Genomic DNA, 53696 nt, shown 5'->3' with positions numbered 1-53696 from the left:
GGACCGTAATGCGCATCGACGAGGACTACCGCGAGGAGATATACCGCCGCTACGCCTCGGACGTGGACGAGGTCATCTACCCCGAACGGCTCGGTGCCATCGCCGCGAAGAACGCGCTGCTCGGCGGGAACATTCGCGCCGTCGCGGACATCGCCCAGAACCTCCAGCTCGTGGAGTTCATCATCACCGAGTCCTCGCCGATGCACGGCTACACCCTCTCTGAACTGGAACTGCCGGCCAACGCCAAACTGATGGCGCACGGGAAAGGCGAGTCGGCGCTGACGATTCCCAACCCCGACGAGACGCTCGAACTGGGCGACCACCTCGTCATCCTCGCCGACTTCGACACGCTCGCCGACGTGCGCTCTATCGTCGTCGGCGAAAGCGGCCGCGCGACTGCACTCGGAGGTGCCTAACGATGGTCACTGCTTACGTCATGGTCAAAGCTCACACCGGCGACGCGGACCGTCTGAAGAACGAAATCGAGGCTATCGATGGGGTCACCGAGGCCCACATCGTCGCCGGTGACGTCGACCTCATCGCGAAAGTAGAAGTAGAGACGCCCGCGGAAGTCAAGGACGTAGCCGCTACTCACATCCAGGAGATATCGGGCGTAGAGAGCACCCAGACGTACATCGCGATGGACTGACCCACCGGCAGGTTTCGACGGAAATCCAAACAGTCGAATAGCCTTGCCGACAAGCAGGGTGTAGTGACACACACGCAAGTCACGCTACTGCAAATCGATAACTACGGGCCGTGGACGGTGACGCCGTCGCCGCGGCGCGAAGTCGACCTCCAGACGCTGCAGTCACGGCTGTACGCGGACCTCTCACAACTCATCGGCAACCGCGAGGGGTACGTGTTCTTCTCGCGATTCGACAACATGATCGCGGTCACCAACGGCCTCACGATGGCCGACCTCTCGCTGATCCAGGAGTCCATCCGCAACCGGTATCCTGTGACCCTCAGTATGAGCGTGGCCGTAGACGGCTCACCCGCCGAGGCGCTCGAAGTCGCCACCTCGCAGTTACAGGACGAGGGGTCCGCACAGGACGAGACGCGGACCGAGGTACTGCGTGGTGACCCCATCTCGGAGGTCGAACGCACTGCCCAAGACGTACAACTCGCGCACTTCGACGTCGACAACGCGACGGAGAAGTACACGGACCAACTCAACGAGTTCGACACGTTCATCGAGATAGAGCAGGGCTACGCCGAACTCATGCAGTACATGCGCCGGGCCCACGACGCCCTCTCTTTCTTCGTCGGCGGCGACAACGTCATCGCCGTCTGCCCGAAGATGGACGCCGAGGAGTACGCCGACGCCATCTCGCACGTCGAGGACGCCGTCGGCGTGGAGTTGAAAGTCGGCGTCGGCCGGGACCGCACCGCACAGGGCGCGGGCATGGCGGCGAAACACGCGCTCGAAACCTGTCGCGAGGCCGGCACCGCCGTCGAGATGAACCTGTAGTCGCTCGCCTACAGCGGCGTGCCGCCGCGTGTCCCTTCGCTCCCGCCGGTACTCGCCGAGTCCATCAGGTCCGCGACGGTACCGACGTAGTCGTAGCCGGGAACGATACCCTCGACGTACGTCCCCTCGACGTACTCGACGAACGCTTTCGCCGCGTCGGCGGCCTCCCGTTCGCCGCCGAGACTGAATCGGTAGGTGACGACCACGTCCTCGCCGTCGCGTTCGACGGTGTACTCGTCTAACTCGACGGCCACGCGGGTCGACTTCGGCGCGTCTTCGAGGCGCCGCTCGAAGGTCTCGAACCACCCGTCGGCGACGGCCGGCCCCACCTCGTCGGCCGTCGCGGCCTGCAGGGACGGGGCTCGGACCGTCACTTCGTAGTCAGTCTTCCACGCCTCGCCCTCGCTCGCCGTCACTCGCCCGTCGAACCGAGTCGTCTCCAGTGCGTAGCCGTCGCCGCCGGCGACGAATCCGTCTCGGTCGTCAAAGACCCTCTCGACGTCCGCTGGCACGTCAGTCATTGCACGTCTCTAGCCGTCTCGGCAGGAAAAACGCATCGTGTCGCCGAGGACGGCAGCAGACACGTCGTCGTTCGCGTCGGAAAATGCGAGGGATGGGATTCGAACCGAACTCAGACGGTCCGGGCGTGCGGCGCGATGCGCCGTTCCGGGGCTGCGTCTGATAGGCTTCGAACCCATCCGGTGGATTCACACGGCCCTCACGTCCGTTCGGGCCGATTGCATGCGAGGGATGGGATTCGAACCCATGGACCCCTACGGGAGCGGGTCTTAAGCCCACCGCCATTGGCCAGGCTAGGCGACCCTCGCGCATGCACCTCTCCACACTCAGAGGGAAAACGGGTTTCGGTTACCAGTCGACCGAAAGGGTGCCGTCGCCGTTGGGGTCGGGGGCGATCTCCTCGTCGGTTCGCCGGTCGACGACGTGGATGACCCCGCGGTCCTTCTTCGCCGGGCACGCCTCGGCGGCCTTCACGTTGTGGTCGAGCTCCGCCTCGCCGAAGAAGTACGTCTTCGGCTTGGCGATGCCCGTATCGAGGTCCAGCGACCAGTTGGCCGAGACTTCGGCGCACTTGCCCGCCCCGAAGCACTTGTTGGCCTCGAAGATTATCTTGTAGGGCTTTTCCTCGACCGGCGGCGCGTCCTGCTCGCCGACGTCACTCGGGTCGACTGGCTCGTCGGTCTCTGTCATGTGTGGGGATTATCGGTCGACAGTCTTTCCCCTGTCGGTTTCCGCTACGTGACGACTGTCACGTCGTCGCCGACGGCGATGGTCTCGCCGCGGTCGGCCTCCGGGACTCGCGCGATGAGCATCAGCGTGTAGAAGTGGTCGAAGGCGTCCCGGTCTGCCCACTCGGGGAACGTCTCCCGGCGGCGCTCGATGAAGCGCTCGCGAAAGTCGGGGGTCCGGTCGCCGGTCTCCGGGTCGCGCTGGGGGACGACACAGCGGCCACAGGGCGTGACGCCTTCGAGTCGGACGTCACCGGCCTCGAACGCCGGGGCGTCCGCGCCGACGAAGCGGTCCTCCCAGAACGCCGGGACGCCGCCCACCTCGACGTTCGCGCGGAGGCGGCGGCGCATCCCGTCGACGGTCACGTCGTCGAACCACCCGGCCACCGTCTCCAGCGTCGCGGTGCTGACGACGGAAGGGCCCATCTCTCGACGGTCTACGTGTCCGTGCTCCGCATCTCGCACGATGGTCAGGTCGACGTCGAACACGTCGCCGAACCACTCGGCCGCGCGCGCCCGGCCCGACTCGGTGTCGAGGGCGAACTGTTCGCGTCCCACGTCGGGGACCGACGCGTCGAGCATCCGGGTCTCGGGGTCGTAGGTCGTCGTCACGTCGTGGACGCGGGCGGTTCGCTTGCCGTTGACCACGTCGCCGTCGGCGTCGTACATCGCGAACTCCCGGTCGTGGGCGAGGGTGCCGCCCGGGAGGACGGTCGAGTGCTCGACGTCGCGGCCGTCCAGTGCCTTTACCGGATAGACGGTGAGTCGCTCGATGTGTGCCACTGTTCGGAGACAGAGGCGCAACGGGCATAGCCGTTACTCACCGCGTGGGTCGTCGCCGACGCCGACGTTCGCTCGGCGGCGTGTCGCGTCGCACGTGGCCGAGCGCGACCACTAATATAGAATAGCTGACAAAACCTCGAAAGCAACAGGATTAGGTGACGGGTGGAACAATCGGTGTGCAGACGAATGGTCGAACACACCCGGACCTTGGACTTCAAAATCGCCTTCGCTATCGGTCTCGGGACGATGATTGCCGCGGGCATCTTCTCGCTGTCTGGCACCGCAGTGGCGGCCATCGGGTCCAGCGCCGTCGTCGCGTTCGTCATCGCCGCGGTCATCGCCGGCGTGACGGCGGCGGCGTACTCCGAGTTCGCTTCCATCTACTCCGAGAACGGCGGCGGCTACCTCTTCTGTTCGCGGACCTTCGAGGACCGCGACCTGCTGACCTACGGCATCGGGATGTCGCTGTTTCTGGGCTACACCGGCACGACGGCGTTCTATCTGGCGACGATGGACGAGTGGTTCTTCGAGTTCGTCCTGCCCGAGTCGCTACACGTCCTCCCGCACGGGACGACGGGCGTCCTCGCCGCCGTCCTGCTGGGCGTCCTCAATGCTCGTGGGACCGAGGAGAGCGGCGGGTTCCAGCTCATCGTCACCGGCGCGAAGGTGGCGGTGCTGTTCGCGTTCATCGGCGGCGCGTTCGCGTTCCGCGGGCCGTCGACGGCGGTCACCGAGTTCGCGACGAACTTCGGGGGCGGCCCGCTCGACATCCTCACCATCTCGGCGCTCGCGTTCATCACGTTCTTCGGGTTCTCGGCAATCGCCGCCAGCGCCGGCGAGATTATCGAACCCCAGCAGACCGTCCCGCGAGCCATCGCCGCGAGCATGGTGACGGTGACGATACTGTACGCGCTGGTCATCGTCGCCATGGTGAACTCCCCGGTGCCACCGGAAGTCATCGCCGAACAGGGCGAGACGGCGATGGGGGAGGTCGCCGCCGGGTTCCTCGGCCCTATCGGCCGGTCGCTCATCGTCGCCGGCGCCATCTTCTCGATGGTGTCGGCGTCGAACGCCTCGATACTGGCGGCCAGTTCCATCGGGTCGCTGATGGGGCGACAGGGGCAGGCCCCCCGCCGTTTCTCCCACATCCACCGCGAGTACGGCACGCCGTTCTGGAGCGTCACGACGGCGACAGCCACCATCGTCTCGCTCATCGTCCTGTTCATCGCCGTCTTCCCGGCGGAGGGCGGTCTCGGGGCGGTCCTCGGCCTCCAACTCGGCCTGACGGCACTGACCGGGTTCGCGACGCTGAACCTCCTCCTCCCGCTGGCGGTCGTCAACATCGCCCTCATCTACTCCCGGCGGAAGTTCCCGGACGTCGAGCGCGGGTTCAGTGTGCCCGGGGTCCCGGTCGTTCCCATCGTCGGCGTGCTGGCGAACATCGGGCTCATCTACAACCTCCCGCCGAAGGGCGTGGTGACCGGCCTCGTCCTGACCGCCGGCCTCGTCGTCGCGTACCTCGGTTGGGGCGGCACCCCGGTGGAAGAGGACCTCCTGCGGGAGGTCGTTCCGGAGTCGACCGCCGCGGCGGGTGAGGACCAGTCCAGGGATCGCTACCGCGTCCTCATCCCCATCGCGAGACCGGACCGAGCGTTACGCTACGCGCGCCTCGGCGAAGCGCTCGCAGCGGTTTCAGACGAGGACCCACTCCTCCACGTCCTCACCGTCACGCAGGTACCCGACCAGACGCCGTGGGAGACGGTACAGGACACCGCACAGGCCCGCACCGAGCGCATCCAGAAAGAACTCGCCGACGCCGACCTCGACGTCGACTACACCGTCGAGGGACACACCTGCCGCGACGTGGCCTTCGACATCGTCCAGACCGCCCGCGACGACGAGGCCAACCTCGTCCTGATGGGCTACCCCGAGCGCCACCGGGACGTCACCGAGACGGTCGAGCGCGAGGCGCCGTGTGACGTGTTCTTCGCCGATAAGACGGTCACCGCGGAGGACCTCGGCGTCATCAACATCGGCGCCGGCGGCGGCCCGCACCATCAGGCCCTGCTCCCCCTCGTGAACAAACTGGGACAGAGCGGCAGCGAACTCCACCTCGTCAACGTCTCCTCGGGGGACCGCGGCACCGACGAGACCTCCGGAACGACGCTGGACGCGCTGGAGGGCGTCGAGACGACACAGGTCCACAACGTCACCGCCGAGTCCGTCGCCGCGGGCCTCGTCGAGACGGCGGCCGACAACGGGGGCGTCCTCATCCTCGGCGCCTCGCGCGACCGCTGGCTCAGACAGGCGCTGTTCGGCAGCACGCCGGACGAGGTCGTCGCACTGGCCGAGGAGATGGACGTGCCGGTACTGGTGTACGCCAGCGAGACGGGCGTCTCCGACCGGATGAGCGAACGACTGTTCCCGGTCGGGCGTTACCTCAGAAAGCGGTTCCCGCGGCGGGGGTCGAGCCGCGGCGGCACCCCCGAACGGAGCTAGCGTCGCTCGTTCTTAGCGGTTAATCTCGACGGACTCGAGGAGAATCGGGCTCGTCGGCGCGTCGTTCACGTCCGTGTCGGCGTCGCCGATCTCCTCGACGACGTCCATGCCGTCGACGACGTCGCCGAAGACGGCGTGCTTGCCGTCGAGGTGTGGCTGAGCGCCCAGCGTGATGAAGAACTGCGAGCCGTTGGTGTTCGGACCGCGGTTGGCCATGCTGAGGACGCCCGGGCCGTCGTGTGAGAGGTCGTCGTGGAACTCGTCGTCGAACGTGTAGCCGGGGCCGCCGCGGCCGGTGCCGGTCGGGTCGCCCATCTGAATCATGAAGTCGTCGATGACCCGATGAATCTCGATGTCCGTATAGAGCGGGTCGATACGCTTCTCGCCGGACTCGGGGTCCTCCCAGGCACCAGTCCCGGGGCCGACCTCGGTCCCGTCGTAGTCGTCGGCGCCCTCCGCCAACCCGACGAAGTTCTCGACGGTGTTGGGAACTTTCTCGTCGTACAGTTCGACTTCGATGTCGCCCGCTGTCGTGTGGAGCGTCGCTGTCAGGTCGCTCATACCCGGCCGGACGGTGTCATGGGGGAAAAGCCTGCCCACTGGCTCCGCTCACTCACAGATGGGTCGAGACCTGCTGGCCGCTTACCACCTCCGGGATGACGACTTCGTCGGCCCCCGCGCGGAGTGCGATGGACTCGTGCATGCTGTCGCCGGCACGGACGACGATATCGACGCCCGGGGCGAGCTGGCAGCCGGTGATGGTTATCTGGATGTTCGTATCGGCGTCGTCGATGGCGCCGACGACTGTCTCCGCACGGTCGATGCCGGCGGCTTCTAACACCTCTTCGCGGCGTGCGTCGCCGGTGAGGGCCAGATAGCCGTCGTCGATGGCTCTGTCGTACTGGGTCTCCTGTCGCTCGATGACGACCATGTCCCGGTCGTCGTCGAGGCCGGCACAGACGGTCTTCCCGAACGTGCCGTAGCCACAGACGACGACGTGGTCGTCCAGTTCGTCGATACTGCGTTCTATCTGCATCTGTCGTAGTTCCGCTTGAATCGTGCCGCCGAACGTCGCCGAGACGAGCGTCTCTCCGATCCAGAGGCCGGCGACGACGAGTCCGGACAGCACCACGATGGCGTACGCCTTCACGAGCGTCGCGGGACCCTCGTGGGTCTGGAAGTGGAGTTCGATGCTGGTGGGGTCTAACAGCCAGAACAGCGCGTCGACGACGCCGACGCCCCCGAGGGTACTGAACCCGAGGACGCCCGCGACGACGACGGTAGCGAACCCGCCGACGGGCCGGAGCATCCGCCGCAACAGCGGCCGGTCGACGAACGCGCCGAGGGGAAGTCTCGCCCCGCTCATCCAGCCCCTGACGACCGAGTGGTGGTACCGGCCCGGCGAACGAGGGGGACGACGACTGCGCGAACCCGTTTCGCGCTCGGCCTCGCTGTGGCACCGTCGAACGACCGCGAGGACTCTCGCACGCACTGTCCACCGAATGGGCGACTACTGGTCTGTTCGGTCACAATTTGCACACGAAAGTAGCTGTTACCATCGTAATTTACGCGTTATCATTAAACACTTCAAACACTACATAGTCGATAAGTCGGTTCCGGGCTCCGTAGTCGTCACGGCAGATGGTCCAGCAACAGGTCCGTCACCCGGTCGGGCGCGTCGAACTGTACCCAGTGGCTCGCGTCCGGAAGCCGTTCGACGCGGAGGTCCGACACCCACTCCTCTAGCCCCTCGCTGAGACGCACGTCCAGCGCGTCGTCCTGTTCGCCCCAGACGAGCAGCGTCGGCACCCGAACGGGCTGGTCGCCGACGCCGCCCTGTGTCAGTGTTCGTCTGGCGTTTCGGCGGAACAGCGCCCGGTAGTAGTTCAGCGCCGCCGTCCGCGCGCCGGGTTGTGCCAGCGCGGTCTTGTACCGCCGGATGTCCGCCCGGGTGAACGCGTCAGGTCGGACCGTGCCCTCACCGAGGGCGTGGTCCAGCAGCGCGTAGTCGTCCCACGCGAGGCTGCACTCCGGGAGCCACGGCAACTGGAAGTAAAACGCGTACCACGACTTCCGCAGTTGGGCCGGCGAGCGGCGGAGCAGTCGCTCGTAGGCGGTCGGATGCGGCGCGTTCAGCACGCCGAGACGGTCGACCACGCTCGGCCGGTCGATTGCCGTCTGCCACGCGACGACGCCGCCCCAGTCGTGGCCGACGACGTGGGCGGACTCGCGGCCGAACGCTCGGACGAGGCCGACCACGTCGCTGACGAGTTCGTCGATGTCGTAGGCGGCGACGCCGCCGGGCTTCTCCGAGTGGTTGTACCCTCGCATGTCCGGCGCGACGACGCGGTAGCCCGCCGCTGCCAGCGGCGGAATCTGGTGGTGCCACGCGTACCAGAACTCCGGGAAGCCGTGCAGGAGGACGACCAACTCGCCGTCCTCGGGCCCGGCCGTGACCGCGTGCAACTCGATGCCGTTCGTCTCGACGGTGGTGTGGGACCAGACGTCGCCGTCGGCGGGGACCGTCCACTCGGGATCCGAGTGGGCGTCTGTCGAGGGCATCGGTGGGTGTTCGGCCTGCGCGAGAAAATGGGTTCCGGCGGGGCGACCCCCTCAGCGGGTGAGTGGGCCGCGTCGGCCACGGCCGCCGTGCCCACCACGGTTCCGTCGGCCGTGGCGCGGCCGGGACCCGGGCACCGGTCGCTCGCCCAGCGTCACGCTGTCGGTGAACTCCGCACCGTCACGGCGGACCGTCACCTCGACGGTGTCGCCGGGGTCGGCCTCGGTGAGGAGATAGCTCGTCAGTTCCTCCGTCGACCGGACCGTCTGGCCGTCGACACCGACGACGACGTCGCCGCCGGTCGGCACCTCGCGGCCACGGACCTGCACAACACGGTCACAGCCACGGAGCGTCGCGCCGGAGTCGCCGCCGGCGTCCACGACGAGGACGCCCGTCGTCTCCTCGAGGCGGTTGGCCTCCGCGACGGTCGGCGAGACGTCGATGGTTCTGACGTTCAGATACGCGGGGCGGAACCGTCCGTCCGCGACGAGGGCGGGCACCACGCGTTCGACGATGGTCGGCGCGATGGCGAACCCGATGTTGTCGCCGCCCTTCGCCCGGTTCACGCCGACGACGGTGCCGTCCAAGGTGAGCAACGGCCCGCCGCTGTTGCCGGGGTTGACCGCCGCGTCGGTCTGGATGGTCTCGGGGATGGTGAACCCGGTTCCCGTGGGGTTCGACCGGTTCGTCCCGCTGACGTACCCGACGGTGATGGTTCCGTCCAGTCCCATCGGGTTGCCGATGGCGGCGACGCGTTCGCCCGGGTCGGGGTTCGCGTCGGCGACGGGGAGCGAAACAGCGTCGTCGGGTAGGTCCGTGACGTGGACCACGGCGAGGTCGGTGTAGGGGTCGTCGCCGACGACGGCACCGGTCCGCCACTCGCCGTCGTGGAAGCGGAGTTCGACGTAGTCGCTGTCGCCGACGACGTGTTGGTTCGTGACAACGTGTTCGTCGTCGTAGACGAACCCGGACCCGGCGCCGCCGCGGGGTCGGTCGTCGCCGCTGTCAGTGACGTACACAGAGACGACGGACGGGATGGTCTGCTCGTACAGTGTTTTGATGGTTTGTTTGTCTGACATCACGCTCGGAGTCCCGCTGTCGGGCGTGGCCCGTGCCAACAAGACTCACCTGAGGTAATGGCTACGTCTATATGAGCGTATCGGCGACGGCGACGCCCTACGATTCGAGGAACCGGAACGCGATGTCGCGGCCACGGGCCACGCTCAGGTGTATCCAGAAGCGCGCGAGGTGTTCGAGGTGGTCGGCCGCCGACAGGTCGCCGGCGACGACCACGTCGAACCCGAGGTCGGACGCCAGTCGTTCGACGACGTCGGTCTCCGCGCCGGCGACGAACATGGTCGCTCGCTCGCCGTCGACGACGGGGTCGGTCATCCGCTCGGCCCCGATGGTGTTGAACGCCTTGACGACGGCCGCCTCGGGGACTGCGTCGGCGACCCGGTGCGCGAGCGCTCGGTCCTCTGTCGGGTCGGGGTACTCGTTGGCGGTGTCGACCACCGTCTTGCCGGCGAGGACGTCCGAGAGGTCGGCCGCGACGCTCGTCACGACGCCGCCCGGCACGGCGAGGACGACGACGTCGCCGTGGGCGGCGGCCGCTCGCTGATCCAAGACGGCCACGACGTCCGCCCGGTCGCGGAGGTCCGGTGACGCCGACGACGGGTCACGTGACCCGAGCACCACGTCGTGATTGGCCGCGCTCAACCCGCGTGCGAGGGCGCTCCCGACGCTCCCGGTACCGACGATTCCGATTCGCATACGTGGGAGAGGCGCTCCCGGACGAAAAACGTCGCGGCGACTCAGAACTCGCGTAGAGCGTCGAGTTTCGCTGCCGCACTGCCGTCGGCGATGGCCTCGCGGGCCTGTTCTAGTCCGTCCTTGATGCTGTCGGCGTCCTCGCGGGCGTAGATGCGCAGGGCGGCGTTCAGGGCGACGGCGTCGGCGAAGTCGTCCGTCCGTTCGCCGGTCAGTACCGCTTCGGTGATGGTCGCAGAGTCTCCGGCAACGTCTTCGACCTGCAGGTCCTCGCCCGTGACGTCCATCCCGTACTCGCCGGTGCGAATCTCGAAGTCGGCGATGTCCTCGTCGTCGCTGTCCTCACTGACGGGCCACTCGGCGACGACAGTCTCGCCGGGGCGCACGTCGTCGTACCCCTCCATCCCCTGGAAGAACAGCGCACGCTCGACGGTGCTGGACTGGGCGTTTTTCAGCGTGCGAACCATCTTCTTCGCGAAGGGCAGGTGGTAGAAACTCCCGAGGTGGACGCTCGCGCCGGCGGGGTTGGCCAGCGTCTCGACGGTGTTGACGAACGTTCGCACACCCATGTTGTCGCGGCGCTCGAACAGTGCGTCGATGCCGGGATTGAAATTCGGCTGGTAGTAGTAGCCGAAACCGACCTCGTCGACCATGTCGGCGCTCTCCTGTGGGTCGACCTCCGTGCGGACGCCGAGTTCGTCCAAGACGTGTTTGTAGGCGTCCTGTTTCTGTGTCGGCACCCGGTCGCCCGAGTGGACGACGACGGGCGTGCCCGCGGCGGCGGCGACGAGGCCGGCGGCGACGCCGAAGATGGCCGAGCGTCCCTTGCCGTCGTAGTTGGCCCCGCAGTCGACGGGGTCGGCGTCAGGTTCGGCAGTGACCACCGACTCCTCGGCCATCACGTCGACGTACGCCCCCAGTTCCTCGGGTGTGTTACGCTTCCAGCGGTTGGCGAGCCAGAACGCACCCAGCGTCGTGTGGTCCGGTTCGCCGTCGAGGATGCGCTGGAACGCCTCGCGGGCCTGTTCGCGGCTCATGTCGTCCGCGGACTTGTGGCCGGAGCCGACGACCTCGGTCATCAGCCGTTTGAGTGGCCATTCGCCGTACTCACGGGTCGCTTGTGCCATGCGAACCAGTTCGGGACCGAGTTTGAAAGCCCCTGTGTTTCGTTCCTATTTCGCGGGAATCCGGCTCACTCCCGAAAGTGATACACCCGTTCACGCCTAATTCGGGACAATGAGCCTCCGGTCGGGTGACTGGCGCGAGCGTATCGACGACGTGGACGCCGCTCTCATCGACGAGTTCCAGAGCGACTTTCCCGTCTGCGAGCGCCCCTTCGAGGCGGTGGGCGAACGACTGGGCGTCTCCGAGTCCGAGGCCCTCGAACGGGTGGAACGACTCCGCGAGGGCGGTATCTTCCGGCGGTTCGGCCCGGTGTTGAACCCGCCGGTCATCGGGTCGTCGACGCTAGCGGCCGTCGCCGCCCCCGAAGACCGCTTCGCGGAGGTAGCCGAGATAATCAACGAGTACCGGCAGGTGAACCACAACTACGCCAGAGACCACGAGTGGAACATGTGGTTCGTGGTCACCGCCGGGTCCCGGGAGAAACGTGACCGGATTCTCGACGACATCGAGGCCCGGACTGGATGTTCAGTCCTCGTCCTACCGATGCTGACCGACTACTACATCGACCTCGAATTCCCGGTCGTCAACGGGGACCGGTTCGCGAGAGAGAGCATCGAGGGCACCGACGCAAGCGCCACGCGCATCAGCGAGGACGCCACCGCGGATTTCTCGGCGCTCGACCGGCGAGTGCTGCTGGAGATTCAGGAGGGATTCCCGCTGACGGCCACGCCGTATCGAGACGTGGCTGCGGCCGTCGACGCCGACGTCGACGACGTTCTCGTCGCTATCGAACGGCTACGGGAGGACGGCTGTATCAAACGTATCGGCTGCGTAGTCAACCACATCACGACCGGGTTCGACAACAACTGCATGGTCGTCTGGGACGTCCCCGACGAGCGACTGGACGAACTCGGGCAGCGAGTCGGCGAACTGCCCTACGTCACGCTCTGCTATCACCGCCCGCGGCGTCCCGAACAGGACTGGCCGTACAACCTCTTTACGATGATTCACGGCCGCGACGGCGACGCCGTCGACGAGAAGATAGACGAGTTGTCCGGCGAGTACCTTCCCTTCGACCACGACCGACTGTACTCGACGGAGACGCTGAAACAGACGGGCGCGCGGTACGACGATATCGTAGGCGAGTAGCCACGCCGGACAGTTGGCGTTCTAACCATTCCCGGAACCCTTTTGCCGCTATTCACATCTAGTAGTTTGTGAACAAATGACGCCCTGTGGTGAGGGACGCGTTCTCGTCGTGGACGACGATATCGACGTCGCAGACGCGTACGCGAGCCAGCTACGCGAACGGTACGACGTCGAGACGGCCTACAGCGGCGAAGCGGCGCTGTCGATGCTGGACTCGTCGATAGACGTGGTCTTACTCGACCGGCGGATGCCGGGCATCTCTGGCGACGAAGTCCTCGAAACCATCCGCGAGCGGGGACTGTCGACTCGGGTGGCGATGGTGACGGCCGTCGACCCGGGATTCGACATCATCGAGATGCCGTTCGACGACTACGTGGAAAAACCCGTCTCTCGGGACACTTTGTTCAGCACTATCGACCGGCTCCAGCGATGTTCGGCCTATCAGGACCAGTTGCGTGAGTACTACGCACTGACGGCGAAACAAGCCGCGCTAACCGCACGGAAGTCCGAGGCGGAACTGGCGGCGAACGAGGAGTTCCACTCGCTCGAAACGGCCATCGAGGCGGCCGAGTCGTCACTCCACGACATCGTCGCCGGGTTCGAGGAGACGGACTACGAACGCGTGTTCGCGGATTTCGCCGACCCGGTGAACGCAGGCCAGACGGACTGACTGGGCGAGCGCGACGATTAGGGGTTCCGAAAACACTAACCGAGTCTCTCCCTAAGACGGGCCAATGAGTCAGCAACTCCCGGACGTGCAGGCGTCGAGTCCGGACGTGACAGTCGGTCTCAACCGCGTCGGTGTGACGGGTGTCGACAAACTCGTCAAACTGGGGCGACGAGACCGCGATCCCATCGTTCTCATGGCGGAGTTCGAAGTGTTCGTCGACCTCCCGTCGTGGCGGAAGGGTGCGGACATGTCCCGCAACATGGAGGTCATCGACGAGACGCTCGAGACGGCCGTCTCCGAGGAGGCCTACCGCGTCGAAGACGTCTGCGGTGACGCCGCCGAACTGCTGCTGGAGAAACACGACTACACCACGAAGGCGGAGGTCCGGATGGAGGCGGAGTACGTCACCCACGAGAAGACTCCCGAGAGCGACGTGGCCACGCAGTCGACGGCCGACATCATCGCCTCGGCGACGGCCACGGAAGACGGTACCAGCGAGGAGATCGGCGCTCGCGTCACCGGGATGACGGTGTGTCCCTGCTCACAGGGGATGTCGGCCTCGCGCGCCCGTCAGACGCTCCGGAACCTGCAGGTCGAGGACGAGGTCATCGACGACTTCTTACAGAAGATGCCACAGGCCGGCCACTCACAGCGCGGCCACGCCACGCTCACCGTCCAGAGCGACGGCGCGCCGGAGGTCGACCTCAACGAACTCATCGAGGTCGCTCGGGACTCCATGAGTGCCCGAATCTACAATCTCGCGAAACGTCCCGACGAGGACCACATGACCTACGAGGCCCACAAAGACGCGAAGTTCGTCGAGGACTGCGTGCGTGCGATGGCCGAGGGCGTCGTAGACGAGTTCCCGGACCTGCCGGACGACGCCATCGTCACGATGAAACAGTCAAACGACGAGTCCATCCACCAGCACAACGCCCACGCCGAACGGGTCGCCGAACTCGGTACCCTCCGGACCGAACTCGACGAGTAAGCGTCTCTTCGGGCAGTCAGGGGGGGTTGATAGTCGTCGCTTCTTGCCAGTGCTCGTCGAACGCCTTGCTGATGTCGGTCGTGAACTCCGGGTCTTTGAGGTCGATGACGCCGAACGTCTCTTCGCGGCCGAGCGGATGTGGCACTTCGATGCACACCTCCGTGTCGTCGATGAGTTCGAACGTCGTCGTGATGTTCGGCGTCGCCCGAGCGCTGTAGTTCTCGTAGGGCGAGAGGCGTTCGTAGTACTCGCGGTTGGCCTCGCGAGGTAAACTCTCGAAGAGGTCGGGCCGAACCAACAGCGACACCTCGACCCCTCGTTCGAGGGCGGCCACCAGTTCGTCGACGATGCGTTCGGTCGCTTCGATGATGTCGACCTGTCTGGCCGGCGAGGACCCCACCATGACGATGCGGGAGTCGGCGGCGGCCAACCGTTCCAGTAGCAAGTCCAGCGTCTCCTCCGGGCCGACGGCGGCCGTCCAGAACGGTTCGTCGACCGGGTCGGCCGTCTCCAGTTGGTCCGAGAGGTCGTCGACGATTTCCTCGTACTGCTGGGCCTTCGCTTCGAGGTCCTGTTTCTTGTCGTCTAACAACCGGTCCAAGGCGGTGTCGGGTTCGACGGCGACGTACTTCTTCGGTCGACTCGCCGTCTGGCTCCGAACCAGATTGTAGGTCTCCAGACTGTTGAGTACGTCGTAGATACGGCCCATCGGAACGTCACTAGCCCGTGACAACTCTTTGGCCGTGGTCGGCCCGGTTTCCAGCAACGACCGATACGCTCGCGCCTCGTACTCAGAGAGCCCCAAGTCTCTCAGACTCGCCATATCCCTCTCTATCGGCCCACCACTAAAAACTCATCGCAGGTTTACCGTTTCTTCAAGTTTCTCACCGTTCTCTCATGCCCGCTCGTTCGCTTTCGGGCCGCTCACTCCGTTCGAGCCCCCGTCTCCGCTCCACGGCTCCCGATAGTCACCGTTCCGCCGCGGGCCGCGATTCGCGCGCCCCGCGCTACTCTGTCAACGCCGCTTCGAGTTCCGCGGGCGTCTCACCTTCCGCCGTCACCGTCTCACCCTCGTACCGCCGAGCGACGCCGTCGCCCTCGGGGTCGGGGACGATCGTCGTCTCGTGGTCGGCCAGTCGGAGCGCCGCCCGGTGGAGGTCCGTCCCGGCCTCGGTGCCCACCCGCAAAGTTTGTGGGTCCCGCAGTCGGGCCGCGACGCTGGCGTACCCGGCCACCTCGACGCCCATGCGCTCTGCGGCGCCAGCGAAGGACTCGACGGCCTCGGTTGCGACGGTCCGGTAGCGCTCTTCGCCGGTGAGCGCCGCCAAATCGACCAGCGCGTCGGCGAGTTCGACGGTGGCGTCGAGGGGGTGAAGCGAGCGCCCGCAGAGCCCCGCGCCCGTGTCGGGGCCGTCCCGAAACGCGCCGTTGTCCTGCTGTCGGTGCTCGATGGTCCAGTCGGCGACGGCCTCGGCGGGGCCGCTCTCGCCAAGTACCTGCCAGCTCGTCGTCAACCCTTGCAGGAACTGGGCCTGATCCAGCAGGAGGCCCGTGTCGCTCTCGGCGGCGGCGTAGTGGGCCACCTCGCCGTCGTCGACGAGCGTCTCGCAGACGTGGTCGCGGGCCCGCACCGCGTACCGCCGCGCCCGCTCGTCGTCCGTGTACGCGTGGAGCCACAGTAGCGCGTCGACAGCGAGGCCGTTCCGGTCGGCGAACACCGTCTCGTCGACGTGCGGTGCCTCCCGGTCCTCGCGGTCCGTCGCGCCGAGGCGGTAGTAGTCGTCGTCGCCCGCCTGGCTCCCGGCGAACGCGTCGCCCGTCCAGAGGTCCGTCGAGAGGTACTCGGCGGTGCGCTGGGCGGCGTCCCGGTAGGACTCGGTGCCGGTGTAGCGGTAGCCGTGGGCGAACGCTCGCACGAGCGCCGCGTTCTCGTCCAGTAGCTTCTCCCGGCGGGGGTTCGACCAGTCCCGCCCCGTCGCGTAGCGGAAGAACCCGCCGTCGTAGGTGTCGAACAGGTGGGTCTGGATGGCTTCGAGCGTACGCGTCGCCTGACCGCGAGCGCGCACCAGCGCGAACTCGACGGTCCGGGGCAGCGGGAACTTCACGTCGGAGCCCCACCCGCCGAACTCGTCGTCGAAGGCCCCGAGTAACTGTTCTATCATGTGTTCCTCGATGCGGGCGCGCAACTCGCCGGCCGGCGGCGCTTCGTCCCGTAACTGCCGCGGAATCGACCCGGCGGCGGTACCCTCGGCGTCCCACGACTCCCGGACGCTGTCGAGGATGCCGCGGAACCCGTCCGGCCCGAGGAACGTCGCGCCGCTGATGACCTCGCCCTCCGGGGTGAGGAAGACGGTGGAGGGGAACCCGCCCATCGTGTAGCGCTCCCGGACTCTGGGGTTCCGGTCGGCGTCGACTCGCACCGGGACGAACCCGTCGTTGACGTTGGCCGCGATGCGCGGTTCGCCGAAGGTGCCCCGGTCCATTGCCCGGCACTCCGCGCTCCACGGTACGGTCAGCGACAGCAGTACCGGCTTGCCGCTGTCGGTGGCACGTTCGAACGCCTCCGGCCCCCACTCGCGCCACTCGACTTTCGTGTCCGCCGCGAACTCGTCCATAGTGGTGGTCGGTGGTGGGCGTACAAATGGGCTGTCACTCCGGCATCGCCGGTTGGCTGTCCGAGACAGCCACCACTCATCGCATCCCCTGAGTCTTTCCGACCCCGAGTCCAACGCAACGACAGACCGATTTGTCGGACGGCCCTACGTCGGACCATGCCCTCTCAGCAGGCCGACACCGAGCGCCAGGGGCCGGTCACACCGGGCCAGCGGCCGCCCCGAATCGGTCGCGTCCCGCTCGTCAACAACACGCTCTCGATGGTCCGTGACCCACTGGGCTTCTACGCCGAGGCCGACAGCGTCGACGCCGACGTGGTGCGGTTCAACGTCGCCGGGACGACGGGCTACTTCGTCACCCACCCGACCCTCGTCGAGCAGGTGCTGGTCACCGACGAGGCGGACTTCGAGAAGGGGCGACTCCTCCGGGACACGCTCGGCGAGTTCATCGGCGAAGGGCTGTTCCTGCTGGAAGGCGAGGAGTGGCAACAGCAACGTACGGCCCTCCAACCGGCGTTCTACCGGGAGCGCATCGCTACCTACGGCGAGACGATGACCGACTTCGCGCTGGCGACGGCCGACGAGTGGGCCGACGGCGAACGCGTCGACCTGCTGCCGGCGATGCGGTCGTACACGCTCCGGGTACTCGGGAAAACGCTGCTGGACGTGGACATCGAACGCACCGCCGAGTCGCTCGAACCGCTCCTGTCGGCACTCCGCCACCGCGTCGACCCGGGGAACCTCTCGGCGTACCTCCCGCTGTGGGTGCCGACGCCGAACAACCGCCGAGTCCGACGGACGCGGGCGGCCTTCGAGGCGACGTTGGACGATATCATCGCCGAACGCCAGACTGAGGCCGCCGCCGAGCGCGAGGCCCGCGACGACGTCCTCTCCTTGCTGCTCTCGCTGGACGAGGAGACGATGGACCGCGAGCGACTGGGGCACCAACTCCTGACGTTCCTCGTCGCCGGCCACGACACGACGGCGCTGACGCTCACCTACGCGTGGTTCCTGCTGGCGACCCACCCCGACGCCCAGCGTGAACTCCACGCGGAACTCGACGCGACGCTCGATGGGGCGGACCCGACGCCGTCGGACCTCTTCGAGTTGCCGTTTCTGGACCGGGTGCTGACCGAGACGCTACGGCTCTACCCGCCGGCGTTCACCACGTTCCGCCAGCCCACCCGTCCGGTGACGCTGGGCGGCTACGACATCGAACCGGACGCCCAGTTGACCATCCCGCAGTGGCTGGTCCACCGGGACGAGCGGTGGTACGACGCCCCCGACGCGTTCCGTCCCGAGCGCTGGACCGACGAGTTCGAGGCCACCCTCCCGGACTACGCCTACTACCCCTTCGGCGGCGGCCCCCGCCACTGCATCGGGATGCGGTTCGCCCGGATGGAAGCGAAACTCGCGCTCGCAGCCATCGCCCAGCGCTTTCGCTTCGAGGCCGTCACCGAACCACCGTTGGAACTGGGGATGCGCATCACGCTCTCGCCCACCGAACCCGTCGCGGTTTGCGTCCACGAGCGCGGGTGAGTAGCCGGGTGGCCGTTCTCCGTCGTCGTTCAGCACCGACGAAGCGATGCATCTCCGCGCGGCTTCACGGGCCACTCCGTTCCCCGTGTCGCATTGAGGAATCTCGCGGGGCGGGATTCCTCGCCACCTCTCGAAAGGCGTTTGGGGCCTGACCTGCAAGCGAGGGTATGCTCCGGGTCATCGGGCTGCTGTTGCTCATCCCGCTGTTCGACGCCGTCCTCTTGGTAGCGCTGGCCACGGGTGTCATCTACCCGATTCCGCCACTCGTCGTCGTCGCGCTCGTCGTTCTTACCGCGCTCGTCGGGATGTTGCTCGTCCGCGCCGAGGGCCGGGCGACGCTCCAGTCTATCCAGCAGAAACTGGCGACGGGTGAGGTGCCTACGAACGAACTCGTCGACGGCGGCCTGCTCATCGCCGCCGGTGCGTTCTTCCTCACGCCCGGCCTCGTCACCGACGCCGTCGGCCTGCTGCTGGCGATTCCGGTCACGCGCTACCCCATCCGTGCGGCCGTCCGTCGCTGGGTCATCGAGCCCTACATCGACGCCAAGACCGGCGGCTTCGCCAGCGGGCAGGTGTACGTCGGCGGCTTCCCGAACGAAGACGGTCAGGGCCCAGCGACGGGCGCTGGCGGCCCCACCGGCGGTGGTTCGGCGGGCAGTTCCGGCTTCGACCCCGACGACGCCACCGACGTCGACTTCGAAGACAGTGAGAACTGACTCCGTGTTGCGGTTTCTCACGCAACGCGCCCTCGAAACGTTACCCTTTTCTATACCCCTCGGATACACCAAGATGCGCTCACCTGGGCCAATAGCTCAATCAGGTTGAGCGCTCGGCTGATAACCGGGAGGCTCTCGGTTCAAATCCGAGTTGGCCCACTCCCACTCCGGGTGGCTTCCAGCTATCCGGAATCTGGGGGTAAAACTCCCCAGCCATATCATTTCAACCCTTTCAGAAAAGACCTATAGGGGTCGCTCTGCGCAATTCGTACGGGTTCTGTGCGGACTCCGAAGCCGTCTGGCGTTTCCCGTAGCCACCGATACGGTCGTGTCTCGTCGAGGTGGTTCCGGTGTCTGATTCCGACCGCCGTACCGACACCTCCGAACAGACCGACGTACCGGCAAAAGACCCCCGAGCGAGAGCACACCTCTCGCAGAGCAAGGGCAACCACTTGGCGAAGGTCGAGAGTCTCGGCGAGGACGAAGAGGGCGACCGCCGAGTAGCGCTGGCCAGTCCATGACGCGGTGGGGTCGCAGTCCCAGCGAACCGAGTCTCGAAATTGCACACACAGATTGAATGGGGGTGTGTGCAAAACGGCTCGTCTTAACGGCCAGTAGACGACGCCGGTTTACTCGAAAGACACCCGAGATAGCGGTTTACTTCGAGGAGACAGTACGATGGACACCCGGGGTACCGGCGTCGAAAACGGCGCGTTTAGACAGGGGGTAAGTCGGGTGTTTCACGTGAAGGGTCACAGGTGTCTAAGAGGGCGCGGCGACACCTGTCTCTATGAGCGAGGAGACGAATCACACCCGAAGGAGAGCCCTCCAATCAATCTGTAGCGTCGCCCTCGTCGGTCTCGCTGGCTGTACGTCTGGCTCCTCGGAGTCGGCACAGCCGCCGGCCCAGACCACGACGGAGACCTCGAGCAACACCCCCACGCCCGAACGCACGGCTACCGAAGCGCCCGAATCTGCCCAGTTCGTCGAGAACCCGGAGGACGTTCACCCGGTGCTGGTCGAGGCGACGTCAGTCCCTTCGGACGAGGTCCTGATCGGCTTTCGCCTCGAGGACTCGTCGCTTCCGTTCACGACCGAGGTGTATCACGCCCCGGACGACGCCGAGATCCAAGCCACGAAGACCTACGACACACAGGAGCTATCTCAGGTGGGGCTGGTACCCGATCCACCACGGGCCCTCGACACCGTCGAGACCGACCGGGAGGACGTCCACTACGGGACGACGACCATCGGTGAGCCACTGACGGTTACCCTCGTCGCGCGCCACGACGGCGACACCTTCGACTGGAGCGCCTGGTCGCGCACCGGCTACCCGCACGACGGCCACGACGAGGCGAACCCCGCGCTGAAAGTCGATTGTTACTGTGGCGGTATGATCTACACCGCCCCGGGTGGTGGTACGTGGGCACGGGTGATTCAGGTGACGCCGACCGAGCGCGTCGACCCCGGTACGACTATCGCGCTCAACTGGACTTCGAGCCGGGCCTGAACCTGCCAACCGGAGAAGCGTAGGAACACGCCCGTTGTATGCAACAGCGCAGCGTGGCCCGTGCATCGCTATCGACGCCACGTTCTTTCACCCGTGCCGGGAAGTCACATTCAGCCCCCGCAGACGATAGCGAAGCAACCGACCCCGCTCGCGACTCGGCACGGTCTTCGTACGTCTACTGTTCCGAACGCGGTTCAACTGACGCGGACTGGTCGGCCTGTAGAAACCCACCGATTCTCAGTGATGCAGAGTCAACAAGCGAGGCATTGGTTGTGAGGGCGGTTGAGAGAAGACGTAGCCCTATCACGGTTCGTCGGCGAGGAGGCGCAGTCACTCGCCGCCGTCGGCCGTCGTGAGCGACCACGACCGACTGGTCACTGTCCACATAGCTAGCGGACACCGTCTGAAGTCGACCTGAACTGTCATAAGTTATTTACACGCATGCGATGATTGCTATCATGACATGATAGAAGACAGCATCAAGTACCAGACGCAGGGTGACAGTTGGCTAAAGCGGATTCTCATCGGTGGGTTGTTGCTATTCCCGGGAGCCCTCCTCATCATCCCGCTGTTCACGTTCAACGGCTACATGCTCGAAGTGATGCGCAGGGTCATGGGCGGCGACACGCTGAACCCGCCGGAGTGGGGTGACGCCGACCTCGCTGACCTGACAGTCGACGGCCTCAAACACGCGGTCATCGTGCTGGCGTACACGTTGGTCGTCCTTCTCGTCGCTGGCATTCCGTTCTTCGGGCTGGTTCTGGCCGGCGTAGGGACGGACGTCGGTGGGTTGTCGGTTCTGGGGTTCCTCATCGGTGGCCTCGTATACCTCGTCGGCGCACTGGCGCTTGCAGTGGTCCTCCCAGTCGCGACGGGTAACTTCGTCCGGGTCGACAGCATCTCGGCCGCGTTCGACCTCGACGTCCTGCGAACGCTCGTCACCAACGGGACGATGCTGAAGGCCGTCGTCTTTGGCTTCGTAGTCAACGTCCTCATGCAGGTGGTCAGTAGCATCCTCGGCATCACCGTCGTCGGTTACCTCGCGGTGCCGTTCCTCGTGTTCGCCGGGCAATCGGCCATCTTCTACATCTGGGCCGAAGGGTTCAGCGACGCCTACGAAGCGGAGTACGGCGAACCGCCGCTCGCGGGTGTGGGTGGCACGACCACGCCGACGGCCGCGACCGACGAGACGTGGGGCACGGACACCGACACGACCGTCGAGGACGGCGGGTTCGACGACGGCGACCGTACCGACGACCGGTTCTGAGTGGCCTCGGAGACCGGATTCGGCGGGGATACCGGCCATAGCGGGCCTGAAAAACCCGCCAAATCTGGGGTGTGTGGTTTTCGGTCCCCCGACGGTTCGTTTCGACACCGTGGCAGAGTACTGGTTCACCTGCCCCGAGTGCGGGGCGCACGTGGCCGTCGACGACGGGGCGCGCGAACGCCTCCTCTCGGCAGGGTGTGCCGTCTGTGGCGTCCCCGTGGGACCGGCGGCGTTCACCGAGTCGAACACGTTCGGCACAAGCGCCTGACCGATACGACCCGACAGTCAGCGTATGCACTCGGAGCGATCGAACGTGCGCGAACTCGACGTCCGGGACGTCGACGGAGAGCCGTTCTCACACATCATGGACGCCCTGTCGGACCTCGGGACCGGCCAGACGCTACGACTCGTCAACAGCTTCGAACCAGTCCCGCTGTACGGCGTGTTAGAGGAGCGGGGGTACACGCACGACAGCGAACGGGTCGCCGACGACGAGTGGCACGTCTACGTCGAACCGGCGTGAGATGAACGCCCGGCGGGTCACCCGGTGGAGTCGGGCGTTCGTCGCCGCCGGTGTCGCGTTTTTCCTCGCGACGCATCTCGCGATAGCGGCCGGCCTCGGCCGCCGGACCGTCGTCACGTTGGGGCTGTACGGGTTCGTGTTCCACGTCCTCTTCGGGAAGGCCTACGCGTTGGTCCCGTCTTTTTTCGACCGTGAGCTTCAGACGGCGACGCCGCTCCCGGTCCACGCTGCGCTGTCGGTGAGCGGGACCATCGCGCTGGCGTTGGACAGCGTCGGCGTCACCGGCCAGTCGTGGCTCGGCTCCGCCGGTGGCGTCCTGTGGGCACTCGGCGTTGCCGCCTTCCTCGGCACGCTCTCGTGGTCCGTCCGAGACAACCTCTCCGGGGCGGCCACGGGAACCGGCGGTGCGAACGCCGACCGCAGACTCGTCGACCGGCGGGCGAACGCCGTGGTCCCGGTCGCGTGTGGCTACCTCGCCGTCGTAGCGCTGGTCCGACTCCTCGGTCCGGTCGGCTGGCCGGCGCTCACACCGCCACAGGTTTCACACCTGCTCGCGGCGGGAACAGCGGCGTTGCTTGTGTTCGGGGTCGGATTCCGTCTGTTCCCCCGGTTTCTCGGCACATACCCGCCGCAGCGATCGGTCCCGGTCGTCCTCGTCTCGGGTGCGGTCGCGCCGGTGGCACTCGCAGTCGGTCTGTTCGATCGCCGACTCCTGTTTCTCGGCGGCGTCGTCGAAGCGGTCGCAGTCGCGGGTTTCGCGGTCACCTATCTCGTCCTGTTCTTACGCTCTGACCGCCACAGAGTTGGGCTGTGGGCCGTCGCGTTCGCCGTGCTGGCCGGCGTCGGCGGCGTCGCGCTCGGTCTCACAATCGCGCTCGTCGGTCGTGACCCGGCGCTGGTGACCGCCCACTACCGGACGATGCTGCTGGGGTTTCTGGGGTTGACCGTGGTGGGCGCGACGTTCCAGTTCTATCCGCCGTCGGTCGGACGGTGGCCGCTGGCGTCCGACCGGACGGCGCGGGTCGCGGTGGCGCTGCTCGCGGCTGGACTTCTCGGACAGGGGCTCGGGCTTCTGGTCGACGTCTCCCCAGTCGAGATGCTCGGGCAGGGCGTGGGGGTCGTCGGTGCGGGGCTGTACGCGTGGCTGGTGGCGGCCGCCTTCCGGAGCCGGACCACCTGACTCACACGTCGAGGATGGTGTCGAGCAGTTTCGTCTGGGCCGCCGCGAGGTGTTCGGCGAACGTCGAGACGGAGATGTCCAGTTCCTCGGCCACCTCGCTGGCGTTAGCGCCTTTCGGGTACCGGAAGTACCCCATCTCGATAGCCGTCTCCAGCACCTCACGCTGGCGGTCGGTGAGACGGCTCCGGTCGACGAGCACCGAATCCGTGGGGTTCGTCTCCCCGTCGCGACGCAGCGACCGAAGCGAGACGTCGCCGTAGAGCTCTTTCAGCCGCGTGACGATAGCGCGGATGCGGTCGACGTCCGGCGCGTGGAAGGTGAGTCGCAACTGCCCGCTCTCGGCGCGGATGTCCGCGACGGGACAGGCGAACTCCTCGACTGTCTCACAGACACAGCCCGCTCGCTCGCGCTCGAACCGATAGCGAGCGCCGCCGCCGCCGGCGAACACCTCCGCTATGTCGCCCCGCGACTCGATGGCCTGTGCGCCGCCGTCGGCGGTGAACTCTTCGACGACCTGTCCCTCGTCGTCGTCCAGCGGTGCGCTGCGCGCCACGTCGGTCACTGCCGTGCCCGCCTCCTCGGAGACGGCGGCGACCGGGCACGCGCCCGGCGAATCCACGGACAGTTCGACCCTGATACCCGAGTCGGTCATACGCGTATGTCACCACTCCCGGGATAAAACGGGGTGCCAGCGTTCCCAGCGTGTGAAAAACCCCCTCAATCGGCCGGGTGCTGGTCGGGTATCGACCCCTCGAAGCCGTCCGGTTCGTAGGTACAGAGCGGGTCGGCCGCGAGCGGGTCGCCGGTCGTCGCGTAGGCCCGCGAGCGACTGCCGCCACAGACGCCGCGGAACTCACAGGCCCCGCACTTCCCGGTGAGGGCGTCGTCCTCACGCAAGCGTCGGAACAGCGCCGACTCACGGTAGACGTCGACGACGCTCTCCTCGCGGACGTTGCCGGCCGACTCCGGTAAGAACCCGGAGGGGTACACCTCGCCGGTGTGACTGACGAACGCGAACCCCTTGCCGGCGCGGACGCCGGTCCGTCGGCGGACGCCCTCGTCGTTCTCGTCGTTCTGGAGGCCAACCCGGCGGTAGTGGGGGGCCTCGGTGGTCTTGACGCCGAACGGCGCCTCGTCGCTCACCTCGTGGAGCCACTCCATCACGCGCTCGGCCCGGTCGGGGTCGACGGGCGTCAGCACCCGGCCGCGGCCGACGGGGACGAGGAAGAAGACGGACCACAGCACGGCCCCGAGGTCCGCCACCAACTCGCGGATGGCCGGCAATTGCTCGACCGTCTCGGCACAGACGGTGGTGTTGACCTGTAGGGGAATGTCCAACTCGCGGGCCGTCTCGGCGGCGTCCATCGTCGCCGCGAAACTGCCCGATTCCCCGCGGAACTGGTCGTGGGCCGCCTCGCTCCCGCCGTCGATAGAGAGCGCCATCCGTCGGAGGCCGGCCTCGTCCAGTTCGGCCAGTCGCTCGCGGGTCAGCGAGTGGGTCCCGCTGGGGGTCAGCGTCATCCGCAGGCCTCGGTCGGTGCCGTAGTCGACCAGTTCCGCCACGTCGTCGCGGGCCAGCGGGTCCCCCCCAGAGAGGACGACCAGTTGGCCCTCGCCGAACTCGCGGGCCTCGTCCAGCAAGGCCTTCCCCTCGGCCGTCGTGAGTTCGTCGGGATGTCGCCGTTGCTGGGCGTCGGCCCGGCAGTGCTTGCAGGCCAGTTCGCAGGCCTGAGTCAGTTCCCAGATGAGCACCAGCGGTCGCTCCTCGAAGTCCATCTCGCCGAACATCACTCGCTCACCCGTGCGCGGACGACGTAGCCGCCACAGCCACACTGGTCGACGTAGGTCAGGTCGACCCGGTCGCCGAACCGCTCCCGCAGGGGGTCGTAGAGGTACGTTTCCGGATGCCCGTGGGCCTCGTGGGTCACCAGATTGACGTGGTTGCCGGCGGTGGTCTTCTCGATGGCTTCGCGGGCCTGTGCGACGACTAACTCGCGGTCCTCGGCGTGTTCGGGGCCTTCGAGGTTCGCCGACCACGAGTTGTCGTGAATCTCGTCGGTCACCGACGGCGTGTCGTCGTGGGCGCGGCTCATACCGGTGGGTTCGGGCCCGCGACCGCTGTGTCCTGTCCCGAAGACGTTCGGGTCTTTAGGTGACCTGTGCCTCCAACCAGTCGAACTGGCTGTTCAACTCCTTCCGGCGTTGGCGTTCGACGACGGTGCTGTCCAGCACCGGCCCGATGACCGCGAGGTCCAAGGCGGTGTACTCGGTGGTCGCGGTGACCTCCGTCCCTCCGTCGACGGGCGTGACGTAGTACTCGGTGCGCATCGACTCGAAGACGCCCTCGCGTTGCTCGTAGGCCAGCACCGCGTCCTCGACGTCGACGATTTCGAGGTCGAGTGCTATCTCGAAGAGGCCGACCCGGTTGCGCATTTCGATGGTGTCGCCCTCGACGGTCACCCCGTCGACGCCCGTCGCCGTCATGAACGGGCCGACGTCTGCCATCGCGGCCCGCACCGTCTCCTCGTCGGCGTCGACGACGCGGGTCAGCGAGACGCGTTCCATACCGGATGGCGACCGGCGAGCGAGATAAGCGTTCGGTGACTCCGAACTGGTTCGGGTCGCCTTTCTCGTGGCTGCCGTCAGTAGGGTCGGACATGTGCCGACGGTTCATCCGACGGGCCAACCGGGCGGTACTGCGGGCGATAGAGGCGCCGCCGGACTCGGGCGTCGAAGACCGTCTCGACGAGGTCGCAGCGAGGCTCTGGTACCTCGCGGAGGCGCACCCTGAACCGCCGGACCCCGGACAGGTCTCCCGGCTCCGGGCGACGCTCATGGAACTCGAAGAGCGGGTCGCAGACCACCGCGCGGCGAGACTCGCCGACGCGCGGCACTGTCTGGCGGCCTACGGGCGTCACCTCGACCCGGTCTGAGGCCCGCCTCGACGCTGTCCCGACCGACCCGGGGCCGCTGTCACCGTGGGTTCGGCCCCTCCGGCCCGCTACCGGGCGACTGCCACCGCACTCCAATATCCGACTGTGGGCGCACCGAGCGAGAGCAGGACCGGGTCGAACAGACCCCAACACCGAGGCCGTGGGATTCGTTCGCACCACTCGACCTGTATGGCGACGGTACGTTCTTCTGCGCCGAGGTGCATATCCGAACATGTTCGGGACAACTGGCCCCGCCGTTCGGGCGAATATATTCGGATAGACAGATGCCTCGCGCAGAACTCACGCTCACGATACCGGACGACATCTGGATCGGCGACGTCTCGCGGACCAACGCGGACGCGACGTTCCGTATCCTCGCGGCGCTTCCCGGCGAGGAGTCGGGCGTCGGCCTCGCGGAGGTGACCGCCGAGGACCTGCCGGCGGTGCTTCGGGACGTCGAGTCCCGTGAGGCCGTCCTCACGATGGAGATACTCTCCCACCGCGACGAGACGGCGCTGATACAGTTCGAGACGTCGACGCCGCTGCTCCTCTTCCCGGTGCAGGGCTCTGGGATTCCGCTGGAGATGCCCTTCACCCTCCAGAACGGCAAGGCCGTCTGGGAGATTACGGCGCCACAGGACCGCCTCTCCGAACTGGGCGAGCAACTCTCGGACTTTGGCATCCCGTTCAGCGTCGAACGCGTCCAACAACACGTCGAGTCCGAGCAGTTGCTCACCGAGAGCCAACTGGAACTGCTGGAAGCGGCCGTCGAGGAGGGGTACTACGACACGCCCCGGAACTGCTCGCTGACGGAACTGGCCGAGTCCGTCGGCATCGCCAAATCCACGTGCAGCGAGACGCTCCACCGCGCCGAGGAGAAGGTGGTCAAACAGTTCGTCGACGACCTGCGGTAGGCGCGGCAAGTCGAAGCGTGTAAGAATCCCCTCCGAGATTGATAGGCCATATGAGTACGGACGCGGACGAGACACACGAGAACGCGGAGCAGGACGTCATCGCCGTCGATTCCGACGACAACGAGGAAGGTCTGGTCAACCGCCTCGACGCCCACACGGGCGATGGCATCCGCCACCGGGCGTTCACCGCACTGCTGTTCGACGAGGACGACCGGGTGTTGCTGGCCCAGCGAGCGGCCACGAAGCGCCTCTGGGACACCCACTGGGACGGCACCGTTGCCTCCCACCCCGTCGAGGGACAGACGCAGGTCGAGGCCACCGAAGAGCGCCTCGAAGAGGAACTCGGCGTCACGCCCGACCAGTACGACGACCTGCGCGTGACCGACCGCTTCGAGTACAAGCGCTACTACGAGAACGCCGGTCTGGAGTGGGAGGTCTGTGCCGTGTTGCAGGCCACGCTCACCGATACGTCGCTGGACCCGAACCCCGAGGAGGTCGACGGTATCATGTGGGTCCCCTACGACCGCCTGCGCGAGCACCCGGAGTACTACCGGCAACTGCGTCTCTGTCCATGGTTCGAGATCGCGATGCGCCGCGACGAGGAGCGGTAGGCTAGTTTTTTGCGGTCGTAGCGAACAGGGGAGATATGCTCAGTGGGTTCCTCTGGGACTTCGCCCTCCCGTTCGCGCTCGTGGCGGTTCTGGTCGCCGCCGTCGACCGCTATCAGGACACGCGCCTGTTCGCGTACCTGACCGCCGACCGGGAGCGGACGGTGCTGTTCGCCGGCGGGATAGCGCTCGTCGTCGCTTTCGTCGCGAGTACCTACGTCCTCGGGTCCCCGCCGCCACTGGAGGGGCGGTACGACTTCTCGCTGTATCACGTCGGGTTCGCCGTCCTGCTAGTGGGGGTGTTCATGACCGCGCACGGCGGGCGGCACTACGCCACCGCGACGACGCTCCGGGACGCCGCCCACGTCGCCCCGAGTGACCTGCCGACCGAGGGGACGGCCGCGGTCACCGGTACGGCTGAACCGGTCGCTGGAACGGTGACGGCCCCACACAGCGGCGAGTCGGCGCTGGTCGCGGAGGCCGGTCGCTTGGTCGGCGGCGAGACGTACGCCGCCACCGCGGACACGAGTCGAGCACAGCAACTGCTCGACGCCGAGCGAGTCGGCGTCCCGTTCGAGGTGACCGACGAGTACGGCGGGGTCCGGGTCGACCCCGACGCTGCGAGTCTGGCCTTCCTCGTCGGCGAGACGGACGGCGCGACGCTCGAACGCCGCGTCGATAGCGGCGACGAGGTGACCGTCGTGGGCCGCACCGACGGCGGCCGACTGGTCGACCCACTCGTCGTCGCCCACGCGGGCAACCCGTCGCTCAGGCAGTTCGCCACCAACGTCCCTCGCGTGGCGAAACTCGGCCCCGTCCTCGTACTCCTCGGAGTCGGCGTGATGCTCCTGACTGCCGGCGTCGTCTGACTTTTCGGCACGGCCGTCCTACAGCAGGGTATGGACGTGTCGCTCTACGAGTCCCTCGACGGACAGGTCGCACTGGTCACCGGGGCCACGCGAGGTATCGGGAAGGCCATCGCGGACGGCCTCGTGGAACAGGGCGCGACGGTGTACGCCGGGGCGCGGAACCCGGCCGACGTGACGGCGACGGACCGCCGCTCGATCGAACTCGACGTCACCGACGACGAGGAGATGACCGCCGCCGTCGACCGCATCGCCGACGAAGCGGGTCGTCTCGACGTCCTCGTCAACAACGCCGGCGTGATGGACTCCCGGGAACCGCTCGACGCGATGCCCACCGAGGTCATCGACCGCACGCTGGACACGAACCTCCGGGGGCCGACGGTACTGACGAAACACGCCCTCCCGCTACTGCTCGACCGCCCTGGCGGCCGCGTCGTCAACGTCGCCTCGGGACTCGGGGCCATCACCGAGCGCCAGTCCGGCGGGACGCCGGCCTATCGAATCTCGAAGACGGGGCTGAACGGCCTCACGCGCTATCTCGACGGCGAGTACGCCGACGACGGCCTGCTCGCCAACTCGGTGTGTCCGGGGTACGTCCGGACGGACATGACCGAGGCGTCGGCCCCACGGACGCCCGAGAAGGGGGCCGAGACGCCCGTGTGGTTGTCCCGGTTCCGACCCGACGCGCCCCGCGGGCGGTTCTGGCGCGACCGGGAGCCGAAACCGTGGTAGTCAGCGGTCCGTGGTGGTCCGTGCGTTCACGTCCGTGATGGCGTCGTGGTCGTCCGGGTCGGCCGCCGGCAGTTCTATCTCGACGGTGGTTCCCGGCCCCTCGGCGAACGATAGGGTCCCGCCCGCGTTGCGGACGACCCACTTCACCAGCCACAGACCGACGCCGGAGCCGTGTTGTAGCGGCGTCTCCTCGCCGGCGAGGATGACCTCTCGTTCGTAGGGGACGATGCCGGGGCCGTCGTCGGAGACACGGACGATGACTCCCGTATCCGGGCTGGCCGGTTCGACGGTGACCTCGACGGTTGGCTGCCCGTCGCTGTGTTCGATGGCGTTGTCGAGCAGTTCCTCGATGGCGAGGGTGAGCGACGGCCCCCCCTCGACCCAGCAGTCCTCGGGACAGGCCAGCGAGAGGTCGGCCCCCGGATTACGGTCCCGGACGGTGTAGACGACCGGAGCGAGCAGCGGCCGTAATCGGACCGGCCGCGGGTCCTCTCTCTCTAAGGCTTCGGAGACGCGCCCTATCTTGTTACTCCGGTCGACGATGTCGTCGACGGTTCGGATGATGCGGTCGACCCGGTGGTCGTCTGCCGACTCGACGCTGCCGGCAAGCAGGTCGGCATTCCCCCGGACGACGTTCATCTCGTTACGGATGTTGTGCCGCAGGAGGCGGTTGAGAACGTCGATGCGCTGTTCGCGCTGCCGGCGTTCGGTGACGTCGCGGAGGCTGACGAGGTGGCCCGAGACGACGCCGTAAGCCCGGTACAGCGGCGTCACGCGAACGTCGAAGTAGCGGACCGCCCCGTCGTGTTCGAGTCGCGTCTCCGTCTGGATTCGCTCGCCGATGTCGGGCAGGGTCGCGGCCAGCGTCGGCAGTTCGCCCTCCAGTGATCGCCCCAGCAGCGCGCCCGGGTCCTCGTCGAACAGGGAGGCGGCGGCCGCGTTCACGTCGACGATGCGGCCGTCCTCGTCGACGATGACGACCCGGTCGTCCATCTCGGCGAAGATCGCCTCCCGGCCGAGGTCACGGGTCACCGGCGCCACGTCGAGCAACTGGCCGCGCAACAGCGCCACCGAGAGGACGATGCCCGAGACGACGTAGCCCAGACTGGTCGGGTCGACGACCGTCCCGAGGAAACCTAGTGCGTGGAGCGACTGGGCGGCGGTCGGGATGGTGATGGCCACAAGCAGTGCGAGGCTCTGGGCCCGAAAGAGGCGGTTCGTCCGCAACATCTGACGGATGAGGAGGACGCCGCCGCCCAGAACCAGTCCGAGCATGTACGCCAGATGGCCCCAGTAGGCCAGCCCCCAGACCGGGGCCAGCGCGCTCGCCTCGGCGACGACGACTGTGTCGGACCTGACCCAGACGAGTTCGTGGGCGCCGTTCGACCACACGAGCGTGACGAAGGCGGCGGGTTCGGCGAGTAGCAGGGCGACCCGCCGACGCGTGAGCCAGTGGGGGTGGCCGGTGTACTCCAGTACCGTGACCAGCCACGCGACGGGGACGACCACCGAGAGCGTCAACTGCACCTGCTGGAACCACACCATCGTCTGCACGCCCGGCACCGCCAGTTCGAGGCCCTGCGCGACGGCCCAGAGGCTCGCGGCGACGACGAACGCCGCCAGCGGGCCGGCGCCGGGGTTGTCGCGGTGGAGCCAGACGAGGACGGCGACACCCATCCCGACCACGGCCGCGAGGAGGACCACAGACAGGGGCGACAGCAGCATCTGTTCGACCGTTGGGAGACTGTTTGATAAACGTTCTCGGCCGAGTATCGTCGGCGATACTAGGAGCGCCGCGAGCGCAGCGCGGACCACACCGCGACGGCACCGAGCAGGAACGCCGGGACCAGTGGCAGCGCCAGATAGGCGGCCCGAAGCGTCAGGCCCAGCGAGCGGACCACGCCCTGTGCGGCCGGTAACACGAGGATGGCGACAGGAATCACGAGGAAGCCGACGACGACCATCCCGACGAGGGCCCACCCCTCCCAGCCGAACTCGTCGCTCGTCTCGGCCTGTCTCGGCGGTTCGCCGCTGGGGCGGTGGACGTAGCGACTGTCCTCGGCCGTGTCGCCGTCGTCGGCCCGCGACTCGTCCGGCGTCACCATCACGGTCTCGTCGCCGTTCTCAGGCACCGTCCTCACCGCCCAGACCGACGTCGCCGGACAGCCAGTCGCCGCGCTCGGATGCGTCTGACAGTTCGAGGCCGCGTCCGCTGCCATCCGTGCGGACGGCACGGCCGCCGCGGTCGGTGTACTGGACAGCGTGCATACTTCGAGTTCAGGATAGCGTGTGCAAAACGCTGGCGGTCCGCCGTTCAGGCCGGCTTGCGGGGGGACGGCCGGCCGATTTCGAGGATGCTCACTCGGTGGTCGTCGTCTCGTTCGTGTTCGTTCCACTCGTCGAGCGCCGTTCGGTGGTCCTCGAATACCCCCTCGAACGTGCACTCGTGACACGTGACGTGGTAGGCCCTCTCCATACGCTGTTTCATACGTGTACTTATAATAAAACTTCTGGGCGAGTGATGAATAAAAGCCGTCGCGTGGGGCACTCCTGTAGCCGGAAAGACTTACCACCGGCGGGCCGTCGTATCGGTATGGTCGATTTCCAGTCCCGCGATACACGTCGGGCGAGCAGCGACGACGGGGACGAAACCGACGACGAAGACGACGCGGAGCGAGACGAGACGGCGGCCGACCAGTCCGGCGACGGGACGACGGACGGAGAGCGTGTAGCAACCGACAGCACGACGACGGCCGAGACGGCTGTCGAGACCGACGAGGCGACCGAGCAGACCGACGCCGACCACCCGACGGCGGACGCGGCGGAGTCTTCGGCCGCCGACCCGCTGGGTGACCGAGGGTCGACCGACTCGTCGGCGACGGCCGAGACGGCCCAGTCCGCGGAGCGACATCCGGCCGGCGGCGCGGCAGGGTCGAAAGTCGCTAGCGGTAACCCGTCGACAGCGGCCGACCGCCCGTCGCAGACGCCGGCCGTCCGCCCGGTCGAGGTGGCGCTCGTCACCGTCGGCACGACGACGGGGCAGGGCGAGGACCCGACGGGTGAGGCGCTGACGACTGCGCTCGAGTCGGCCGGTCACACAGTCACTGCACGGGAACGACTGCGTGGGGACTACGACGGAATTCAGCAGGCCGTCGACAATCTGGTCGGCCGCGACGACGTCGAGGCGGTCGTCACCGCTGGCGGCGTCGGTATCTCGGCCAGCGAGGTGACTATCGAGGCGGTCCACCCGCTGTTCGAGAAGGCCCTCCCCGGGTTCGGCGAGGTGTTCAGGACACTCCTGTTCGAGCACATCGGAACCGGCATCGTCGCCGTTCGAGCCACCGCCGGTATCACAGCGGCGACGCCCGTGTTCTGTCTCCCGGCCGACGCCGAAGCCGCGACCCTCGCGGTCGACGAGATAATCGCAGCGGAGGCCCCGGAACTGGTCGACCACCTGCAGGAGTAATCCGTACCGCTCGCGAGCCGAGTCCACCGACTGCGACCGAGCCCGGTGCGACCGGCTAATTATGAAGCCCCGCCGATTTTCATTCGTTTCATACCGTTTACTCCGCCGCAAACGGCCGAACGACCTCGGTCTCGCGGAATTCGCGGTTTCGGTGGCGGTCTCCGGTCGAAATCGTCGGTTTTCGGACCCACAAACCGCGAAAAACCGACTTAACCGCGACCCCCCTTCAAGTGGGACGCTCCTCACCCCCCGAGTGCAATGTCCGAACGCGAAGCCACTCGACGTGGCGTCCTGAAGGGTATCGGTGCGTCAGTCGCTGCTGCGATGGGGACGGCGGCCCTCTCCGGGTCCGCCGCCGCGAGTAGCCCGTGGGAGTCCGTCGAATCGCCTACGGGCAACACGCTCTACGACGTGGAGTACACGGACGCGGGAGCGTACGCCGTGGCCGGCGGTGGCGTCGTCCTCGAACGGACGGAACTGGGCTGGCAGAAGATTCTCGACGGCGGCCCGACGGGCAACGGCAACAGCCTCTACGGCGCGGACGTGACCGACGACGGCAAGCGCCTCTGGTTCGTCGGTGCCTCCGGCGCCATCGGCGAGTACGATGTCGAATCCGGTGTCCTCACCGACCACAGCGCCCCGATGGACGTGACCAACAACTTCAACGACGTCTCGGTCACGGGGCAGGCCGGCGAGGCCAACGTCTACGTCGCCGGCGACTCGGGGAAGATGTACTACTCCTTCGAGAACGGCGCCAGCGAGACGTGGGACTACGTCACGCCCGGGTCCGGGTCGGCCATCAACGCCGTCGACTTCTTCGACGACCGCAAGGGCCACATCGTCGACGGCAACAAGTCCGTCTTCCGCACGCAGGACGGGTCGACGTGGAACAAGATCGGGCTGGCAGACGCCAACGTGAACTTCTACGGCGTCGACTCGGACGGCTTCGACGACGTCTGGGTGTCCGGCGGCGGCGGCATGCTATTCCACTGGGACGGCGTCGAGTGGACGCCCCACGACACCGGTGACGCCGGCCTCCGGGACATCGAGGTCACCGACGGCGACGGTGACGGCTACACGGTCGGTGGTGGCGGCAAGGTGTACGAACTCGATAGCGAGTGGACCCAGAACCAGACGCCGACCGGTCAGAACCTGAAAGCCGTCGTCTGCGGGTCGGTCGACATCGCCGTCGGGGCCGGCGGCACCATCATCGAACGGTAGCGTCTCGGCTGTTCGACGGTCCTCCACCGCTCCGGGTCCCGCACTCGCACCCGCCCCTCCACCGCTTCCACTCTCGGCACGCCCCATCTGATGCCCCCTCGTCGTGACGGCTCGGCTGTCACCGTCACGAACGCCCGCTCTGTGTCCTCCCTCCCGGTTCCCGCTGGCACTGCCGTTTTGCCGCTGGCCGACTAACTGCCCCCATGGAGACGATTCAGGTGCAGGGCGAGTCCGTTCCCGCACTCGGCCTCGGCACGTGGCAACTGACCGGGCCGGACTGCCGCGAGACGGTCCGGACGGCGCTGGAGATGGGCTATCGACACGTCGACACCGCACAGGCCTACGGCAACGAACGGCAGGTGGGCATGGGCATCGACGCCGCCGACGTGGACCGCGAGGACGTCTTTCTCGTGACGAAACTCGACGGGCGCAACCGGAGCGCGCGGCGGGTCCGACAGTCCGCCCGCGAGAGTTGCAACCGACTCGGAACCGACTATCTCGACCTCCTGCTCATCCACTGGCCGAACACGCCGTGGATGGCGCCCCTCTCGGAGACGCTCGGCGCGATGAACGACCTCGTCGACGACGGCCTCGTCGAACACGTCGGCGTCAGCAACTTCTCGCGGTCGCTGCTCGACGAGGCCCGAGAGCGCTCCGACGCCCCGATTCTCACCGATCAGGTGCAGTATCACCCCTACTGTGACCAGCGGGGACTGCTCGATTACTGTCGCATCCACGACGTCCTCCTGACGGCGTACAGTCCGCTGGCCCGCGGCGGCGTACTGGAGGACCCGGCCCTCGTCCAGATCGGGAACCGCTACGGGAAGTCACCCGCACAGGTCGCGCTCAGATGGCTCGTCCAGCAGGACGGCGTCGCCGCCATCCCGAAGGCGTCCAGCCGTGACCACCTCGCAGCGAACCTCGCTATCTTCGATTTCGAACTGACCGACGACGAGATGGACCGCATCCGCTCGCCCTCGAAGGTCAAGACCGGCTATCACTACTTCCGGTCGCAGTTGCCGTTCTGAGTGTGCCATTCGGCCCCATATATAACGTTTTCGCGGCTCGGATGTGGGTATGCAATAGTAACCCAGTTTTAGATAGTAATCTATCGTCTCTCTGGACGTAATGGCAACCGAAACGCCACCGACGATGGAGACGTACAGCCCGGAGACCATCCTCTCGACGATGGGGTCGATAAAGAAGATGCTCGTGGTCGGCGCCGTCTTCGCGGGCGTGGGATATCTGCTCGTCGGGGCCGCGTTGTTCCTCGAGTTCACGCAGTTCCACCCACTCATCGACCAGTTCTTCGCCACGCAGACGACTCACAGCATCGCCGGCGGTGGCCCGGACCGCGCCGGTGCGTCCCTGCTGAACGCGCAACTCGCGACCATCCACAAGTTCCCGTCGCTGTTGCTCTGGCTGAAACTCGGCGGTATCGCCCACATTCTCGTCGGCATCTTCGTCGCGTTGGCGGCTATCGTCCGCACGCTGACGCTGGTGCCCCACCGACTCGCCTACGCGATGGACGAGTGAGCAGCCGGTCGTTTCGTGCCCTGTCTCTGGCTAGCTGGTCGACGCCGACGGCTGGTCGAGCGCCTGTTTCTTGCCGCGATAGTACAGCCAGACCAGCACCGCGATGGTCAGTGGAAACAGGACGAGAGCGAGGATAGCCAGCGGCGGACACAGGAGGAACAGGGCGAACGCCCGCCAGGAGACGACGGTGTCGCGGGCCATGGTTGGCCGCTCTGTCGGACGGTCTATGGGTGTTGTGGTCCCGTCGCCGAGAAGGGTTTTGCCGTCGGCGGCCCAAAACCCACGCATGGTGACGCCGCTTTCGGACGACGTCTGGTGGTACGACCTCTCGGGAGTCAACGCCTACCTCGTCGACGACGCGGGGACGCTGACGCTGGTCGATGCCGGGATGCCGTGGCACGGCAACGCTCTCGTCGCAGGCGTCAGGGAGGCGGGCTTCGAATTGCGCGATTTGGACCGGGTGCTCCTGACGCACTACGACCTCGACCACGTCGGCGGCCTCTCGGCGTTCGACGGCGTCGACCTGACCATATACGTCGGCGTGGCCGACGCGCCGTACGTCACGGGTACCGACAAACCGCCGCTGACGAACCACAAAGGGACGCTCCAGCGACTGACTCGCCGTCTCGTCTCCACGCCCTCGAACCCGGTCGAATCGGTCGCGGACGGAGACACGGTCGGGAGTTTCACTGTCTACCACACCCCCGGTCACACGCCGGGCCACGTCTGTTACGTCAGCGAGGCGCTGTCGACGGCGTTTCTCGGCGACCTCTTGCGGGAGAACCGCGGGGTCCTCTCGGCGTCGCCGTGGCTCCGCAGCTACGACACGGGCGCGGTGACGCGGAGTCTCCGCGAGTTGATGGACCGCGTGCCGCCGTTCGAGGTGGCCGCGATGGGCCACGGCGTCCCGTTCAAGAAGGGAGGGAGCGGGCGCGTCGCAGAGTTGGCGGCGACGGTCTGAGACGGGACTACAGTTCCTCGGCGACGGCCTCGGGGCCGAGCAGATTCGGGTCGACGACGAGGTCGGTCTGTCTGCTGGCGAAGTCCGGCAGCGACCCCTCGGCGTAGACGACGATTCGCAAGTCGGGCACGAGGTCCTTCGCGACGGCGATGGAGGTGGCCTGTGCCATCTCGGTGAGGAGGTAGACGTCGGCGTCGTGGATGCCGGCTTCCTCTAGCCCGGGGCGGTTGCCCACGTCGGCGACGGTGACGCTGTGCCCCTCCGCTTCGAGTGCGTCGGTGATGCCGTCGGGGTCGGACCCGACGATGATGACCTGCATCGTCACTCGTACTCGATTGTCGCCGGCGGTTTGTGGGTCACGTCGTAGACGACGCGAGCGACGTTCTCGTGGGCGCCCGTGATGCGGCTTTGCATCCGCTGGAGGGTCTCCCAGTCGAGTTCCTGTGCGCGGGCAGTCATGCCGTCACGCGACTCGACGGACCGCACCGCGACGACCCAGCCGTGGACGCGGTTGTCGCCCTTGACGCCGGTGGCCTTCCCGATGACGGCCGCGAGGGCCTGCCACGGTTCGTACTCTTCGAGTTCCTCCTCGACGACGTGGTTGGCCTCGCGGGCGACTTCGAGTTTCTCCTCGGTGACCTCGCCGATGATGCGGACGGCCAGACCGGGGCCGGGGAACGGCATCCGCTCGGAGATAATCTCCTCTAAATCGAGTGCGCGGGCGACTTCCCGGACCTCGTCCTTGTAGAGGTCGCGCATCGGTTCGACGATGCCGTCGAAGTCGATGCGCTCGGGGAGGCCGCCGACGTTGTGGTGGGACTTGATGGTCCCCTCGCTCTCGATGCGGTCGGGGTAGATGGTCCCCTGCACGAGGTAGTCGGCGTCGACCTCGCGGGCGACTTCCTCGAACTCCCGGATGAACTGCTCGCCGATGATGTGGCGCTTTTCTTCTGGGTCCGTCTCGCCTTCGAGTTCCTCCAGAAAGCGGTCCTGTGCCTCGACGATGCGCAGCGAGTCCATGTAGTCGAACGTCTCGCGAATCTCGTCGGTCTCGCCTTTCCGCATCAGGCCGGTGTCGACGTAGACAGCGGTGAGCTGGTCGCCGATGGCCTCGTAGGCCAGCGCCGCGGCGGTGGAGGAGTCGACGCCACCGGAGAGGCCGATGACGGCGTTCTTGTCGCCGACTTCCTCGGCGATTTCGGCTGTGGCCTCCTCGATGAACTCCTCGACGTCCACCATCAGTGGCTCACCTCCTCGGTTTCAGCGGCGTGGGGGTCGTCGCCCAGCACGGCCTCCAGCAGGCCGACGAACGGCGGGCTAGCCCGTGTCGGGCGCGAGCGGAACTCGGGGTGGAACTGCGTCCCGATGAAGTACGGGTGGTCCTCGGGCGCGAGTTCGAGTATCTCCATACGGTTCCCGGAGCGCCCGGAGAACTTCAGCCCGGCGTCTTCGAGTTGGTCGAAGTACTCGGGGTTGACCTCGTAGCGGTGGCGGTGTCGCTCGGTACAGGACGTGCCGCCGTACAGCGTGGCGGCGAGCGTCCCGGCCTCGATGTCCGTCTCGTGGGCACCCAGTCGCATCGTCCCGCCCATGTCCTCTATCTCGTACTGCTCGGGCAGGATGTCGATGACGGGGTGTGGCGTGTCCTCGTCGAGTTCGGCCGAGTGGGCGCCCTCCAGTCCGAGGACGTTCCGGGCGTACTCGATGACGGCGAGCTGGAAGCCCAGACAGAGGCCCAGATAGGGCACGTCGTTCTCGCGGGCGTAACGGATGGCGTCGATCTTGCCCTGCGTGCCGCGCGTGCCGAAGCCACCGGGGACGACGATAGCGTCGGCCTCGCGCATCCGGTCCTCGTGGTGGTCGGGCATCTTCTCGGAGTTGACCCACTCGACGTTCACGTCGACGTTCTTCTCCAGTCCGGCGTGTTTCAGCGCCTCGTGGACGGACATGTAGGCGTCTTCGAGGTCGTACTTGCCCACGAGCGCGACGTCGACTTCGCCGTCGGTCTGCTGGGTGACGAGTTCGCGCCAGCGGTTCTCCCGTTCGTCCTCCGGCAGGGCTTCGTCCGCGATGTCGAGCCGTTCCATCACGTACTCGTCGAGCCCCTCCTCCTCGACCATCAGCGGGACGTGGTAGATGTCGTCGACGTCCGGGTTCGAGAAGACGGCCTCGGTGGGGACGTCACAGAACAGGGCTATCTTCTCTCGCGTGTCGATGTCGAGTTTGTCCGAACAGCGGCCGACCAGAATGTCCGGCTGAAGACCGATAGAGCGCAGTTCCTTCACGGAGTGCTGGGTGGGCTTGGTCTTTTGCTCGCCGTTCTTCGAGTAGGGGACGAGCGTGACGTGCGTAAAGAGGATATCCTCCTCGTCCTCCTCGTGGGCGAACTGGCGCAGGGCCTCCAGATAGGGCATCCCCTCGATGTCGCCGACGGTGCCGCCGACTTCGATGATACAGACGTCGTTGCCCTCGGCGGCCTCGCGGATGCGCCGCTTGATGTCGTCGGTGATGTGCGGGATAATCTGGACCGTGCGACCGAGGTAGTCGCCCGCGCGTTCCTTCTCGATGACGTGCTGGTAGGTCTTCCCCGTCGTGACGTTGTGGTCGAACGTCATGTCGATGTCGAGGAAGCGCTCGTAGTTCCCCAAGTCGAGGTCGACCTCGCCCCCGTCTTTGAGCACGTACACCTCGCCGTGCTGGAAGGGGTTCATGGTACCGGCGTCGACGTTCAGATACGGGTCGATTTTGACCGCTGTAACGTCGAACCCGGCGTTCTTGAGAAGCCTGCCCGTGCTGGCGGCGGTGATGCCTTTCCCCAGGCCAGACATCACGCCACCGGTGACGAAGATGAACTTCCGACCCAGTTCCGGGTCGTAGTCCGTTTCGGGTTCGGTCGGCATACCGACCGTGGACAGTGTGTCGCCAAAACGGTTTCGGGACACCCTTCGTTCGTCATGCCCTGTCAGTCAGACACTGGACGTTTCTGTCCCCGCGCCCGTCACTGACGACCGCCGTCACCGAATCAGCGTCCGACTGACGGTGACGACCAGCGCGAGCGACAGCGCCGAGAAGACCGCGTCGCCAGCGGTGGCACCGATGGCGAGGAACAGCGCCAGACCGGCGAGAAAGCCGGTGACGAGCGAGACGGCCCCGTGGCTGACCCGCGGCCCGATGGGTAGCGGTCGTGCTGTCGACATAGTCTCCTATAGTACATTATTGATGATAAGGGTATGCCCGAACTCACTGGCGATGGTCGACTCCTCAGTTCGCGACCGGCTGTGAGATGATCCACAGCGAGAGCACGGTGTACCCCACCATGACGACGACAAGCGGGAGGTGTGCCCGCCGGGCGGCGCGGCCGTACCGCCCGACTGCGACGGTGTGAGCGGCCACGACGGCGACGAGGTGACCCCCGACGACGAGTGCCACCTGCGACCCCCAGAACGCCGCCAGCGAGAGGCCCGCGACGGGGTCGGGCGCGAACAGGCCGGCGGTCGTCAGGTCGGCGAGCGTCCCGAGGTTCCGGAGGACGAACGGGTAGGTGTGGGCCACCTCGTAGGCCCCCGCGATGGGGAGCAACGAGGCGGCGAAGGCCGTCGCTGTCCGGCCGACCGGCCGCGACTCGCCCGCGGCGGCGTCGACGAGCGAGACGGCGGCCCAGTAGCTCCCCAGAAACAGCGCGAACCCGGCGAGATACAGCACGGTTGCGGCTGGGGTCGGACCGAGCGCCTCGGGCATCGCGGCCAGCAGCGCTCGGAACGTCGTCGTCTCGGCCATGCCGTCGAAACTGACAGTGTACAGCGCGAGGACGACGAACGCCACCGTCGAGCTATCGGTCACGGTGCGGGTGCAGGCCCGCCACGGTGCTCGGAGCGTTATCCGGTAGCCACTGTCGACGTGTATCGGTGCGATTCGCCCCAGCAGTCGGTAGAGCACCGCCAGCGGGTCGGCCCGGCGGAGCCACGTCGGCCCGAACGCGAGCGCTCCGACGACCATCACGAGGGCGTAGCCCGCGACCAGCGCGGCGGTGAGACGCGGGGAACGCGGGAGCGTCGTGAGGTTCTCGACGACGCCGACCAGTAGCGCGAACCCGGCGACGGCGGGCCAGTCTCCGAGCGGTTCGGGGTACTCGGCCAGCAGTGCCGGCGGGTCCCCCTCAAGCCACGCGAGGCCCGCATACAGCGTGCCCCACGGCGAGACGACGCGCCACGGACTCCCGGCGACGATGGCGAGGAGGCCGAGCCCCTTCAGCCACACCGGCCAGAACAGTACCGTCGCGACGTTCTCCGACGCGATCTGTTGGCCGAGGATACCGGTGGCGAGGACGGCAATCAGCGCGAACAGGCCGACGGTCCGCCCGGCGTTGGCGAGCGTCTGTGCGGCCCAGAAGGGGAGGGTGAGCGCCGGTGTCTCGTGGCCGCCACCGGCCTCTCGCTCCCCTATGGCCAGCCACCCCGCAGTGACGGCGACGGTGCCACCCGCGCCGGTGTACAGGAGCCACAGCGGAATCGGTGCCTCGACGCCGCTGCCGACGCTTCCGTGCGCGCTCGCGACACCGACGAATCCGAGGGTCGCGAGCGTCGTGACTGTGAGCGCGAGCGCCCGACAGCGGCGGCGGCGGTCCATACCCCAGACTGGCCCGCCGCCGGGCAAGTACGTACCGCTCTCGCTCGCCCGGCGCAGACGATAGCCGACCTTATGCTCGCCGAACGCCGAGTGTCGACAATGCGACCCCGGACGGCCCTCGTCGCGCTGCTGGTCTGCGGTGCGCTGGCCGCCGTCTTCGCCGTCGGCGTGACGGCCAACGGCGGCGCACTCACCCAGACGTGGGTGAGCGACACGGCCCGCCAGAACGAGGTGAACCACCACGCCGTCGGCGTCGGCCCGCGCGGCGACGTTCTCGTCGCGCCCGTCGCGGCCGTTCCCAACGCCGAACCGATCGGCCCGAACTCCTGTTCGCTCGTCCGTCTCCGACCGAGCGACGGGGCGACGCGCTGGCGGTGGAGCGTCCCGGCCGGAGAGTGTTTCACCCACGCGCTCACCCAACCGGCCGTCGCGGACGTAGACGGCGACGGCGGGTTGGAGGCCGCCGTCGGCACGACGGAGAACGCCGTCGTCGTCCTCGACGCGGCCACCGGAACCGAGGAGTGGCGCGTGCCGCTGTCGACGTACGGCTACGGCCAGCCCTCGGTCGGGAACGTCACTGGCGACGCGGGCCCGGACGTCGTCACGAGCGACATCGCGGGGACGCTCGTCGTCGCCCACGGGAACGGGACCGTGGCGTGGCGACGAGACGCGAACATGACCGTGTGGGCGCGGCCGCGGTTGGCCGACGTGGACGACGACGGGGCGTCCGAGGTGGTCCTCGGCGGCGACGGCGGCGTCGTCGTCTACGAGGGCGACGGTGCCGAGCGGTGGCGTACCGACGTCGACGCGACGACGCTCGCCGTCGGCCCGGACGGGACGGTGCTGGCGGGCAGTACGGGCGAACTGACCGCGCTCGACGGGGCTACCGGTGAGCGACGGTGGACGGCCGACATCAGCGGGACACCCCGAATCCACGACGTAGGCGACGCCGACGGTGACGGCCGCGCCGAGGTGTACGCCGGCGTCGCGGGGAACACGGTGTTGGCTATCGACGTGGACGCCGGCGAGACCGAGTGGCGAACGTCGCTGGGCGGCGGCGAGCGCCAGACGGCCTACGCGCCGGTGCTGGGCGACGTGGACGGCGACGGCACGCAGGACGTGATTGCAGTGACGAACGACGGCACCGTCGCGGTTCTCGACGGCCGGACCGGCGAGGAACGCGCGGCCTACGAGCGTTCCGTCCCCATCTGGACGTTCGCCACGTCGGCGGACCTCGACGGTGACGGCGGGGCGGAGGTGCTGGTCCGGTACGGCGACGGCCGCGTCGTCGCGCTTGACTGGACCACGTCCGGCGGGAGCGCGCTCGCCGTTTCGCCGGTCGCTACAGGTGCGCCCTGAGGAACGTTGTCACCACGTCGGCGACTTTCTCGGCCTGCCCGACGAAGTGATGATCCGCGGCGAACGACTCGACGGCGTGGCCGAGTTCCTGTGCGCGCTCGACCACGGGTTTCCAGTCGACGGTGTCGTCGCGGTCGCCGTAGACGACCTGTACCGGGCAGCCGATGGCGTCGAGCGCGTCGACGGCAGTGCCGTTCGATAGGGCGGCGGGCGGGGCCAGTACCGAGAGAGCGGCGGGCGCGTCGTCCTCGCTCACCTCGGCGGCCGCCCGGAGCGCCACGTCCGCGCCGAAACTGTAGCCGAACAGGCCGACGGCGTCGTAGCGCTCGCTCGCCCACGCCAGCGCGTTCTCGGCGTCGACGCGCTCGCCCCGCCCCCCGTCCCACGGGCCGTAATCGAACCGGAGACAGGCGACGTCGGGACCGAGCGCGTCGCTCACCGCGCGAAGCCGCTGGTCCGACCGACTGCCCCCGTACCGGGGATGTGGCGGGCAGGCGACGACGGCCCGGTCGGTCTCGGGTGAGTCGAGGGTCGCCACGACCCGCCGACCACCGGGGACGTGAACTGTCTCGCTCATGCCCACATCGTCGGCGGGTGCAGCCCTGTATCTGTCGCCGCAGCACGCGCCGCGCGGTCGTCCGAAGCGTCGTCACCTCCGTTGGCCTACCCGGCGACGGTCGTCTCACGACGGCCAGTAGTGGAAGAAATTTAAGTCAACAGCACCGAACTTTGAGCCATGGGAATCCTCTCGCGCGCCTCGTACATCATTCGGTCGAAGGTGAACGCGGTGCTCAACCGTTCTGAAGACCCCGCCGAGACACTCGATTACAGCTACGAGCAGATGCGAAACGAGTTGCAGGACGTCAAACAAGGCATCGCGGACCTGACGACCCAGAAGAAACGACTGGAGATACAAAAGCGCCGGTTAGAGGAGAACGTCGAGAAGCACAACGATCAGGCCCGACAGGCCGTCAAGCAGGACCGTGAGGACCTCGCCCGGCAGGCCTTAGAGAAGAAAAAACAGAAGATGACCCAGATAGAGGAACTCGACTCCCAGATATCTCACCTGGAGTCCCAGCAGGACCAACTCGTCGACCAGAAAGACGAACTCCAGCGCCAGATAGAGCAGTTCCGCACCAAGAAGGAGACGATGAAGGCCCGCCACGAGGCCGCGAAAGCCTCGAAGCGAGTCAACGAAGCCATGACCGGGGCCGGCGACGAGATGGAGGACGTCAACCGTGCCATCGAGCGCGCAGAGGAACGCACCGAGGACATGGAGGCTCGCGCACAGGCGATGGACGAACTCCGCGAGGACGGCGTACTGGAGGACCAACTCTCCGATAAGAGCTCGCTGGAGCAGGAACTGGAGGACATCCAGCAGGAGGGGGCCGTCGACGCCGAACTCGACACGCTGAAACAGGAGATGGGCAAGGCCGACGAGGTGGCCAGCGAAACCGAATCCGTGGACGCCGAACCCAGCGACGTCGAGACGGAACTCGAACAGGAACTCGCCGAGGACACCGCCGACGACGTGGAGACGCCCGACGTCGACGAGAGCGAGGTCGAGTCCGAACTCGAAGAGCTCAAAGACGACGAGCAGGCCTGACGTTCCGTTCTCCGCCGTTACTGCGTGGGCTCACAGCGGCCAGATGACCGTGACCGCCACCGTGGTGACGACACAGAGGAGTAACTGCAACGGCGCGCCGACGCGGGCGTAGTCGGTGAACCGGTAGCCGCCGGGACCGTACACCATCAGGTTCGTCTGGTATCCGACGGGGGTGAGGAAGGCGGTTGCGACGGCGAAGGTGACGACGAGTAAGAAGGGCGTCCCGTCGACGCCGATGTCCTGTGCCGTCGCGACGGCGATTGGCGCCATCAGCACGACGGTCGCGACCGGGGTGATGAGGCTGGCGAGAACCGCCGTCAGGAGGTAGAACAACGCGAGCAAGAACAGCGGCGGCACGACCACGGCCACCTCGGCGAGCAAGCCGCCGACGAACGCCGCGCCGCCGGTGGCCTGCATCGCCGCGCCCAGGGGTAAGAGCCCAGCTAGCAGGAAGACGACGTTCCAACTAACCGCATCGTAGGCCCGCGAGGCCCCGATCGCCCCCGTCGCGACCATGGCGACGACGCCGCCGAGTGCGGCGATGTATATCGGGACCACCGCCGCCGCAGCGAGCGCGATGACGGTGACGAGGATACCGAGAGGTACCAGCGCTCGGGGGCTGAGCGTCGGCGCCGGTTCGTCTTCGTGGATGCCGTCGAACAGTACCGGCGGCCCCTCCGTGAGGACGAGGTACCCCTCTTCCTCCAGGTGGGTTATCTCCTCGACAGGCGTCTGGAGCAAGAGCGTATCGCCGGCGTCGAGTTCGACGTCGGCGAACCCCTCACGGATGACTGTGCTCCCGCGGCGAATCGCGAGCACCGTCACGTCGAATCGCGAGCGCAGGCCGACGTCCCCGAGCGTGCGGCCCAGGAGCCGCGACTCCCCGTGGACGACGGCCTCCGCGAGTACGCCGGAGTGGCCGCTCTCGGCCAACAGTTCCTCGGTCACCGACTCGCGGGGGAGTTGTCGCAGGCCGTAGCGTTCGCCGAACTGGTTGACTGCCTGTGTGCTGCCCCGAACCGTCAGCACGTCGCCCGGTTCGAGCGGTCGGTCGGTCGCCGTCGCGAAGAACGACTCTCCGTCCCGGTCAATCTGGAGCACGTCGACGTCTATCGGCGCCAGTTCGGCGGGTTCGCCGTCGGCGAGTGCGACCTCGCCGGCGTCGGCCGCCACGACGGCGGCCACGCCCTCGCTGTCGAACGTCTCGGCCACGGTCAGGCCGACCAGCGGCGAGGACTCGCGGACCGTCAACTGCGCGAGGTGGCGGTCCATGTCGAACTCCTCGGTGAAGTCCGCCGCCGGGTGTATCCGCTCGGGGACGAGCGCCCGGCCGACGGTGAGCAGATAGCCGACGCCGACCAGCAGGATGACGATACCGACGGGCGTGAGCGTGAACATCGAGAACGGTTCGTTCAGCAGGTCTCGGGAGATGTCGCTCGCGAGCAGGTTCGTCGTGGTGCCGACGAGCGTCAGCGTCCCGCCGAGCATCGCCGCAAAGGAGAGCGGCAGGAGGAACTTCGACGGCGAGATGCCGTACCGTTCCGAGAGACCGGTGACGAGGGGGATGAACACGGCGACGATGGGGGTGTTGTTGACGAACCCCGCGCTGACGCCCGTGGTGCCGACGATGGCCGCGAGCAGTCGGCCCTCGTCACCGCCCGTGAGGGCCGCCAGTCTTGCCCCCAGCCAATCGACGACGCCGGCCTCCTCGACGCCCGCGCTGAGGATGTACATCGCGAGGATGGTGACGACCGCGGGACTGGCGAAGCCAGCGATGGCCTCGAGAGCGGGGACGCCGGTGTACGGTTCGAGGACGGCCAGCGAGACGAGGACTGCCACCGCGGTCATGTCGGGCGGAAGCCACTCGGTGACGAACAGTATCAGGACGACGGCGACGAGTGCGAACACTACCAACGCACCCGTCGAGAGCGCTGCCATACTCCAGCCGAACGTTCGGCCGTGTGATAAATACGGGTGGCGTCGACGGTTTTCCCTCGTAGGAGACGCTCCCGCTCAGTCCCAGTTTACGTCCACCGAGCGGTCCGTCTCGCGGAGGATGAACGGGCCGATAGAGAGGGTCCGCTTGGTGATGGTGACGATGCGGAGGATGTACGCGAGCAGGAGCGTGAAGGGCAGCAGGGAAACCGTGGTCGTAATCGCCAGTATCCACAGCGAGTTGGCGACGCCGAACGTGAGGTTCGCGAAGTCACGTGGGTCGAAAAACACCTGTGCGGAGATGGCGACGGCCAGCGCTGGCACCGCGACGTACAGCAGCGTCCGCGAGAGGTTCGACAGTTCCCACTGGAAGTACAGCGTCTTGAAGTGTTCGCGGGCCGGCCCGAACAGTTCCAGCGTGTCGACGAGCGTCTCGAGTCGGTCCAGTGCTTCGTCGGAGAGTTCCTCTGCGTACTCCTTGCGGATGCGCCGGCCGGCGTACAGTTTCCACGAGTAGTTGTAGTTCAGTGCGGCCTTCACGACGTCGAACTCGCCGAAGTTCGCGCCTTCGAGTTGGTCGGTGACGGTGTCGGCGTTGCCGACGACGGAGTCGAGGTACGTCGACAGCAGATCCGTCAGGTTCTGGTCCAGGTCGTCGGCTTCGACGGCGGCTTCGACCTCTTGGGCGTGTTCTTTCGTCGCGCGGACCAGCGACCGGAGGAACGCAGACGGTTCGGCGGGGCTGACGGCCGCGCCGACGGCGTCGGCCACGTCCGAACGGAACGTCATCGCGCCCGCCATCCGGTCGCGCTGGTCGCCCACGGCGCCGAGTTCCTGTGAGAGGACGAGTTGGCTCAGCGTCAACACCAGCGTGACGCCCGTGATGGTGCCGGTGATGAGCGCCTGATACAGCGTCTCGATGGGGTCGCCACGCGTCAGTAGTTTCTGTCCCGGCGTGGGGTGGAGGACGCCGACGACCACGAGCGTCGCGAACAGGCCCGCCGAGAACAGGCCAGCGACGAACCGACGGTCGGCGTCCAGTAACACCCAGAGGAGCCACGTGCTCTCCTCCGCCCGCTCTCGCATCGTGTCGCTTGGCTGGTCCCGGTCGGCGTCGGCCATACCGAAGTCGTCACTTGCCAGACATAAAAGCGACCGCCTTGCCGTGACGTGGGCACACGCGGGACGGCGGACTTGGCCTACCGACCGGCGAGGAACGTCACCGCTGTCCGCTGCTGTTCGACTTCGATCGCTAAGTGATCACGGAACTCGTCGAGGTCTATCTCCGTCTCCTCGCGCTCCTTGCGGTCGCGCACCGAGATGTTGCCGGCGTCTTCCTCGTTGTCGCCGATGATGAGCATGTAGGGCACTCGGTCGTCGTGGGCCTGCTGAATCTTACGGCCGACGGTCCACGAGCGGTCCTCGATTTCGACGCGGAACTCGCCCAGTTCGTCCTGTAACTCCTCACAGTACGGGATGTTGTCGTCCGAAACCGGGAGGATGCGGACCTGTTCCGGGGCGAGCCACGGCGGGAACCTCCCGTTGTAGTGCTCGGTCAGCACCATGAAGAACCGCTCGTAGGAGCCATACAGCGCGCGGTGGATCATCACCGGGCGGTGGTCCTCGTTGTCCTCGCCCGTGTAGGTCAGGTCGAACCGCTCGGGCATGTTGAAGTCCAGTTGGACCGTGGGGCCGTCCCAGTTGCGGCCCAGCGCGTCCTCGAAGGCGAAGTCTATCTTCGGGCCGTAGAAGGCGCCGTCGCCGGGTTCGACCGCGTAGTCGATGTCCTGTTCTTCGAGGACAGATTCGAGTTGGGACTCGGCACGTTCCCAGATCTCGTCACCGCCGACGGACTTCTCGGGCCGGGTGGCGAACTGGACGGTGTAGTCGAGGTTGAACGTATCCAGCGTATCGAGGATGATGTCCACCGTCGCAAGCACCTCCTGTTCTATCTGGTCGGGGCGGACGAACAGGTGGCCGTCGTCGATGGTAAAGGCCCACGTTCGGGAGAGGCCCGAGAGTTCGCCGCGCTGTTCTTTCCGGTAGACCTTCCCGTCCTCGAAGTAGCGGACCGGGAGGTCCCGATAACTCCAGGACTTCTGATCGAAGATGGTCGCGTGGCCCGGACAGTTCATCGGCTTGAGGCCGTACTCCTCGTCGTTGACGTCCAGCAGGAACATGTCGTCGACGTAGTTCTCGTAGTGGCCGGACTTCTTCCACAGTTCGGTGCGGAAGACGTGAGGCGTCTCGATCTCGTCGTAGCCGGCGTCGCGGTTCAACTGGGCGACGTAGTCCGACAGTTCGTTGAGAATCTTCTTCCCGTTGGGTTCGTACAGCGGGAGGCCCGGCCCGGTGGTGTCGTCGATAGAGAAGAGGTCCATCTCCTGCCCGATCTTGCGGTGGTCGCGCTCTTGGGCCTTCTGACGGCGTTCGAGGTACTCGTCGAGTTCGTCCTGCGTGGGGAAGGCGGTGCCGTAGACGCGGGTGAGCGTCTCGTTGTCTTCCTCGCCGCGCCAGAAGGCTGCCGAGATTTCGAGCAGGGCGAACCCGCCGATTTCGCCGGTGGACTCGACGTGGGGGCCCTGACAGAGGTCGTAGAACTCCCCTTGCGTATAGAAGGAGACGCGCTCCTCGCCGGCGGCCTCCGTTTCGAGGATGTCCTGCTTGAACGGGTTGTCCTCGTACCGTTCGAGGGCGTCCTCGCGGTCGAGGAGTTCGCGTTCGATGGCGTAGTCCTCCTCGATGATGGCCTCCGCTTCGGCCTCGATGTCTTCGAGGTCGTCCTCGTCTAAGTCGACGTCGGTGACGTCGTAGTAGAACCCGTCGTCGGTCCACGGTCCGATAGTCAGTGTCGCCTCGGGGAACTCCCGCTGAAGCGCCTGAGCGAAGACGTGGGCGGCGGAGTGCCGGAGCACGTCCACGTACTCGTCGCTACTCGGTGTGACGATGACCAGTTCGACGTCCTCTTCGATGGGGGTGTGCTTGTCGACCAACTCGCCGTCCACGACGCCCGCGACGGTGTCATCACCGAGTCCCGGTCCGATTTCGTAGGCGACGTCTTCGACCGTACTGCCGGCGTCCATCTCTAAGGTGGACCCGTCCGGCAGCGTGACCGTGACCGTACTCATACCCGTGGATACGATAGCGGCCGGGGATAAGTGTATTGAGACGCGGACGGCGACTCACTCAGTCGTCAGGAGCTCTTCCTCGTCGCCCTCGCGAGGGGGCCGTGACAGGGCGTCCCGATCCGGCGACGCCTCGACGGTCGTAACGTCGAGCGGGTCGAACTGCCGTTGGTCGCCGGATTCGAGAGCGTCGAGGCGGTCGGGCACCGTGGTGACGTCGCCGTCGACGGCGTGAGGCGAGACACAGACGAGTGAGTCCCCGAGGAACTCTACGAGCAATACAGACGGGAATCGGATGGCCCGGAACTGGTCGCCGACGAGCATGTCGTCGACCTCCCGAAGTTCGAACGCCGGTGACAGCGAGCACCCGTTGATCGCCGCCCACTCCCGGAAGACGGTGACGCGGTCGAGGACGTACTCCCCGACGGTCGTTCGGGCCGATTCGGCCGTCGCTGGCACCTGTTGCCCCCAGACGTGCACCTGTCGGTCGGTGAGTGTCTCTGTCTCGACCAGTTCTGTCACGTGGTCGAGGATACACTCCTGTGACTGGTGGTACCCCTCTGGCAGTAGCGAACGAACGTACAGTTCGACAGATCGGCCCGCCGGCAGGTCACTCCCTTGCATCGTGGTACCACACATGATTCCCTCTAACAAAACTCCACTAGTTGACAAGTCATGCCGGAACGGCCGTTCGATTGAACGATGGTAACTCGCCGGTCGTCGGACGATGGAGTCAGGACCGTCCCAAGCGTGGTCGTGTGGTGTGACAACAGGGAGTACTATGTATCGTCGGGACGCAGTATCGGCGTGCCGATGTACGATAAGGTACTCGCCGCGACCGACGGCAGTTCGGGGACGACCGAGACGCTCGCACACGCCGTCTCGATTGCCCGCGACAACGACGCGGTGTTGCACGGCCTCTACGTCGTCGACAGACGCCTCTTCCTCGCGGCCGATAAGGACACGCAAGACGACGTCCGTGACTCGCTCCGCGAGGAGGGAGAGGTAGCGCTCGACGACATCGCGGTCGGCGGCGAGGAAGCGGCCCTCGAAACCGTGACGCGGATGGAGGAGGGTATCCCACACAAGGTTATCACGCAGTACGCTGCCGACGAGGACATCGACCTCGTCGTGATGGGGACCCACGGCCGGACCGGTCGCGACCGGGTGGCGAACCTCGGGAGCGTCACCGAACGCGTCGTCGAGAGTTCGCCGGTGCCCGTCCTCGTCGTCCACATCGAGTGAGGACAGTCTCAGTCCTGCTAGTTTGGCACTACGCATTTACCACGTGCTTTCCAACTGGGGACAGAGAATACGATGTCGGTACCCACCGGTAGCGAGACGCTAGACAGTATCCTCGACGGTGGCCTTCCGGAGGGCCGCACAGTGTTGGTCACTGGCGGTCCGGGCACGGGCAAATCGACGCTCGCCATGCAATTCCTGCAGGCGGGGATCGACCGCGGCGAGGAGTGTCTGTACATCAGCACCGAACAGACGTTCGAAGAGCTATCGGACGCGTTTGCGGACTTCGCGTTCGACCTCCACGACGACGACCTGACGGTCACGTCGATTCACGCGACGCCGGGTCAGACCGTCGAGAACGGTGACGGACGGGAACTGACCCTCGAAACGCTCGAAGGCGGGCAGATGCTCGGTGGCGACTACTCGGCTCCTTTCGAGGCGAAGTACATCACCCGCTACCTCGAACAGTTCGCGCCCGCCGACCGGGTCGTCCTCGACTCCGTCTCGGGGCTCTCGGCCATCGGCGAGAATCAGGACGTGTTCCGGCGGACGTTGCTCGACTTCATCCGGTTGCTCAACGACGAGTTCGACGCGACGGCGCTGTTCACCGCCGAGGAGTCCCAACCGGGGCTGATGCAGGACGACGTGAAGACGGTGGCCGCGAGCGACGCCGTCCAGTTCAACACCCACGGCGTCCTCCGCCTCTGGCGGGAGAACGTCGGCGGCGACTATCACCGTTTTATCGAGGTGGTGAAGATGCGCGGCGTCGACCACGATACACGCGTCCACGAGGTGTCGTTCACCCACGAGGGGTTGCGCGTCGCGCCGCGCCTCCGGACCCACCCCGGCGAGTTCGTCCCCGGCGACCACATGTCGACGGGCATCCCGGGGCTGGACCACCTCATGGGCGGCGGCATCGTCCGGGGCGGGACGCTCTTACTGGAACACGACGGTCGGGCGAGTCCCCACTCCATCCTGACGAACTTGCTCGTAGAGGCCCGCGACGGCGGGAGCGCTATCACCATCGTCCCCCCGGTGGAACTCCCGCCCAAGCGCCTGCGCAGCATCATCGACGAGCGCATCGGCGACATGGAGGAGCTGCTGGCGAACGACCAGTTGTTCCTCGTCGACTTCGCCAACATCTGGGAGAACACCAAACGCAACGTGTTCAAACCGCAGGAACACGACACGGACAACCCCGCGTCGGTGTTCCGCACGGTCGACGACAGGCGGGGCGACCAGTCGATGTTCACCGTCCTCAACGTCGAGGCGCAGTTGCCGGTGCTGGACGACGACGAACTCCGACAGATGCGCTTCTGGGAGGAGGAGAACCTCTATCGCGAGGGCGACACGACGATGTACCTGTTCAACCCCGCGACGTTGGACGACGAACTCGCCGCCTTCTACGAGAACGGGTCGTGGCAGACGCTGAAGACGTGGGTGACCGACAACGGCCTCCAGTACATCGAACTCCAGAAGTCGCCCAGCGGCTACATGGGGTCGACGCGACTCGTCGAGTACATCGAGGACAAACCGTACATGCGCGTCCAGCAACCGCCGGGTGCGGGTCCACGGCGGCGACGCTCGACGGGACGGGGTGCCCAGTAGATGGATCAGACGGATGCTCGTCCGGGGACGAACGTCCTCGTGTCTGCACCGTCTCTGAGTTCGAGCAAGCAGGAGACGTGTCTGGACCTGCTGGCACCGGCCCCGGCCGAGGCCCTCGACGTGTTGCAGGTCACGTACTCCGCCGCGCCGCCCGAACTGATCGACGACTGGCGCGAGCATCACGGCGACCTGCCGGCGCGGATGGGCATCGTCGTCGTCGGCGACCACGGGGGGCTCCGAGGGGACGACCACGACGTGCCCGACAACGTCTTCGTCACGACGGCGAATCCGAACGACCCGACCGGCCTCGGGATGCGGCTGAACAACTACCTCACCGACCACGACGACAGCACGCAACTGGTCGCCTGTTTCGACTCGCTGACCGAACTGCTCCAGTTCGTCGACCTGCAGTCGGCGTTCAAGTTCCTCCACATGCTTGCGGGGCAACTGCGCGAGGTGGACGCCGTCGGGCACTTCCACGTGGACCCGGTCGCACACGACGACCAGACGATTAGCCGCCTGAAACCGCTGTTCGACGATGCCGTCGACCACACCTGACCCGGCTGACCGGTATCTTTTCGGATGGGCAACACGCTGTATCGCATATGGACAGTCGCGAATACGAGTTCGAGGGGGCAGCGCCGGACATCCACGGCTACGCACACGTCAGTCGAGAAGCGACCGTTGTCGGAGACGTGACGGTCGGCCCGAACGCCAACGTCTGGCCGGGCTGTGTCCTCCGTGGTGACGTCGCCCCGGTCGAAGTGGGTCGCGAGACGGCCATCGGCGACGGCGCTATCCTCCACGCCTCGACGGTCGGTGAGAAGGTGATGGTCGGTCACGGGGCCGTCCTCAACGACGCGGAAGTCAGGGACGGCGCGCTGATCGGGTTCAACTCCACCGTCAGCGACGCCGTCATCGGCAAGGGCTCTATCGTCGCGATGGGCACCGTCGTCCCGCCGGGCTACGAGGTGCCGGCCGAGTCGTTCGTCCGCGGGAGTCCGGCGCAGGTGACGCCGCTCTCGGAGACGACTATCGACCCCGACGAAGTGTTCGAGGCGTTCTCCTCTGGGGATTACGCGAACCTCGCCGCGCGCCACGAGGACCTCTTCGAGTAGCGAGGGGCGCGAACGAAGTGAGCGGCCCTCGGAACCGCGAGCGGGGAGGAACGACCCTCGAAGCGGAACGCCGACCGGAGGGTGCCGTAGAGCGCGAACGCGGCCGAGAACTTCGCCGACGACGGGGTAGTTATAAGGGAAGAACCGCCACAGTTCACGGTATGGACGACATCGTCGACCTGGTGCGCCGCTCGCTGGCTGACGAGACGTACGAGGAGTTCGCCG

62 protein-coding genes and 2 tRNA genes (2 of these 64 running past the window's edge) are annotated in these 53696 nt (G+C 66.8%); 33 read left to right on the top strand and 31 right to left on the bottom strand.

The window, feature by feature from the left end:
* The 3 genes from G9465_RS17480 to G9465_RS17470 form a co-directional block, all read left to right on the top strand.
* On the top strand, positions 1-416 hold the 3' portion of the coding sequence (locus G9465_RS17480; RefSeq protein ID WP_166972338.1) for a TrkA family potassium uptake protein. 271 nt of this gene lie to the left of the window's left edge; only the last 416 of its 687 coding nucleotides appear in the window; its start codon lies off the left edge, out of view; its stop codon occupies positions 414-416.
* A 2-nt stretch (positions 417-418) separates the two neighbouring features.
* A complete protein-coding gene (locus G9465_RS17475) occupies positions 419-649 on the top strand; it encodes an Lrp/AsnC family transcriptional regulator (RefSeq protein WP_166972336.1) in 231 nt (76 codons plus the stop codon).
* A 63-nt stretch (positions 650-712) separates the two neighbouring features.
* Positions 713-1474, top strand: coding sequence for a GTP cyclohydrolase III (locus tag G9465_RS17470; RefSeq protein WP_166972334.1), 762 nt, complete (start codon positions 713-715; stop codon positions 1472-1474).
* Positions 1475-1482: 8 nt separating this feature from the next.
* Here G9465_RS17470 and G9465_RS17465 read toward each other — a convergent pair whose 3' ends face one another.
* From G9465_RS17465 to G9465_RS17450, 4 genes are all read right to left on the bottom strand, one after another.
* Complete coding sequence (locus G9465_RS17465) at positions 1483-1995, bottom strand: DUF5813 family protein (RefSeq protein ID WP_166972332.1); 513 nt, start codon at positions 1993-1995, stop codon at positions 1483-1485.
* 221 nt (positions 1996-2216) lie between these two features.
* Positions 2217-2301 (bottom strand) — tRNA-Leu (locus G9465_RS17460).
* 40 nt (positions 2302-2341) lie between these two features.
* Positions 2342-2683, bottom strand: coding sequence for a ferredoxin (locus G9465_RS17455; protein ID WP_166972330.1), 342 nt, complete (start codon positions 2681-2683; stop codon positions 2342-2344).
* A gap of 44 nt (positions 2684-2727) precedes the next feature.
* Positions 2728-3504, bottom strand: coding sequence for an MOSC domain-containing protein (locus tag G9465_RS17450; protein WP_166972328.1), 777 nt, complete (start codon positions 3502-3504; stop codon positions 2728-2730).
* A 186-nt stretch (positions 3505-3690) separates the two neighbouring features.
* Between G9465_RS17450 and G9465_RS17445 the strand changes: the two genes are divergently transcribed.
* Positions 3691-6003 carry an amino acid permease gene (locus G9465_RS17445; protein ID WP_166972326.1) on the top strand — a complete coding sequence of 771 codons (2313 nt, stop codon included), beginning with the start codon at positions 3691-3693 and terminating at the stop codon, positions 6001-6003.
* 12 nt (positions 6004-6015) lie between these two features.
* On the opposite strand, the gene G9465_RS17440 is transcribed toward G9465_RS17445, so the two are convergent.
* From G9465_RS17440 to G9465_RS17415, 6 genes are all read right to left on the bottom strand, one after another.
* Positions 6016-6564, bottom strand: coding sequence for a peptidylprolyl isomerase (locus G9465_RS17440; protein ID WP_166972324.1), 549 nt, complete (start codon positions 6562-6564; stop codon positions 6016-6018).
* A gap of 52 nt (positions 6565-6616) precedes the next feature.
* On the bottom strand, positions 6617-7369 hold the full coding sequence (locus tag G9465_RS17435; RefSeq protein ID WP_166972322.1) for a TrkA family potassium uptake protein: 753 nt from the start codon (positions 7367-7369) through the stop codon (positions 6617-6619).
* Between the two features lie 266 nt (positions 7370-7635).
* Positions 7636-8565: an alpha/beta fold hydrolase gene (locus G9465_RS17430; RefSeq protein WP_166972320.1), complete on the bottom strand. Its 930-nt coding sequence runs from the start codon at positions 8563-8565 to the stop codon at positions 7636-7638.
* 51 nt (positions 8566-8616) lie between these two features.
* Positions 8617-9642, bottom strand: coding sequence for a S1C family serine protease (locus tag G9465_RS17425; RefSeq protein WP_166972318.1), 1026 nt, complete (start codon positions 9640-9642; stop codon positions 8617-8619).
* 97 nt (positions 9643-9739) lie between these two features.
* Positions 9740-10381: an NAD(P)-binding domain-containing protein gene (locus G9465_RS17420; RefSeq protein ID WP_227015778.1), complete on the bottom strand. Its 642-nt coding sequence runs from the start codon at positions 10379-10381 to the stop codon at positions 9740-9742.
* Positions 10378-11460 (bottom strand): anthranilate phosphoribosyltransferase, encoded by a 1083-nt coding sequence (locus G9465_RS17415; protein WP_166972314.1) that lies wholly within the window; start codon positions 11458-11460, stop codon positions 10378-10380. The genes G9465_RS17420 and G9465_RS17415 overlap by 4 nt, the downstream gene beginning before the upstream one ends.
* Positions 11461-11569: 109 nt before the next feature.
* Here G9465_RS17415 and G9465_RS17410 point away from each other — a divergent pair, with 109 nt between their 5' ends.
* The 3 genes from G9465_RS17410 to mptA all read left to right on the top strand — a co-directional run bounded on the left by G9465_RS17410 (position 11570) and on the right by mptA (position 14268).
* Positions 11570-12607 (top strand): AsnC family transcriptional regulator, encoded by a 1038-nt coding sequence (locus tag G9465_RS17410; protein ID WP_166972312.1) that lies wholly within the window; start codon positions 11570-11572, stop codon positions 12605-12607.
* A gap of 76 nt (positions 12608-12683) precedes the next feature.
* A complete protein-coding gene (locus tag G9465_RS17405; RefSeq protein ID WP_166972310.1) occupies positions 12684-13277 on the top strand; it encodes a response regulator transcription factor in 594 nt (197 codons plus the stop codon).
* A 64-nt stretch (positions 13278-13341) separates the two neighbouring features.
* Positions 13342-14268, top strand: a complete 927-nt coding sequence (gene mptA, locus G9465_RS17400; RefSeq protein WP_166972308.1) for a GTP cyclohydrolase MptA — start codon at positions 13342-13344, stop codon at positions 14266-14268.
* Between the two features lie 16 nt (positions 14269-14284).
* On the opposite strand, the gene G9465_RS17395 is transcribed toward mptA, so the two are convergent.
* Both G9465_RS17395 and G9465_RS17390 read right to left on the bottom strand, forming a co-directional pair.
* The gene (locus G9465_RS17395; protein WP_166972306.1) at positions 14285-15091 is read right to left on the bottom strand and encodes a TrmB family transcriptional regulator; all 807 of its coding nucleotides are present in this window, start codon (positions 15089-15091) and stop codon (positions 14285-14287) included.
* 184 nt (positions 15092-15275) lie between these two features.
* On the bottom strand, positions 15276-16883 hold the full coding sequence (locus G9465_RS17390; RefSeq protein WP_166972304.1) for a DUF255 domain-containing protein: 1608 nt from the start codon (positions 16881-16883) through the stop codon (positions 15276-15278).
* A gap of 156 nt (positions 16884-17039) precedes the next feature.
* Here G9465_RS17390 and G9465_RS17385 point away from each other — a divergent pair, with 156 nt between their 5' ends.
* The 9 genes from G9465_RS17385 to G9465_RS17345 all read left to right on the top strand — a co-directional run bounded on the left by G9465_RS17385 (position 17040) and on the right by G9465_RS17345 (position 23615).
* Entirely contained in the window at positions 17040-18419 is a 1380-nt protein-coding gene (locus tag G9465_RS17385) for a cytochrome P450 (protein WP_166972302.1), read from the top strand.
* Between the two features lie 167 nt (positions 18420-18586).
* A complete protein-coding gene (locus G9465_RS17380) occupies positions 18587-19135 on the top strand; it encodes an FxsA family protein (RefSeq protein ID WP_166972300.1) in 549 nt (182 codons plus the stop codon).
* Between the two features lie 85 nt (positions 19136-19220).
* Positions 19221-19294 (top strand) — tRNA-Ile (locus G9465_RS17375).
* Between the two features lie 191 nt (positions 19295-19485).
* The gene (locus G9465_RS17370) at positions 19486-19656 is read left to right on the top strand and encodes a hypothetical protein (protein ID WP_166972298.1); all 171 of its coding nucleotides are present in this window, start codon (positions 19486-19488) and stop codon (positions 19654-19656) included.
* A gap of 269 nt (positions 19657-19925) precedes the next feature.
* Positions 19926-20645 carry a hypothetical protein gene (locus G9465_RS17365; protein ID WP_166972296.1) on the top strand — a complete coding sequence of 240 codons (720 nt, stop codon included), beginning with the start codon at positions 19926-19928 and terminating at the stop codon, positions 20643-20645.
* Positions 20646-21108: 463 nt separating this feature from the next.
* On the top strand, positions 21109-21912 hold the full coding sequence (locus G9465_RS17360) for a DUF4013 domain-containing protein (RefSeq protein WP_166972293.1): 804 nt from the start codon (positions 21109-21111) through the stop codon (positions 21910-21912).
* A 109-nt stretch (positions 21913-22021) separates the two neighbouring features.
* A complete protein-coding gene (locus G9465_RS17355) occupies positions 22022-22180 on the top strand; it encodes a zinc ribbon domain-containing protein (RefSeq protein ID WP_166972291.1) in 159 nt (52 codons plus the stop codon).
* A 24-nt stretch (positions 22181-22204) separates the two neighbouring features.
* Positions 22205-22435 carry a DUF2249 domain-containing protein gene (locus G9465_RS17350; RefSeq protein ID WP_166972289.1) on the top strand — a complete coding sequence of 77 codons (231 nt, stop codon included), beginning with the start codon at positions 22205-22207 and terminating at the stop codon, positions 22433-22435.
* A 1-nt stretch (position 22436) separates the two neighbouring features.
* Positions 22437-23615: a hypothetical protein gene (locus G9465_RS17345; RefSeq protein WP_166972287.1), complete on the top strand. Its 1179-nt coding sequence runs from the start codon at positions 22437-22439 to the stop codon at positions 23613-23615.
* A gap of 1 nt (position 23616) precedes the next feature.
* Here G9465_RS17345 and G9465_RS17340 read toward each other — a convergent pair whose 3' ends face one another.
* The 4 genes from G9465_RS17340 to G9465_RS17325 all read right to left on the bottom strand — a co-directional run bounded on the left by G9465_RS17340 (position 23617) and on the right by G9465_RS17325 (position 26180).
* Positions 23617-24267 carry a helix-turn-helix domain-containing protein gene (locus G9465_RS17340; RefSeq protein WP_166972285.1) on the bottom strand — a complete coding sequence of 217 codons (651 nt, stop codon included), beginning with the start codon at positions 24265-24267 and terminating at the stop codon, positions 23617-23619.
* A 65-nt stretch (positions 24268-24332) separates the two neighbouring features.
* Positions 24333-25403: a radical SAM/SPASM domain-containing protein gene (locus tag G9465_RS17335; RefSeq protein ID WP_166972283.1), complete on the bottom strand. Its 1071-nt coding sequence runs from the start codon at positions 25401-25403 to the stop codon at positions 24333-24335.
* Positions 25403-25708 carry a CGCGG family rSAM-modified RiPP protein gene (locus G9465_RS17330; RefSeq protein ID WP_166972281.1) on the bottom strand — a complete coding sequence of 102 codons (306 nt, stop codon included), beginning with the start codon at positions 25706-25708 and terminating at the stop codon, positions 25403-25405. The genes G9465_RS17335 and G9465_RS17330 overlap by 1 nt, the downstream gene beginning before the upstream one ends.
* 55 nt (positions 25709-25763) lie before the next feature.
* Positions 25764-26180, bottom strand: a complete 417-nt coding sequence (locus G9465_RS17325) for an SRPBCC family protein (protein WP_166972279.1) — start codon at positions 26178-26180, stop codon at positions 25764-25766.
* 92 nt (positions 26181-26272) lie between these two features.
* Between G9465_RS17325 and G9465_RS17320 the strand changes: the two genes are divergently transcribed.
* The 5 genes from G9465_RS17320 to G9465_RS17300 all read left to right on the top strand — a co-directional run bounded on the left by G9465_RS17320 (position 26273) and on the right by G9465_RS17300 (position 29668).
* Positions 26273-26548, top strand: a complete 276-nt coding sequence (locus tag G9465_RS17320) for a hypothetical protein (RefSeq protein WP_166972277.1) — start codon at positions 26273-26275, stop codon at positions 26546-26548.
* Positions 26549-26832: 284 nt separating this feature from the next.
* Positions 26833-27462, top strand: a complete 630-nt coding sequence (locus tag G9465_RS17315) for a helix-turn-helix domain-containing protein (protein ID WP_166972275.1) — start codon at positions 26833-26835, stop codon at positions 27460-27462.
* Between the two features lie 50 nt (positions 27463-27512).
* Positions 27513-28073, top strand: coding sequence for an isopentenyl-diphosphate delta-isomerase (locus tag G9465_RS17310; protein ID WP_166972273.1), 561 nt, complete (start codon positions 27513-27515; stop codon positions 28071-28073).
* Between the two features lie 35 nt (positions 28074-28108).
* Positions 28109-28939 (top strand): hypothetical protein, encoded by an 831-nt coding sequence (locus G9465_RS17305; RefSeq protein ID WP_166972271.1) that lies wholly within the window; start codon positions 28109-28111, stop codon positions 28937-28939.
* Positions 28940-28969: 30 nt separating this feature from the next.
* Positions 28970-29668, top strand: coding sequence for an SDR family NAD(P)-dependent oxidoreductase (locus tag G9465_RS17300; RefSeq protein ID WP_166972269.1), 699 nt, complete (start codon positions 28970-28972; stop codon positions 29666-29668).
* Here G9465_RS17300 and G9465_RS17295 read toward each other — a convergent pair whose 3' ends face one another.
* From G9465_RS17295 to G9465_RS17280, 4 genes are read right to left on the bottom strand one after another with little or no spacing between them, the layout of a single operon-like run.
* Positions 29669-31393 carry a histidine kinase N-terminal 7TM domain-containing protein gene (locus tag G9465_RS17295; RefSeq protein ID WP_166972267.1) on the bottom strand — a complete coding sequence of 575 codons (1725 nt, stop codon included), beginning with the start codon at positions 31391-31393 and terminating at the stop codon, positions 29669-29671.
* A 59-nt stretch (positions 31394-31452) separates the two neighbouring features.
* On the bottom strand, positions 31453-31800 hold the full coding sequence (locus tag G9465_RS17290; RefSeq protein ID WP_227015598.1) for a hypothetical protein: 348 nt from the start codon (positions 31798-31800) through the stop codon (positions 31453-31455).
* Entirely contained in the window at positions 31793-31936 is a 144-nt protein-coding gene (locus tag G9465_RS17285; protein ID WP_166972265.1) for a hypothetical protein, read from the bottom strand. Before G9465_RS17285 ends, G9465_RS17290 begins: the two co-directional genes overlap by 8 nt.
* A gap of 46 nt (positions 31937-31982) precedes the next feature.
* The gene (locus tag G9465_RS17280) at positions 31983-32144 is read right to left on the bottom strand and encodes a hypothetical protein (protein WP_166972263.1); all 162 of its coding nucleotides are present in this window, start codon (positions 32142-32144) and stop codon (positions 31983-31985) included.
* Positions 32145-32261: 117 nt separating this feature from the next.
* On the opposite strand from G9465_RS17280, the gene G9465_RS17275 reads away from it, so the two are divergent.
* From G9465_RS17275 to G9465_RS17260, 4 genes are all read left to right on the top strand, one after another.
* Positions 32262-33134 (top strand): molybdenum cofactor biosynthesis protein B, encoded by an 873-nt coding sequence (locus G9465_RS17275; protein ID WP_166972261.1) that lies wholly within the window; start codon positions 32262-32264, stop codon positions 33132-33134.
* A 258-nt stretch (positions 33135-33392) separates the two neighbouring features.
* Positions 33393-34355 carry a hypothetical protein gene (locus G9465_RS17270; RefSeq protein WP_166972259.1) on the top strand — a complete coding sequence of 321 codons (963 nt, stop codon included), beginning with the start codon at positions 33393-33395 and terminating at the stop codon, positions 34353-34355.
* A gap of 203 nt (positions 34356-34558) precedes the next feature.
* The gene (locus G9465_RS17265) at positions 34559-35383 is read left to right on the top strand and encodes an aldo/keto reductase (protein ID WP_166972257.1); all 825 of its coding nucleotides are present in this window, start codon (positions 34559-34561) and stop codon (positions 35381-35383) included.
* A gap of 100 nt (positions 35384-35483) precedes the next feature.
* Positions 35484-35891: a hypothetical protein gene (locus tag G9465_RS17260; RefSeq protein WP_166972255.1), complete on the top strand. Its 408-nt coding sequence runs from the start codon at positions 35484-35486 to the stop codon at positions 35889-35891.
* Between the two features lie 30 nt (positions 35892-35921).
* Here G9465_RS17260 and G9465_RS17255 read toward each other — a convergent pair whose 3' ends face one another.
* Positions 35922-36092 (bottom strand): hypothetical protein, encoded by a 171-nt coding sequence (locus G9465_RS17255; protein WP_166972253.1) that lies wholly within the window; start codon positions 36090-36092, stop codon positions 35922-35924.
* Positions 36093-36177: 85 nt separating this feature from the next.
* Between G9465_RS17255 and G9465_RS17250 the strand changes: the two genes are divergently transcribed.
* A complete protein-coding gene (locus tag G9465_RS17250) occupies positions 36178-36852 on the top strand; it encodes an MBL fold metallo-hydrolase (protein ID WP_166972251.1) in 675 nt (224 codons plus the stop codon).
* Between the two features lie 7 nt (positions 36853-36859).
* Here the strand turns inward: G9465_RS17250 and G9465_RS17245 are convergent, their stop codons facing one another.
* The 5 genes from G9465_RS17245 to G9465_RS17225 all read right to left on the bottom strand — a co-directional run bounded on the left by G9465_RS17245 (position 36860) and on the right by G9465_RS17225 (position 41478).
* Positions 36860-37171 (bottom strand): CTP synthetase, encoded by a 312-nt coding sequence (locus tag G9465_RS17245; RefSeq protein ID WP_166972249.1) that lies wholly within the window; start codon positions 37169-37171, stop codon positions 36860-36862.
* 2 nt (positions 37172-37173) lie between these two features.
* Positions 37174-38091, bottom strand: coding sequence for a glutamine-hydrolyzing GMP synthase (guaA, locus tag G9465_RS17240; RefSeq protein ID WP_166972247.1), 918 nt, complete (start codon positions 38089-38091; stop codon positions 37174-37176).
* Positions 38091-39752, bottom strand: coding sequence for a glutamine hydrolyzing CTP synthase (gene pyrG, locus G9465_RS17235; protein WP_166972245.1), 1662 nt, complete (start codon positions 39750-39752; stop codon positions 38091-38093). The genes guaA and pyrG overlap by 1 nt, the downstream gene beginning before the upstream one ends.
* 114 nt (positions 39753-39866) lie before the next feature.
* A complete protein-coding gene (locus G9465_RS17230; RefSeq protein ID WP_166972243.1) occupies positions 39867-40049 on the bottom strand; it encodes a hypothetical protein in 183 nt (60 codons plus the stop codon).
* Between the two features lie 64 nt (positions 40050-40113).
* Entirely contained in the window at positions 40114-41478 is a 1365-nt protein-coding gene (locus G9465_RS17225) for a hypothetical protein (RefSeq protein WP_166972241.1), read from the bottom strand.
* A gap of 99 nt (positions 41479-41577) precedes the next feature.
* On the opposite strand from G9465_RS17225, the gene G9465_RS17220 reads away from it, so the two are divergent.
* Positions 41578-42837: a PQQ-binding-like beta-propeller repeat protein gene (locus G9465_RS17220; protein ID WP_166972239.1), complete on the top strand. Its 1260-nt coding sequence runs from the start codon at positions 41578-41580 to the stop codon at positions 42835-42837.
* On the opposite strand, the gene G9465_RS17215 is transcribed toward G9465_RS17220, so the two are convergent.
* A complete protein-coding gene (locus G9465_RS17215) occupies positions 42821-43414 on the bottom strand; it encodes an alpha/beta hydrolase (RefSeq protein WP_166972236.1) in 594 nt (197 codons plus the stop codon). The genes G9465_RS17220 and G9465_RS17215 overlap by 17 nt on opposite strands.
* Before the next feature lie 159 nt (positions 43415-43573).
* Here G9465_RS17215 and G9465_RS17210 point away from each other — a divergent pair, with 159 nt between their 5' ends.
* Entirely contained in the window at positions 43574-44443 is an 870-nt protein-coding gene (locus tag G9465_RS17210; RefSeq protein ID WP_166972234.1) for a PspA/IM30 family protein, read from the top strand.
* A 30-nt stretch (positions 44444-44473) separates the two neighbouring features.
* On the opposite strand, the gene G9465_RS17205 is transcribed toward G9465_RS17210, so the two are convergent.
* The 4 genes from G9465_RS17205 to G9465_RS17190 form a co-directional block, all read right to left on the bottom strand.
* Positions 44474-46381 carry an SLC13 family permease gene (locus tag G9465_RS17205; RefSeq protein WP_166972232.1) on the bottom strand — a complete coding sequence of 636 codons (1908 nt, stop codon included), beginning with the start codon at positions 46379-46381 and terminating at the stop codon, positions 44474-44476.
* Between the two features lie 75 nt (positions 46382-46456).
* Entirely contained in the window at positions 46457-47500 is a 1044-nt protein-coding gene (locus G9465_RS17200; RefSeq protein WP_166972230.1) for a hypothetical protein, read from the bottom strand.
* A gap of 77 nt (positions 47501-47577) precedes the next feature.
* Positions 47578-49506 (bottom strand): threonine--tRNA ligase, encoded by a 1929-nt coding sequence (thrS, locus tag G9465_RS17195; protein WP_166972228.1) that lies wholly within the window; start codon positions 49504-49506, stop codon positions 47578-47580.
* 54 nt (positions 49507-49560) lie between these two features.
* Positions 49561-50127, bottom strand: coding sequence for an HTH domain-containing protein (locus G9465_RS17190; protein ID WP_166972226.1), 567 nt, complete (start codon positions 50125-50127; stop codon positions 49561-49563).
* A gap of 189 nt (positions 50128-50316) precedes the next feature.
* Between G9465_RS17190 and G9465_RS17185 the strand changes: the two genes are divergently transcribed.
* From G9465_RS17185 to G9465_RS17165, 5 genes are all read left to right on the top strand, one after another.
* The gene (locus G9465_RS17185; protein ID WP_166972224.1) at positions 50317-50748 is read left to right on the top strand and encodes a universal stress protein; all 432 of its coding nucleotides are present in this window, start codon (positions 50317-50319) and stop codon (positions 50746-50748) included.
* A gap of 72 nt (positions 50749-50820) precedes the next feature.
* On the top strand, positions 50821-52353 hold the full coding sequence (locus G9465_RS17180; RefSeq protein WP_166972222.1) for an ATPase domain-containing protein: 1533 nt from the start codon (positions 50821-50823) through the stop codon (positions 52351-52353).
* The gene (locus tag G9465_RS17175) at positions 52354-52911 is read left to right on the top strand and encodes a hypothetical protein (protein ID WP_166972220.1); all 558 of its coding nucleotides are present in this window, start codon (positions 52354-52356) and stop codon (positions 52909-52911) included.
* Between the two features lie 47 nt (positions 52912-52958).
* Positions 52959-53471 carry a gamma carbonic anhydrase family protein gene (locus G9465_RS17170; RefSeq protein WP_166972218.1) on the top strand — a complete coding sequence of 171 codons (513 nt, stop codon included), beginning with the start codon at positions 52959-52961 and terminating at the stop codon, positions 53469-53471.
* A gap of 161 nt (positions 53472-53632) precedes the next feature.
* Positions 53633-53696 carry the beginning of a hypothetical protein gene (locus G9465_RS17165; protein ID WP_166972216.1) on the top strand. Its footprint extends 1829 nt past the window's final position, so only the first 64 of its 1893 coding nucleotides appear in the window; its start codon is at positions 53633-53635; the stop codon falls past the right edge of the window.

Source organism: Haloarcula sp. JP-L23, from assembly GCF_011602445.1.
Taxonomy (GTDB): Archaea; Halobacteriota; Halobacteria; order Halobacteriales; family Haloarculaceae; genus Haloarcula; species Haloarcula pellucida.
Note: the sequence above shows the minus strand (reverse complement) of the source record. Positions and strands in the feature narration are given on the sequence as shown.

Bases quoted from the DNA above. Each gene is read 5' to 3' on its own strand.
- G9465_RS17475 (WP_166972336.1), top strand. From the start codon at position 419: ATGGTCACTGCTTACGTCATGGTCAAAGCTCACACCGGCGACGCGGAC.
- G9465_RS17465 (WP_166972332.1), bottom strand. From the start codon at position 1,995: ATGACTGACGTGCCAGCGGACGTCGAGAGGGTCTTTGACGACCGAGAC.
- G9465_RS17455 (WP_166972330.1), bottom strand. From the start codon at position 2,683: ATGACAGAGACCGACGAGCCAGTCGACCCGAGTGACGTCGGCGAGCAG.
- G9465_RS17445 (WP_166972326.1), top strand. From the start codon at position 3,691: ATGGTCGAACACACCCGGACCTTGGACTTCAAAATCGCCTTCGCTATC.
- G9465_RS17440 (WP_166972324.1), bottom strand. From the start codon at position 6,564: ATGAGCGACCTGACAGCGACGCTCCACACGACAGCGGGCGACATCGAA.
- G9465_RS17435 (WP_166972322.1), bottom strand. From the start codon at position 7,369: ATGAGCGGGGCGAGACTTCCCCTCGGCGCGTTCGTCGACCGGCCGCTG.
- G9465_RS17430 (WP_166972320.1), bottom strand. From the start codon at position 8,565: ATGCCCTCGACAGACGCCCACTCGGATCCCGAGTGGACGGTCCCCGCC.
- G9465_RS17425 (WP_166972318.1), bottom strand. From the start codon at position 9,642: ATGTCAGACAAACAAACCATCAAAACACTGTACGAGCAGACCATCCCG.
- G9465_RS17415 (WP_166972314.1), bottom strand. From the start codon at position 11,460: ATGGCACAAGCGACCCGTGAGTACGGCGAATGGCCACTCAAACGGCTG.
- G9465_RS17410 (WP_166972312.1), top strand. From the start codon at position 11,570: ATGAGCCTCCGGTCGGGTGACTGGCGCGAGCGTATCGACGACGTGGAC.
- G9465_RS17405 (WP_166972310.1), top strand. From the start codon at position 12,684: ATGACGCCCTGTGGTGAGGGACGCGTTCTCGTCGTGGACGACGATATC.
- mptA (WP_166972308.1), top strand. From the start codon at position 13,342: ATGAGTCAGCAACTCCCGGACGTGCAGGCGTCGAGTCCGGACGTGACA.
- G9465_RS17395 (WP_166972306.1), bottom strand. From the start codon at position 15,091: ATGGCGAGTCTGAGAGACTTGGGGCTCTCTGAGTACGAGGCGCGAGCG.
- G9465_RS17390 (WP_166972304.1), bottom strand. From the start codon at position 16,883: ATGGACGAGTTCGCGGCGGACACGAAAGTCGAGTGGCGCGAGTGGGGG.
- G9465_RS17385 (WP_166972302.1), top strand. From the start codon at position 17,040: ATGCCCTCTCAGCAGGCCGACACCGAGCGCCAGGGGCCGGTCACACCG.
- G9465_RS17380 (WP_166972300.1), top strand. From the start codon at position 18,587: ATGCTCCGGGTCATCGGGCTGCTGTTGCTCATCCCGCTGTTCGACGCC.
- G9465_RS17365 (WP_166972296.1), top strand. From the start codon at position 19,926: ATGAGCGAGGAGACGAATCACACCCGAAGGAGAGCCCTCCAATCAATC.
- G9465_RS17360 (WP_166972293.1), top strand. From the start codon at position 21,109: ATGATAGAAGACAGCATCAAGTACCAGACGCAGGGTGACAGTTGGCTA.
- G9465_RS17350 (WP_166972289.1), top strand. From the start codon at position 22,205: ATGCACTCGGAGCGATCGAACGTGCGCGAACTCGACGTCCGGGACGTC.
- G9465_RS17345 (WP_166972287.1), top strand. From the start codon at position 22,437: ATGAACGCCCGGCGGGTCACCCGGTGGAGTCGGGCGTTCGTCGCCGCC.
- G9465_RS17340 (WP_166972285.1), bottom strand. From the start codon at position 24,267: ATGACCGACTCGGGTATCAGGGTCGAACTGTCCGTGGATTCGCCGGGC.
- G9465_RS17335 (WP_166972283.1), bottom strand. From the start codon at position 25,403: ATGTTCGGCGAGATGGACTTCGAGGAGCGACCGCTGGTGCTCATCTGG.
- G9465_RS17330 (WP_166972281.1), bottom strand. From the start codon at position 25,708: ATGAGCCGCGCCCACGACGACACGCCGTCGGTGACCGACGAGATTCAC.
- G9465_RS17325 (WP_166972279.1), bottom strand. From the start codon at position 26,180: ATGGAACGCGTCTCGCTGACCCGCGTCGTCGACGCCGACGAGGAGACG.
- G9465_RS17320 (WP_166972277.1), top strand. From the start codon at position 26,273: ATGTGCCGACGGTTCATCCGACGGGCCAACCGGGCGGTACTGCGGGCG.
- G9465_RS17315 (WP_166972275.1), top strand. From the start codon at position 26,833: ATGCCTCGCGCAGAACTCACGCTCACGATACCGGACGACATCTGGATC.
- G9465_RS17310 (WP_166972273.1), top strand. From the start codon at position 27,513: ATGAGTACGGACGCGGACGAGACACACGAGAACGCGGAGCAGGACGTC.
- G9465_RS17305 (WP_166972271.1), top strand. From the start codon at position 28,109: ATGCTCAGTGGGTTCCTCTGGGACTTCGCCCTCCCGTTCGCGCTCGTG.
- G9465_RS17300 (WP_166972269.1), top strand. From the start codon at position 28,970: ATGGACGTGTCGCTCTACGAGTCCCTCGACGGACAGGTCGCACTGGTC.
- G9465_RS17295 (WP_166972267.1), bottom strand. From the start codon at position 31,393: ATGCTGCTGTCGCCCCTGTCTGTGGTCCTCCTCGCGGCCGTGGTCGGG.
- G9465_RS17285 (WP_166972265.1), bottom strand. From the start codon at position 31,936: ATGCACGCTGTCCAGTACACCGACCGCGGCGGCCGTGCCGTCCGCACG.
- G9465_RS17280 (WP_166972263.1), bottom strand. From the start codon at position 32,144: ATGGAGAGGGCCTACCACGTCACGTGTCACGAGTGCACGTTCGAGGGG.
- G9465_RS17275 (WP_166972261.1), top strand. From the start codon at position 32,262: ATGGTCGATTTCCAGTCCCGCGATACACGTCGGGCGAGCAGCGACGAC.
- G9465_RS17270 (WP_166972259.1), top strand. From the start codon at position 33,393: ATGTCCGAACGCGAAGCCACTCGACGTGGCGTCCTGAAGGGTATCGGT.
- G9465_RS17265 (WP_166972257.1), top strand. From the start codon at position 34,559: ATGGAGACGATTCAGGTGCAGGGCGAGTCCGTTCCCGCACTCGGCCTC.
- G9465_RS17260 (WP_166972255.1), top strand. From the start codon at position 35,484: ATGGCAACCGAAACGCCACCGACGATGGAGACGTACAGCCCGGAGACC.
- G9465_RS17255 (WP_166972253.1), bottom strand. From the start codon at position 36,092: ATGGCCCGCGACACCGTCGTCTCCTGGCGGGCGTTCGCCCTGTTCCTC.
- G9465_RS17250 (WP_166972251.1), top strand. From the start codon at position 36,178: ATGGTGACGCCGCTTTCGGACGACGTCTGGTGGTACGACCTCTCGGGA.
- G9465_RS17245 (WP_166972249.1), bottom strand. From the start codon at position 37,171: ATGCAGGTCATCATCGTCGGGTCCGACCCCGACGGCATCACCGACGCA.
- guaA (WP_166972247.1), bottom strand. From the start codon at position 38,091: ATGGTGGACGTCGAGGAGTTCATCGAGGAGGCCACAGCCGAAATCGCC.
- pyrG (WP_166972245.1), bottom strand. From the start codon at position 39,752: ATGCCGACCGAACCCGAAACGGACTACGACCCGGAACTGGGTCGGAAG.
- G9465_RS17230 (WP_166972243.1), bottom strand. From the start codon at position 40,049: ATGTCGACAGCACGACCGCTACCCATCGGGCCGCGGGTCAGCCACGGG.
- G9465_RS17225 (WP_166972241.1), bottom strand. From the start codon at position 41,478: ATGGACCGCCGCCGCCGCTGTCGGGCGCTCGCGCTCACAGTCACGACG.
- G9465_RS17220 (WP_166972239.1), top strand. From the start codon at position 41,578: ATGCGACCCCGGACGGCCCTCGTCGCGCTGCTGGTCTGCGGTGCGCTG.
- G9465_RS17215 (WP_166972236.1), bottom strand. From the start codon at position 43,414: ATGAGCGAGACAGTTCACGTCCCCGGTGGTCGGCGGGTCGTGGCGACC.
- G9465_RS17210 (WP_166972234.1), top strand. From the start codon at position 43,574: ATGGGAATCCTCTCGCGCGCCTCGTACATCATTCGGTCGAAGGTGAAC.
- G9465_RS17205 (WP_166972232.1), bottom strand. From the start codon at position 46,381: ATGGCAGCGCTCTCGACGGGTGCGTTGGTAGTGTTCGCACTCGTCGCC.
- G9465_RS17200 (WP_166972230.1), bottom strand. From the start codon at position 47,500: ATGGCCGACGCCGACCGGGACCAGCCAAGCGACACGATGCGAGAGCGG.
- thrS (WP_166972228.1), bottom strand. From the start codon at position 49,506: ATGAGTACGGTCACGGTCACGCTGCCGGACGGGTCCACCTTAGAGATG.
- G9465_RS17190 (WP_166972226.1), bottom strand. From the start codon at position 50,127: ATGCAAGGGAGTGACCTGCCGGCGGGCCGATCTGTCGAACTGTACGTT.
- G9465_RS17185 (WP_166972224.1), top strand. From the start codon at position 50,317: ATGTACGATAAGGTACTCGCCGCGACCGACGGCAGTTCGGGGACGACC.
- G9465_RS17180 (WP_166972222.1), top strand. From the start codon at position 50,821: ATGTCGGTACCCACCGGTAGCGAGACGCTAGACAGTATCCTCGACGGT.
- G9465_RS17175 (WP_166972220.1), top strand. From the start codon at position 52,354: ATGGATCAGACGGATGCTCGTCCGGGGACGAACGTCCTCGTGTCTGCA.
- G9465_RS17170 (WP_166972218.1), top strand. From the start codon at position 52,959: ATGGACAGTCGCGAATACGAGTTCGAGGGGGCAGCGCCGGACATCCAC.